Consider the following 57,671-nt stretch of genomic DNA (forward strand, 5'->3'; position numbering starts at 1 on the left):
ACGCCGAGTGGCTGGACCGCTTCGACGTCACCGGGGGCCCGCTGACCCGCTTCACCGTCTACCGGCTGGGCGCCGACCGGCACCGCGTCGTGTGGACCACCCACCACATCCTGGTGGACGGCTGGTCGCTGTCGGCCGTCCTCGCCGAGGAGCTCGTCACCCTGTGGGGCAACGGGGCCGACCTCGGCGCCCTGCGCCCGGTGGCACCCGGCCGCGCCTACCTGGAGTGGTCCGCCGCCCAGGACAAGCCGGCCGCCCGCGCGGCCTGGGCGCGGGAGCTCGACGGGATCGAGGAGGCCACCCGGCTCGGCCCCGCCGACCGGGCGCGGGTCTCCGCCCTGCCCGGGACGTACACCGCGGAACTGCCCGCCCGGCTCACCGCGGCCCTCACCCCGTGGGCCCACCGGCGCGGCCTGACCATGAACACCGTGGTCCAGGGCGCCTGGGCCGCCGTCCTGGGCAGCCTCACCGGCCGCTCCGACGTCACCTTCGGCGCGGTCGTCTCGGGACGGCCCGCGGACCTGCCCGGGGTCGAGCAGATGGTGGGCGCGTTCCTGCACACCCTGCCGGTCCGGGCCCGGCTCGACCCGGCCCTGCCCTTCGAGGAGATGCTGGCCGGGCTCCAGGACCGCCAGCTCGGCCTGGAGGAGCACCAGCACCTGGGCCTGGCCGAGGTGCAGCAGGGCGTCGGCATCGGCGAACTCTTCGACACCGTGGTCAGCTTCCACAACTACCCGGCGGGCGCGCTGGACGCCATCGGCTCCCACGTCCCCGGTCTGACGATGCGGGACTGGAAGGCCCGGGTCATCGCCGAGTACCCGCTCGCCGTGGGCGTGTTCCCCACCGCGGGACAGGGGCTGCGCGTGGAGGCCCAGTACCGGCCGGACGTCTTCGACGCCGCCCGCGCCGAGGTCTTCGTCGACCGGTTCGCCCGCGTCCTGGAACAGCTCGCCGACGCCCCGGACACCCCGCTGGGCCGGATCGACGCGCTCACCGACGGCGAGCGCGAACAGGTGCTCGGCACCTGGTCGGGCGCGGCCGCGGCCCGCCCGGCCGTCGCCACCCTCGCCACCACCTCGTTCGAGCGCTGGGCGGGGCTGTCGCCCGCCAAGCCGGCCGTCTCGCTCGGGGCCGAGGAGCTCGACTACGCCGCGCTCAACGACCGGGCCAACCGGCTGGCCCGGCTGCTGGCCGAGCGCGGCGCCGGTCCGGAGCAGCCCGTCGCGGTGATGCTGCCGCGCTCACCGGAGCTGGTCGTCGCCGCCCTCGCCGCCCTCAAGGCCGGCGCGGTGTTCCTGCCCGTGGACGCCGACTACCCGGCCGACCGCATCGGCTACATGCTGGAGGACGCCCGCCCGCCGGTCCTGCTGACCGACACCGCGACCCGCTCCCGCCCGGCCGGCCTGCCCGACCTGGCCGCCCTGGGGGTCACCCCGGTGCTGCTGGACACGGCCGAGACGGCCGCGCACCTCGCGGAGCTCGGCGGACACGACCTCACCGACGCCGACCGGGTGGCACCGCTGCACCCGGAGAACACGGCGTACATCATCTACACCTCGGGCTCCACCGGCCGCCCCAAGGGCGTCGCCGTGGCCCACACCGGACTGATGTCGATGGTCTCCAGCCTCTCCGACCGGTTCTGGCTCGACCACGACGTCCGGGTCCTGCAGTTCGCCTCGTTCAGCTTCGACGCCTCGGTCTTCGGCATCATGCTGGCCCTGCTCAACGGCGGAACCCTGGTCATCGCCGACGAGGAGGCCCGCACCCCGGGCCGGCCGCTCGTCGACCTGATCAACGAGGCCCGGATCAACCTGGTCGCGCTGCCGCCCGTCGTGGTCGGCGGCCTGCCCGCCGACGCCGTCCTCCCCGCAGACCTGCGGCTGGTGGTCACCGGAGAGGCGGTCCCGGCCGGGGTCGTCGAGCGCTGGGGCGGCTCGGTCCGGCTGTTCAACGGCTACGGGCCCACCGAGGCCGTCGTGGGCTGCACCGTCGCCGGCCCGCTGGCCCCCCGGGCCGGCCGGCCGCCGATCGGGCGGCCCACCAACGCCCACCGGGTCTACGTGCTCGACCGCGAACTGCGGCCCGTCGCCCCCGGTGTCACCGGCGAGCTGTACGTCGCGGGCGGACTGGCCCGCGGCTACCTGGCGCGGCCCGGACTGACCGCGTCCCGGTTCGTCGCCGACCCGCACGGCCCGGCCGGCACCCGCATGTACCGCACCGGCGACCTCGTGCGCTGGCTGCCCGGCGGCGACCTCGACTACCTCGACCGGGTCGACGACCAGGTGCAGCTGCGCGGCATCCGCATCGAACTCGGCGAGATCTCCGCCGCCCTGCTCGCCCGGCCCGGCGTCGAACAGGCCGTCGTGGTCATGCGCGAGGACGAGGCCGGCGAACGCCGCCTGGTCGCGTACGTGGTCGCCGCCGGGGCCGGCCCCGAGGACACCGCGCAGCTGCGCGAGGCGCTCGCCGCCGAACTCCCCGACTACATGGTCCCCTCGGCGGTGGTGGCCCTGGAGGAGCTGCCGCTCACCGCCCACGGCAAGCTGGACCGCGCGGCCCTGCCCGACCCGGACCTGGGCGCGGCCTCCCGCGGCCGGGCCCCCCGCACCCCCGTCGAGGGCGTCCTGTGCGGCCTGTTCGCGGACGTCCTCGGCCTGGAGCTGGTCTCCGTCGACGACGACTTCTTCGAGATCGGCGGCCACTCCCTGCTGGCGACCCGCCTGGTCAGCCGGGTCCGCTCCACCCTCGGCGTCGAACTCCCCATCCGCGCCCTGTTCGAGGCCCGGACCGTGGTGGCCCTCGCCGGACAGGTGGCCCGCGCCGCGCAGGCCCGGCCCGCACTGGGCCCGGCCGCCCCGGGCGGCGAGCGCCCGCTCTCCTTCAGCCAGCAGCGCCAGTGGTTCCTCAACCGGCGCCAGGGCCGGGCCGACGGCTCGTACAACAGCGCCATGGCCTTCCGGCTCACCGGGAAGCTCGACACGGACGCCCTGCGGGCGGCCCTGCTCGACCTCGCGGACCGGCACGAGGTGCTGCGGACCGTGATCCCCGAGCAGGACGGGGTGCCCGTGCCCCGCGTCCTGGACGCGGCGTCCGGCGCACCGGACCTCACGACCGTGTCCGTCTTCTCCGACCAGCTCGACACCGCGCTGGCCGCCGAGGCCGACCGCGGCTTCGACCTGACCGGGGAGACCCCGCTGCGGGTGCGGCTCTTCCCCACCGGCGGCGACGGCTTCGTCCTGCTGATCGTGCTGCACCACATCGCCTTCGACGGCTGGTCGATGGAGCCGCTGCTCGACGACCTCGCCACCGCCTACCGGGCCCGGACCGGCGGCCGGGCCCCGCAGTGGGAGCCGCTGCCGGTGCAGTACTCCGACTTCGCCGTCTGGCAGCGCGAGCTGCTCGGCGATCCGGCCGACGAGGACGGCCTGGGCGCGCGGCAGCTCGACTTCTGGCGCGACGCGCTGGCCGGCCTGCCGGAGGAACTGCCGCTGCCGACCGACTTCCCCCGCCCGCAGGGCGGCGGGAGCGCCGGTGACACGGTGATGTTCGACGTCGACCCGGAACTGCACGGGGCGCTCGCGGAGCTCGCCCGGGCCACCGGGACCACCGAGTTCATCGTCTACCAGGCGGCGCTCTCGGCCCTGCTGACCCGGTGGGGCGCCGGCACCGACATCCCGCTCGGGGTGTCCGTCGCCGGACGCACCGACGACGCGCTCGGCGGACTCGTCGGCATGTTCCTCAACACCCTGGTGCTGCGCGGCGACACCAGCGGCGACCCCACGTTCCGGGAGCTCCTGGAGCGGCTTCGGGAGACCGACCTGGCCGCCTACTCGCACCAGGACGTGCCCTTCGACCAGGTCGTGGACGCGATCAGGCCCGGCCGCGCGCTGGGCCGCCACCCGCTGTTCCAGGTCTCGCTCACCGTGCAGCACGACGGGGTGCGCGTCCCGGACCTGGTCGGACTGAGCGCCGAACCCGCGTACGTCGGCTCCGACCAGGCCAAGCTCGACCTGGTGCTGGAACTGTTCAACTGGCCGGGCCGGGACGGCATGCGCGGCCTGCTGACCTTCAGCACCGCCCTGTTCACCCGGGACACCGCCGAGCGGCTCGTCGAGCAGTTCGGGCAGGTGCTGCGCACCGCCGCCGCCGACCCCGGGGTGCGCGTCGGCGAGCTGGAGGCCGAACGCGCCCCCGTGCCCGCCGCGGCGGACGCGGCGGCGGCCACGGCGGCCACGGCCACCCTGACCGGGCTGGTCGCCGCGCGGATCGCGGACGCCCCGCGGGACACCGCGGTCGGCTCCGGCTCCCGGGCCCTGTCCTACGGGGCGCTGGACGAGCGCGCCGGGCACCTGGCGCACCACCTCGTACGGCGCGGGGCCGGCCCCGGCCGGGTCGTCGCCCTCGCGGTGCCGCGCGCCGCCGACCAGGCGGTCGCCGCGCTCGCGGTGCTGCGGACCGGCGCGGCGTACGTACCGGTCGGGGCCGAGGAGCCGAGCGACCGGGTCCGGGAGCTGGTGGAGGCGACCGCCGCGGTGGCCGTCCTCACCACCGAGGGCCTGGCCGGGAGGCTGCGCAGCAGTGGCGTACCGGTCCTGGTGCTGGACTCCGCCGAGTTCCTCGCGGCCCCCGGCGGCCCGGAGCCGGCGCCGCTGCCGGCCCCGGACCCGGACGGGCCCGCGTACCTGGTGCGCGGCGCGGACGGCGGTGCGCACCCGGCGCCCCCGGCCGTCCCCGTCCGCCACGCCGAAGCGGCCGCGCTGGCCGCCCGGCCGGGCGCCGGCCTGTGGGCGGCCCTGCTCTCGGGCGGCGGCGCGATCGCACCCGACCGGCCCGGCCGCGACTGGTCCGCGCCGGACCCGGCGGCCGGTACGGCCGGTACGGCCGGATCACCCGGCGCGGTGGCTCCGGGCGGGGACCCGGGCGACGACCCGGCCGTGGCGGGGCTGTTGCGGATCGTCCACGACGTGCTCGCCACCGACGCCGTCACCGCCGGGGAGAACTTCTTCGACGCGGGCATGGACAGCATGAAGTCGCTGCGGCTGGTCAGCCTGGCCCGCAAGGCGGGCCTGGGCCTGAGCATCGCGGACGTCTTCGTCCACCAGAGCGTGGCCGCCCTGGCCGCGAGCCTGCGCCCGGCGGACCCGGAGCCCGCCCCTCCCGCACCGGCCCCCGCGGCCGTCCCCGCGCCCGCGCCCGAGTCGATGCGCAGCAGCGCCCGGGGCATGGCCGAGGCCATCGCCGAGGCGGACGGGATCGGGCACGTCGAGCACTTCACCCCGATGCTGACCATCCAGCCCGACGGCGACCGCACCCCGCTGTTCTGCGTGCACAGCGGCGTCGGGCTGTCCCTCTCCTACCTGTCCCTGGTGCCCTACCTGCACCCCGACCAGCCCGTGTACGCCCTCCAGTCCCCCACCGTGGTGGACGGCGCCCCCCTTCCGGAGAGCATGGAGGAGAACGCGGCGGCATACGTCCGGCTGATCAAGGAGGTCCGGCCCGAAGGCCCGTACCACCTGCTGGGCTGGTCGTTCGGCGGGCTGCTCGCGTACGAGATGGCCGTCCGGCTGCGGGCGGCCGGCGACGAGGTCGGCGTGCTCACCGTGCTGGACTCCTTCCCCCGCACCGACGCGGCCGACGAGCGGGACGAACAGGTCCGGCTGGGCTGGCTGCTGGAGGGCATCGGCCACCACCCCGACGAGTTCGGCGGGCGCCGGCTCGTCCCGGACGACCTCTACGAGGCACTGCGCCGGGACGGCAGCCCGCTGGCCCGGCTGGGCCGCGAGCGGCTCGCCCGGGTGGTGGACCTGATGGGCCGCCACCAGATCCTCAACACCCGCTACGAGCCCGGGGAGTACGCGGGCACCGTCGACCTCTTCCTGGCCGAGCGCTCGCCCTGGGGCGAGGTGACCGACAAGGACGTCCTGTGGAAGGAGCTCATGACCGGCTCGGTACGCGTGCACCGCGTCGACTGCGCGCACGACGACATGCTGGACCCGGAGCCGCTGACCGTCATCGGCCCCGCCCTGCGCGACGCCCTCGACGCGTGGACGGCGGGTGACCGGTCATGACGACGACCCTCCCCCGCCCGGCCGCCGAACGGCCCCGGGCCGCCGGAACCGGGACGCCGCGGCTCGCGGCGGCCCGGCCGGCGGGCCCCCGCACCCTGCTCACCGAGACCGGCGCGATCGTCGGCCGGCGGCTGCGCCGGATGCGGCGGGCCCCGGGCCGCTCGATCGGCGTGGTCCTCAACCCGCTGCTGTCGCTGATCATGCTGGGCTACCTCTTCCGGGACGCCATCACGCTGCCCATGGGCGGCGACTACGTCGAGTACGTCTTCGCGGGCGGCGCGGTCCAGGTCGGCCTGGCCTGTGTCGGGCCGACCGCGGTCTCCCTCGCCCTGGACCTCCAGGGCGGCCTCGTGGACCGGTTCCGGTCGCTGCCCATCAGCCGGTCCGCGGTGCCGCTGGGCCACACGTTCGCCGACTGGCTGGTGGGCCTGGCCGGCCTGGCCGTGACCGCCCTGACCGGGCTGGCGCTCGGCTGGCGCCCGCACACCGGGTGGCTGTCCGTCGCGGCCGGCTTCGCACTGATCGCCGTGTTCATCTACGCGATGCTGTGGCTGGGCGTGCTGCTGGCACTGACCGTGCGCAGCGTGGAGACCATCAGCGTCGTGGCCCCGTTCATCGTGGTCGTCCTGCCCTTCCTGTCCAGCGCCTTCCTCTCCCCGCAGTCCATGCCGGCCGCGCTGCGGCCGCTCGCGGAGTGGAACCCGGTCACCGCCGTCATCGCGGCCTGCCGCGACCTGTGGGGCAACCCGGACACCGCCGCGACCGGCTTCGCCGGCGCCCACCCGCTGATCGTCGTGGCCGTGACCCTGACCGCCCTGTTCGCCGTCTGCACCACCGTCAGCCTGCGCCGATTCCGTACCGCGGGCTCGTGAACCCGCCGCCTGGAGGAATGAGCACCATGCCCGTGAGCACCCCGCCCGTACCGCACCCGGCCCAGGCCGCGCACCCGCCGGTCCCCGGCGCCGACGCCGCCCCCGCGGCCCCCCGCGTGCCCGACCTCGCCGCACTCGACCTCACCGACCCGCAGACCTTCCTGGACGTCGACCCGCACGCCATGTGGCGCCGGTTCCGCGACGAGAGCCCCGTGCACTGGCACCCGGCCGGGCCGCGCACGCCCGGTTTCTGGGTGGTCTCCCGGTACGCCGACGCCGTCGCCGTGTACCGGGACAACAAGCGGTTCACCTCCGAGAAGGGCAACGTCCTCGCCACCCTGCTCCAGGGCGAGGACTCCGCCTCCCGCAAGATGCTCGCCGTCACCGACGGCGTCCGGCACCGCGAGATCCGCAACGTGATGCTCAAGTCCTTCGCGCCGCGCGTGCTGGAGCCGGTCGTCGCCGGCGTCCACGCGCACACCCGCGCCCTCCTCGGCCGGGCCCTGGCGGCCGGCCGGCTGGACTTCGTCTCGGACGTCGTGGACCACATCCCGATCCAGACCATGGGCGACCTGCTCGACATCCCGCACGCGGACCGCCCGCGGCTGGTGGAGTGGAACACGCGGACCCTGGCGCGGCACGGCTCCGGCGACGACGAGTTCGAGTCCCTCATGGCCCGCAACGAGATCATCATGTACATGGGGGAGCTGGCGGCCGAGCGGCGCCGCAATCCGGGCGACGACGTCCTCAGCACCCTGGCCGCCGCGACCGTCGACGGTGAGCCGCTCACCGAGGACGAGATCGTCCTCAACGCCTACAGCCTGATCCTCGGCGGCGACGAGTCCACCCGGACCTCCCTCATCGGCGGCCTGATCGCCCTCGCCGAGAACCCCGAGCAGTGGCGCCGGCTGAAGGCCGGGGAGGTGTCAGCGGACACGGCGACCGAGGAGATCCTGCGCTGGACCACCCCCGCCATGCACTTCGGGCGCCGCGCCCTGGTCGACGTACCGCTGGGCGACCGGGTCGTCCGGGCCGGCGACGTCGTGACCCTGTGGAACACCTCGGCCAACTTCGACGAGCGGGCCTTCGCCGACCCGGACCGCTTCGACGTCGGCCGCAGCCCCAACAAGCACGTGGTCTTCGGCCACGGGCCGCACTTCTGCCTCGGCGCCTTCCTCGGCCGGGTGCACGTCAAGGCCATGGTGGAGGCGCTGGGTTCGATGGTCGACGACATCACCCTGCTGGGGCCGCCGCAGCGCCTCTACTCCAACTTCGTCCGCGCGTACAGCGCCCTGCCCGTCGCCCTCACCGCGCGGACGGCGCCGGACCACGACACCCCGACCCGCACCGGCAAGGAGAACCACTGACATGCGCCACGAGACACGCACGGCCGGCGGCACCACCCTCGCCGTCCTGTACGCCGACACCCCGTCCGCCGACGTCCGCCGGCGGGCCGAGGAACTGCTCGGCGAGCACGGCGCGGTCCTCGTCCGGGGCCTCGGGCTCACCGACGCGGACGCCTTCCACGGCGCGGTGACCCTCTTCGGCGACTCGCTCATCGACAGCTACCGCGGCGGGAACACCCCCCGGGCGGCCGTCTCCGACGGCGTGTTCACCTCGACCGAGTACCCGGCCCGCTTCGACATCTCCCTCCACAACGAGATGTCGTACGCGCGGTCCTGGCCCAGCCGGCTGTTCTTCGGCTGCCTGACCGCCCCCGAGACCGGCGGCGCCACCCCGGTCTGCGACGGCGGGGCGCTGCTCGCCGCGCTGCCGCCCGAGGTGCGCGAGCGGTTCGCCTCGGGCGTGGTCTACCGGCAGCACCTGCACGGCGGGTTCGGGCTCGGCAAGTCCTGGCAGGCGACCTTCGAGACCGAGGACAGGGCGGTCGTCGAACGGTTCCTGGAGGACTCGGGCGCGCGGTACGCCTGGACCTCCGACGGCGGCCTGCGCGTCAGCCAGCACCGTCCCGGCGTCCGGCACAACCCGCGCACGGGCGCCGACACCTGGTTCAACCAGGCCGACCAGTGGCACCCCTCCAACCTGCCGGACGACGAGGCGGAGACCCTGCTGTCGCTCATCGACGACGTGGACGAGCTGCCGCACTGGGTCACGTACGGCGACGGCACCCCGCTGTCGGACGACGACCTGGCCCACGTGCGCAAGGCCCAGCGCGAGAACCGGCTGGCGGAGCCCTGGCAGGTCGGCGACATCATGATCGTGGACAACATGTCGGTGCTGCACGGCCGCGAGGCGTACACCGGGGACCGGAAGATCGTCGTCTCCATGACCTGACCGGCCCCGGCCGGGACACGGCGGAAGGGGCCCGGCACGCGAGAGCGCCGGGCCCCTTCCCGTCCCCGGCACCGGCCGGTTTCACCGCACCCTTAAGGACGTGGCCGCCCGGCGCCCGCGCCCCTAGGGTCTGAGCCGATGGCGCCCGTGGTGCCCCGTGGAGCCCGGCGGTGTCCGGGCGAGGAATGGACGGAAAGCATGAACGCGCTCGACGGGATCATCGAAGGCGTACGCGCCGGCCTGGCGCGGCGGCGGAGCCGCGTTCCGGAGTGCGAGCTGCGCGACCTCGCCTCGGGGGTCCGGCCGGTCCCCGACTGCGCCGAACTGCTGCGCGGCACGGACGGACTGAAGGTGATCGCGGAGGTCAAGCGGGCCAGCCCGGCGCGCGGCCGGCTGGCGGCGATCGAGGACCCGGCCGAGCTGGCGGCCGCCTACGAGGCGGGCGGCGCGGCGGCGGTCAGCGTGCTGACGGAGGAGCTGCACTTCGCCGGTTCGCTGGCGGACCTGGACGCCGTACGGGCCCGGGTGGGGGTGCCGCTGCTGCGCAAGGACTTCGTCGTCGACCCGTACCAGGTGTGGGAGGCGCGGGTGCACGGCGCCAGCCTGGTGCTGCTGATCGTCGCGGCGCTCGAACAGCCGCTGCTGGTGGACCTGGTGGCGCAGGCGGCGGAGATCGGACTGACCCCGCTGGTGGAGGTGCACGACCAGGCCGAGGCCCGCCGGGCGCTCGACGCCGGGGCCTGGGTGATCGGGGTCAACGCGCGCGACCTGAAGACCCTGGAGATGAACAAGGGTGCCTTCGCCGCCATCGCGCCGGACATCCCGGAGAACGTCGTGCGGATCGCCGCGTCCGGGGTGCGCGGCCCGCGCTGCGCCGTCGAGTACGCGGAGCTCGGCGCGGACGCGATCCTGGTGGGGGAGGCCCTGGTGACCAGCGGCCACCACCGGGAGGCGGTGGCCGCCCTGGTGGCGGCGGGCCGCAGCATCAACGGAGGCCGGCCGGACGGCCCGAGGTTCCCGCGGCTGCCCGGTTCTCCCGGTCCCGCTTTTCCGTGACGGCCGCCCAGCGCTCCAGCACGGCCGCCGCCGCGCCCGAGTCCACGGCCCCGGCCGCCCGCGCCACCCCGTCGGCCAGCCGGGCGGCGACCGGCCGCCCGTCGGGGGACAGCGCCGCCAGTCCGGCCGCCGCCGACAGCAGGACCGCGTCCCGGACCGGTCCGCGGGCCCCGGCGAGCACCTCGCGGGCGACCCGCGCGTTGTGGACCCGGTCACCGCCCCGCAGTGCGCCGGCCGGCGCGCGGGGGATGCCGATGTCCCGCGGGTCGAAGGTCTCCGCACGCACCCCGGAGTCCGTGACCGACCACACGGTGGAGGTGGTGGTGACCGTCAGCTCGTCCATCCCGTCGTCGCCCCGGAAGACCAGCGCGGACACGCCGCGCCGCCACAGCACCTCGGCGATCAGCGGAGCCAGCCGGGCGTCGGCGACCCCGACCGCCTGCGCCCGCGGATCGGCCGGATTGGTCAGCGGGCCCAGGGCGTTGAAGACCGTGCGCACGCCCAGCTCGCGGCGGGGGCCCGCGGCGAACCGCATGGCCGGGTGGAACAGCTGCGCGAAGCAGAAGGTGATGCCGGTCTCCTCCGCGACCTCCGCGACGTCGGCGGCGGCCAGGTCGAGGCGGACGCCCAGCTCCTCCAGCACGTCGGCCGAACCGCAGGCCGACGACGCGGAGCGGTTGCCGTGCTTGACCACCAGGGCGCCGGCGCCGGCGGCCACCACCGCCGACATGGTGGAGACGTTCACGCTGTGCGAGCCGTCGCCGCCGGTGCCGACGATGTCGAGCGCGGGACCGGGCACCGACAGGGGCACCGCGTGCCGGCGCATCCCGGACACCAGCCCCTCCACCTCCTCGGCGGTCTCCCCCTTGGCCCGCAGGGCCGTCAGCAGCCCGGCGAGGCGGACGGGGCCGGCCTCGCCGGACATCACCCGGTCCATCGCCCATTCGGTTTCCCGCGCGGACAGGTCCCGGCGGTCCAGCAAGGCGTTCAGCAATTCCGGCCAACCAGTCACGAATATCTCCCAAAGGGGCTCGAAAAGCAGCGGGAAAAAGTCACCCGCCCAGTGTGGGAAATAGCGACCCCGCTTTCCAGACCACTATCCCGGGCCGCAGCCGGTCCAATTCGGAAAGAACCGAAGGAGAAAGCCGGTGGCCCTGCACGCCGCTGTCACGCTCGTCAGGGAATCCGAAATTCCGCTGACGGCCCAGATCCAGCGCTTCCTCAAGAAGGAGGTGACCGAGGGAACCCTGCACCCCGGCACGCGCCTGCCCTCCAGCCGCCGCCTCGCCGACGACCTCGGCGTCTCCCGCAGCGTCGTCGTGGAGGCGTACGGACAGCTCGTCGCGGAGGGCTACCTGGAAGCCGTACAGGGCGCCGGCACCCGGGTCGTGCGCCACCTCGACCGCGCCGTGCCCGGACCGCCCGTGCCCTCGCTGCTCGACGACGGCCACGCCGGCCGCCGGGACCCGGCCGTCCGCTGGGACCTGCGCCCGGGGGGCGGCAACGTACCCGACTTCCCCCGCCGCGAATGGCTCGCCGCCTACCAGCGGGCCCTGCACGCCGCCGACCCGGCCGCCCTCGACTACCCGCCGCTCGCCGGAGACCCGCGGCTGCGCGTCGAACTCGCCCGCTACCTGGGCCGGATGTGCGGGGTGCGCAGCACGCCCGCCCAGGTCATGGTGACCGCCGGCTTCGCCCAGGCGCTGGGCCTGCTGGCCGCCGTGCTCCCGGGGCTGGGCACCACCGCGCTCGGCATCGAGAACCCCGGCCATCCCGGCCAGCGCCGCTTCGTCCACGAGAGCGGCCTGCGGTCCCTGCCGCTGCCGGTGGACGGCGAGGGCCTCGACGTCGCCGCGCTCGCCGCCTCCGGCGCGCGGGCCGTCCTGGTCACCCCGGCGCACCAGTTCCCCACGGGCGCTCCCCTGTCCGCGCGCCGCCGCGAGGCGCTGGTGCGGTGGGCCCGGGACGTGGACGGGCTGATCATCGAGGACGACTACGACCGCGGCCTGTGGTACGAGCGGGGCGCGAGCCGGCCGCTGGCCCTCCAGCGGCTCGCCCCCGACCACGTCGTCTACGCGGGCACCGTCAGCAAGACCCTCGCCCCGGGCCTGCGCCTGGGCTGGCTCGCCGCCCCCGCCCCGCTCCTGGAACGGCTCCGCCGCGCCCGCGCCCGCCAGGACCTGGGCACCGACGTGCTGACCCAGCTGGCGTTCGCCGAGTTCCTGCGCGGCGGCGCGTACGACCGGCACCTGCGGAGGCTGAACGCGCTGTGCCGGACCCGCCACGACGCCCTGCGCGAGGCCGTGCGCCGGCACCTGCCCGGAGCGGCCGTGGCCGGCCCGGCCGCCGGACTGCACGCGTACGTGACGCTGCCCCGGCACACCGACGAGGCGGCGCTGGTGGCCGGGGCGCTGCGCCGCTCGGTGCTGCTCTGCGGCGCCGCCTCCCACCACGCCCGCCCCGGCGAGGGGGCGCCGGCCCTGGTGGTGGGGCACGCGCACCTGCCGAGGTCGGGCGCGGAGCAGGCGGTCCGGGAGCTGGCGGCCGTGCTCAGCGGGCGGTGAGCGCGCCGGCCCGCATCGCCAGGAAGTTCTCCATCATGGCCAGCCCTCCGGTGGTCATGACGGACTCCGGGTGGAACTGCACCCCCTCCACCGGCAGCGTGCGGTGCCGCAGCCCCATCACGTAGCCGTGGTCGGCGGCCACCGCGGTGGTCACCAGCGGCTCCGGCAGCGGGTCGGCGACCAGCAGCGAGTGGTAGCGGGTGGCCTCCAGACCGTGGCCCAGCCCCCGGAACAGGCCCTCGCCGTCGTGCCGGACGGTGCTGGTCCGCCCGTGCATCACCTGACCGGCCACCTCGATCCGGCCGCCGTACGCCAGCCCGATCGCCTGGTGCCCGAGGCACACCCCCAGCAGCGGGACCCGGCCCGCGAACGCGTGCACCAGCTCCACGTGCCCGGACTCGGCGGGATGCCCGGGGCCCGGACCGAGCACCACCGCGTCCGGCTCCAGCCCGGCCAGCTGCTCCGGCGTCCGGGTCCGCGAGCGGACCACCTCGGTGTCCGCGCCCAGGACCCGCAGGTACTGGTCGATGATGTGGACGAAGCTGTCGTACGCGTCGATCAGCAGCACCTTCACGGCAGCAGCTCCTCACCGGTGAGCGCCCAGTAGGCGGCCCCCATCTTCGCCAGCGTCTCCTGCCACTCCGACTCCGGCTCGGACTGGGCCACCATGCCCGCCGAGCTCTGCGTGGAGTACGTGCGGCCGTCGTGCTCGATCGTGCGGATGCACAGCGCGAGTTCGCTCCACCCGCGTACGTCGACCAGCCCGACCGCGCCCGCGTAGGCACCGCGCCGCTCCCGCTCCAGACCGTGGATGATCTCCATGGCGCGCACCTTGGGCGCGCCCGACATCGTCCCGGCCGGGAAGGTGGCCCGGACCGCGTCCCAGACGCCGACCTCCGGGGCCAGCCGGCCCGAGACGGTCGAGACCAGGTGGAACACGTGGGAGTAGGCCTCGACCTCCATCAGCCGGTCCACCGGCTGGGTGCTGGGCAGGGCGACCCGTCCGATGTCGTTGCGGCACAGGTCGACGAGCATGATGTGCTCGGCCCGCTCCTTGACGCTCTCCCGCATCTCCTTCACCCGCTGCCGGTTCACCCCCTCGTCGGGTCCCCGGCGGGCCGTGCCGGCGATCGGGCGCATCACGATCCCGCCGTCCTCGATCCGGAAGAACAGCTCCGGGCTGGCCCCGATCAGGGTCCGCCCGGCCTGCGCCGCCAGGTACATGTACGGGGAGGGGTTGCGGCCGCGCAGCCGCCGGTAGACCTCCAGCGGCGTCAGGTCGCTCTCCACGTCGATGCGGTGGCCGATCTGGATCTGGTAGACGTCGCCGACGCCGATGTGCTCCAGGCAGCGCGCGGCCCACCCCAGGAAGGTCTCCCGGTCGACGCTGTCGCGCACCGAGCGCGGCCGGGGCGCCGGCGGCAGCGCCCCGGCCGCCCCGGATCCCCCTCCGGTCGCGGGCGGTTCGGGCAGGTCCGGCAGCGCGGGCGGTTCCGCGAGGCCGGCGAAGGCCGGGCTGTCGGCCCGCAGCAGGCGCACCCGACCGTCGGCCACGCCGTACCAGACGGTGTCCCGGAACAGGGTGAGCACGATGTCCGGGCGCCCGCCGCCGGCGTCACCGCGCTCCGGCAGCTCCTCCATGTGCCAGGCCGACTCGTACGCCAGCGTGGTCAGGAACCCGAAGGCGTATCCGGTGTCGGGCAGTGCGGTGGTCACCGAGAAGAGGCCCTGCACCCGGGCGAGCGCCTCCCAGACCCGGGCCGGCCCGCCGGACCGGAAGACGTACGGGCCGTCCGGGAGCGGGTGGTGGGCCACCGGGCAGCCCGCGGCGGGCCCGTCCGTGACCAGCCCCGCGGCCTCCACCGCGCCGGCCAGCGCCCGCTTGAGCTCCGGTGTGGCACCCTCGACCTCGACCCGGTCCGCGTGGACCCGGACCTCGGCGAGCCGCCCGAACCCCACGACCGCCGACCGGCGGTCCGCGGGCGCCCCCTCCAGGCTCTCGAAGAGGAACACCTCCTCGGCCGGGAGCACCGCGCGCAGCGCCGCGTACAGGTCCAGCGGAGCGTGCCGCGCCAGCTCCCGGGCGACGACCCGCACCTCCACCCGGTCGCCGCCCGGACCTCCCGGACCGTTCCGTCCGCTCGAACCGCTCGCATCCCACACAGCGAACTCCCCCTCGATCTGATGTCCGTCGAATTGAGTGAACCAATGAGCCGCGAACCATCGCCAGACCAATTCCGGAGTTCCGATGCGGTCCATTCAAAAAATGCTTGACCATTCCGCCGCGACAATGGGTCACTGAGGCCATGAGACAAACGGAGAACATTTCCTCCTGGCGCAATTTCCCGGCCGCCCAGCAACCCGACTGGCCCGACCCCGCCGCCCTGCGCGCCGTCACCGGCCGGCTGGCCGAGGCGCCCCCGCTCGTCTTCGGCGCCGAATGCGACCAGCTGCGCCTGCGGATGGCCGCGGTCGCCCGCGGCGAGGCCATCCTGCTCCAGGGCGGCGACTGCGCCGAGACGTTCGACCGGGTCACCACCGACTCCATCCGCGGCAAGCTGAAGACCCTGCTCCAGATGGCCGTCGTGCTCTCCCACGCCACCGCGCTGCCCGTGGTCAAGGTGGGCCGGATGGCGGGCCAGTACGCCAAGCCCCGCTCCGGCGCGCACGAGGAGCGCGCCGGCGTGACCCTGCCCTCCTACCGCGGCGACGCCGTCAACGGCCTGGAGTTCACCGCCGCCTCCCGCACCCCCGACCCGCGCCGCCTGCGCGACGCGTACGAGGCCTCCGCCCGCACCCTGAACCTGATCCGCGCCCTGACCACCGGCGGCTTCGCCGACCTCCACCAGGTCCACGCCTGGAACCGGGGCTTCGTCGCCGGCTCCGGCACCGGCGAGCGCTACGAGGCCCTCGCCGACGAGATCGACCGCACCCTCGCCTTCATGCGGGCCTGCGGGGTGGACACCCGCGAACTGGGCACCGCCGAGTTCTTCGTCGGCCACGAGGGACTGCTGCTCGACTACGAGGCCGCCCTCACCCGCACCGAACCGGAGACCGGCCGCACCTACGCCGCCAGCGGCCACCTGCTGTGGATCGGCGAGCGGACCCGCGACCCGGACGGCGCCCACGTGGAGTTCTTCTCACGGATCGACAACCCGATCGCGGTGAAGCTCGGCCCCACCACCACCGCCGACAGCGTCCTCACCCTCCTCGACCGGCTCGACCCGGACCGCGCGCCCGGCCGGCTGACCTTCGTCGTCCGGGCCGGCGCCGAGCGGATCCGCGACGTGCTGCCCACCCTGGTCGAGAAGGTCGCCGCCGAGGGCGCCCTGCCGTGCTGGGTCAGCGACCCGATGCACGGCAACACCGTGACCGCGCCCAGCGGCCACAAGACCCGCTCCTTCGACACCGTCCTCGACGAGGTGCGGGGATTCGTCGAGGTCCACCGGTCGCTGGGCACCCACCCCGGCGGCATCCACATCGAGCTGACCGGCGACGACGTGACCGAATGCACGGGAGGCGGCAACACTGTCCGGCCCGAGGACCTGCCGCACCGCTACGAGACGGCCTGCGACCCCCGCCTCAACCACACCCAGTCCCTCGACCTGGCCTTCCGGCTCGCCGAGATGTACCGCGGACGCGGGCCGCTCACCCCTGCCGCGCACGCAGCGACTCCGCGATGATCCCGAACGGCGGCCGCCCGGCGAGGTAGAAGTGCTCGCCGGGCACGGTCAGCGCCCGGTACGGCCCCCGGGTCGACTCCCGCCAGGCGGCGCTCTGCGCGGCGGTCACCCGGGGGTCCGACTCCCCGACGATCGCGGTCACCGGGCAGACCAGCGGCGGCCGGGACCGCCCCTCGTACGCGGCGAGCATCCGGAAGTCCGCCCCGATGTACGGCATCACCAGCTCCACGAAGCCCCGGTTCTCCAGCAGCTCCGGGTCCGTGCCGCCCAGTTCGACCAGGGTCCGGCCGATCGACTCCGCGTCCCACGCCGCCGCGGCCACCGGGTCCCCCGCCATCAGCTGCGGCGCCCGGGACCCCGAGGCGAAGAGGTGCTCCACCCCCGAACCGGCCTCCTCCAGCGCCCGGACCACCTCGTACGCGACGATCGCGCCCATGCTGTGCCCGAAGAACGCCGTCGGCCGGCCGTCCCCGGACGCCAGCAGCTCGGCGGCGATCTCCCGCGCCATCGGCACCAGTTGCTCCGCGCAGTCCTCGGAGAACCGCTCCGCACGCCCCGGATAGCAGACCGCCTGGACCTCGTACGCGGCCATCCCCCTGCCCCAGGACCGGAAGAAATAGGGGGAGCCGCCCGCGTGCGGGAAGCACACCACCCGCTGCGCCGCGAACGGCCGCGCCCCGACCACCTGTGTCCACACCATCGCCGCCACCCCTGCCCACCCGCCGCACCCGGCGTCCGTACGTCTCCGACGGCGCGATGGTCCTGCCCGGCGCTGACGCCGCGCTGACATCGCGGGGACGGCGCTGTCAGTGGCCCGTCAGAGTCCTTCAGCACAGTGGCAGGCGTCCGCCACGCCGACCTCTGCCCCGGGAGATTCCATGACGGCGACCTCCGCCTTCCCCTCGATAGCCGAAGCGACGATGATGCCGCGCGTCATCCGGCTCGGCCCGAATCTCTACGGCGCGGCCTTCACCCTGATGAAACTGCTCCCGGCCCACCACATCCTCCGCGAGGCCGAACAGCGGGGCGAGCTGGGCCCCGACACCGTCATCGTCGAAACCACCTCGGGCACCTTCGGCCTCGCCCTGGCCATGCAGGCCGCGCTGATGCGCCGCAAGCTGATCCTGGTCAGCGACCCCGCGATCGACGCCCACCTCTACCGGCGGCTCACCGACCTCGGGGCCCGCGTCGAGATCTGCCACGAACCGGCCGAGGTCGGCGGCTTCCAGGAGGCCCGGCTGCGCCGCCTCGCCGAGATCCGCGCCGGCCTCCCGGACTCCTTCTGCCCCGAGCAGTACGGCAACCCGGGCAACCCCGGCGCGTACCGGCTCGTCGCGGAGCAGCTCGCGCAGACCCTCGGCACGGTGGACGCGCTGATCGGCCCGGTCGGCTCCGGCGGCTCCATGTGCGGCACCGTACGGGCGCTGCGCGAGCGCACCCCGCACACCGAGGCCATCGGCGTGGACAGCCACCACAGCGTGCTCTTCGGCCAGCCCGACGGGCCCCGCGAGCTGCGCGGACTCGGCAACAGCCTGTGGCCCGCCAACCTCGACCACCGGGTCTTCGACGAGGTGCACTGGCTCACGGCCGGCGAGGCCTTCGCCTCCACCCGCGCCCTGCACGCCCGCCACGCCCTCTTCCAGGGGCCGACCAGCGGCGCCGCCTACCTCGTCGCCCGCTGGTGGGCCGAGCGCAACCCCGACCGCACCGGCGTCGTGATGCTCCCCGACGAGGGCTACCGCTACCAGGCCACCGTCTACGACGACAGCTGGCTCGACGCCCAGGGCCACCCGCTGCACGAGCGGCCGGGCGCCCCCGCCGCCGCCACCGGCCCCGACGCCGCGACGGCCGACCGCTGGACCCGGTTCGCCTGGGACCGCCGGGCCTACGAGCAGGTCCCCGGCGCCGTTTCCCGGCACACCGCCGCCGCGCGGCCGGCGGAGGTCGGCGCGTGAGCGGGTCCGCGGCCACCGGCACCGGCCGGCTCGAACAGGGCCTGGGCGCACGCACCCGCCGCGTCGTCTACGGCGAGCCCGGACCCGCGGCCGTACGCGGCGAGCTGGAGGCCACCAGCACCGTGGACCTCGCCCACGTGGTCATGCTCCGCGAGAACGGGCTGCTCCCCGGCCCCGCGGCGGCCGCCCTCCTCGACCGCATCCGGCGGCTGCGCGCCGACGGCTTCGCCGAACTGACCGGCCGCCAGGCCCCGCGCGGCCTGTACCTCATGTACGAGGGCCACCTCGTGGAGGAGCTCGGCCCGGACGTCGGCGGCAAGGTCCACACCGCCCGCTCCCGCAACGACATCAAGGCCACCGTCACCGCGATGCGGCTGCGCGCCGAACTCACCGACCTGCTGGGCGAGCTGCTGCGGCTACAGGCCGCACTGCTCTCCCGGGCCCGCCGGCACGACGACGCCGTGATGCCCGTCTACACCCACTTCCAGCCCGCGATGCCGATCGGCTACGGCTACTACCTGGCCGGGATCGCCACCGCCCTGGACCGCGACCTCGACGCGCTGCGCCACACCCTCGGCGCGCTCGACCGCTGCCCGCTGGGCGCCGGAGCCGTCGCCGGCACGGACCTGCCGATCGACCCCGCCCGCACGGCCGGCCTGCTGGGCTTCGGCGGCCCCACCCTGCACGCCACCGACGCGGTGGCGGCCCGCGACACCCTGCTGCGCGCCCTGGGCACCGTGGCGTCGGCGGCGGTCACGCTGAGCCGGCTGGCCACCGACCTCCAGCTGTGGAGCACCCAGGAGTTCGGCTTCGTGGAGTTCCCCGAGCGGCTGGTCGGCGGCAGCTCCGCGATGCCCCAGAAGCGCAACGCGTTCCTGCTGGAACACGTCAAGGCCAAGGCCGCCTGGGCGATGGGTGCCTGGACCGCCTCGGCCGCCGCCGCCAAGTCCACGCCGTTCACCAACTCCATCGAGGTCGGCACCGAGGCCGTCGCCGTGGCCTGGCCCGCGCTGGCCGCCGTGCGGGACTCCGTCCTGCTCTGCCAGGTCCTGGTCTCCGGGGCCCGCCCGGTCCCCGCCCGGATGGAACAGCGGGCCCGGGAGGGCTTCACCACCGCCACCACGATCGCCAACCGGCTGGTCGGCGCGGGCGTGCCCTTCCGGACCGCGCACCACGTGGTGGGCCGCGCCGTGCGGGACGCCCTCGCCGCCGGCGAGCGCGAACTCACCAAGATCGAGACCCCCGAGGGGGTGACCGACCTCGACGGCGGCCTGCCCTCGCCCGCCGAGGCCGCCGCCGCCCTGAACCGGGGCGGCGGCCCCGGCGAGACCGCCGCCGTCGTCACCGCGCTGAGGGACCGGCTCGCCGGGCACGGAGACTGGATCACGGCCCACCGGGAGGGGCTGCGCGAGGCCGCGCGACGCCTGGACGCCGCGGTGGAAGCCGTTGTCGCACGCTACGGAACGGGAGACGCACGATGAACGGGGACGGCGCCGCCTTCGCATTCCTGGAGAGCAACACCACCGGCACCGGGCGGGAGTTCTGCGCCGCCGCCCGGGCCCGGGGGATGCGGCCCGTCCTGCTGAGCCGGGATCCCGGCCGGTACCCGTACGCCGCGGCGGACGGCGTGGACACGGTCGTGCTGGACACCGCCGACCCGCAGGCCGTCCTGGAGGCCTGCACCCGGCTCGCACCGGCCGCCATCGCCTCCAGCTCCGAGTACTTCGTCGACCTGGCGGCCCGCCTGGCGGCCAAGCTGGGGCTGCCGGGCCCGGACGGCGACGCCGTCGCCCGCTGCCGCTCCAAGGACACCCAGCGCGCCGTGCACGCGGCCGCCGGGGTACCCGTCCCGGCCTTCGCGGCGGTCACCGGGGCCGCGGAGGCCGCACGGGCCGCCACCCGGATCGGCTTCCCGGTGGTCCTCAAGCCGGTCAGCGGCTCCGGCTCGGCCGGCGTACGGCTCTGCGCGGACCCGGAGGAGACCCGCGCGTGGGCGCGGCGGCTGCTGGCCGACGGCTCGGCCACCGTGCTCGTGGAGGAGGCCGTGCGCGGGCCCGAGTTCTCCGTGGAGACCTTCGACGGCACGGTGGTGGCGGTGGTGGCCAAGCACGTGGGCCCCGAGCCGTACTTCGTGGAGACCGGGCACGACGTGCCCGCCCCCGTCCCGCCCGCCACCGCCGAGGCGCTCGGCTCCACCGCCGTGCAGGCGGTCGCCGCCCTGGGCCTCGGCTACGGGGCGGCCCACACCGAGCTGCGGCTCGGCCCCGCCGGGCCGGTGGTCATCGAGGTCAACCCGCGCCTGGCGGGCGGCATGATCCCGGTCGCCGTCCGGGCCGCGACCGGCGTCGACCTGGTCGACGCCGTCATCGCCCGGGCCGCCGGACAGCCCGCGGCCCCGCCCGGCCCGGCCGCCGGCCACGCCGCCGTCCGCTTCGTCCGGGTGGCCGCGGAGGGCCGGGTCACGGCCGTCGACGGCCTGGCCGACGCCGCCGCCGCCCCGGGGGTGGCCGCCGCGGCCGCCACCACCGCGGTCGGCCGCGAGGTGCGGGTGACGCACTCCTTCCAGGACCGCCTGGCCTGCGTGGTGGCCGCCGGCCCCGACCCCGCGACCGCGGCCCGCCGCGCCTCGGCGGCCGCCGCCCTGATCGACATCACCGTGGAGGACACCCCCCGATGAAAGGCGCCCCGCCCCCGACGAACCCCACCGCCCCGCACCCCCCGCCCCCGGCACCCCCTTCACCCCCACGACCGCCCGACCCGCACCCACCCCGGCAGCCCCCGCACCGACCCCCACCCGCAGCACCCGCCCACTGCCCGGCACCGGCACGCACGAGCCCGCCCTCGACACCCCCTTCACGCCCACAACGGCCCCGGCCGCACCCACCCCGGCAGCCCCGGCGCCGAAGCCCGGCGCGCGGGGAGGCCCGGCCACGGTGCCGGCCGCCCCGCCGGGTCCCGCGGGCCCGGCCACCGGTCCGGCGGCGGCCTCCGCCCCCGGCGCGTGCGCCGCCCGAGGAGCGACCGGCCCGCGGACGGCGGCCGTGACCCGCGCCGCCCCGGCCGCCCCCGACGCCCCGGCGGCGCCACCCGGCACCGGCGCCGCCCCGGAGGCCGCGGCCGCGAGCCCCCGGTTCACCCGGGTGCCCCGCTGGGTCGCGGCGGACGCCCCGGACGAGGACGACGCGGCGGGTACCGGCGCCGCCCGCCACGTGGTGCCCGTACCGGACGGGCTGGCGGCGGCGCTCGCCCGGACGGCCGCCGCCCTCGGCGCCCGCCCGGAGGCGCTGCTCGCGGCCGCCCACGCGCGGGTGCTCGCCACCGTGGCCGCCGAGCGCTCGCTGCGCACCGGCCTCGCCGACGGCCCCCGCCTGCGCGAGCTGCGCCTCACCGTCGCCCCGTCGAGCTGGGCCGAGCTCACCGCGGCGGCCGCGGCCGCCCTCGGCCGGGCCGAGCCGCTCGACGGGCCCCTCGACGGACCGGGCCCCGAGGCCGTCCTCGACCTGGCCGGGGACACCCGGTCCCCGCTCGGCCCCGGCGAGAAGCTCCGCGTCCGCTGGAGCACGGCCGGGACCCGCCCGCGGCTGGAGCTGCGCCACGACCCCCGCGCCCTCGACGCCGCGTACGCGGAGCGCCTCGCCGGCTACCACCTCACCGCCCTGCGCCTGCTCACCGACGACCCCGCCGCCCGCCACGACCGGCAGAGCCTCCTCTCCCCCCGGGAGACCGAGACCCAGCTCCACGGCCTGGCCGGCCCCCGCACCGAGCTGCCCGACGCCGTCCTCACCGACCTCTTCGACGCACGGGTCCGCCGCCACCCCGACGCCGTCGCCGCCCGGCACGGCGCCCGCGCCTGGACCTACCGCGAGCTCGGCGCCCGCGCCGACCGCGTCGCGCGGGCGCTGCTCGCCGCCGGCTCCGGGGCCCAGGACGTCGCCGCCGTCGTCATGGACCGCTCGCTCGAATGGATCGCCACCGCCCTCGGCGTCCTCAAGGCCGGTGCCGTCTACCTCCCGATGGGCCCGGACCTGCCCGTGGACCGGATCGCCGCCCAGTTGTCGGCCGCCGGCGCCTCCTTCGTCCTCGCCGACCCCGCCACCCGGGCCCTCGCCGAGCGCGCCGCCGCCGCCGTCCCGGCCCCCCCGGCCGTGCTGTGCGCCCGGGAGGCCCTCGCGCCGCTCCCGCCCGGCGACCCCGCGGACCTCCGCGCCCCCGCCCGCGTACGCCCCGACGACGCCGCGTACGTGTACTTCACCTCCGGCTCCACCGGCGAGCCCAAGGGCGCCGTCTGCGAGCACGCGGGCCTCCTCAACCACCTCCTCGCCAAGGCCGCGGACATGGGGCTGACGGCCGACGGCGCCACGGACGGCACGGACGGCGCGGGCCCCACCTCCGAGGTCGTCGCGCAGACGGCCCCGCAGGGCTTCGACATCTCCCTCTGGCAGTTCGCCGCCCCCCTGCTGACCGGCGGCGCCACCCGCATCGTGTCCACCGACGTCCTCCTCGACGTGGACGGCTTCCTCGACGAACTCGCCGAAGGCCGCGTCACCGTCGCCCAGACCGTGCCCGCCTACCTGGAGGTGCTCGTCCGGCACCTGGAGCGCCACCCCCGGGACCTGGGCGCCCTGCGCACCGTGTCGGTGACCGGCGAGGTCCTCGCCCCCGACCTGGTCCGCCGCTGGTTCGCGCTCTGCCCCGACATCACCCTGGTCAACGCCTACGGCGCCACGGAAGTCTGCGACGACACCCTGCACGAGGTCCTCGACCGCGCCCCCGCACCCGGCCGCCCGGTCCCCCTCGGCCGGCCCCTGCCCAACGTCCGCGCCTACGTCCTGGACGAGCACCTCGCCCTGGTCCCGCTCGGCTCCGCGGGCGAGATCGCCTTCTCCGGCGTGTGCGTCGGCCGCGGCTACGCCCACGACGAGGACCGCACCCGGCAGGTCTTCGTACCCGACCCGTTCCGAGCCGGCACCCGCATGTACCGGACCGGCGACTTCGGCCGCTGGCTGCCCGACGGCCGCATGGAGTTCCTCGGCCGCCACGACGAACAGGTCAAGATCCGCGGCTTCCGCATCGAACTCGGCGAGATCGAGCACCGGCTCCTCGCCGTGCCCGGCGTCCGCGAGGCGGCCGTCGCCGTCGTCGGCGACGCCGGCGTCCACCGGCACCTCGTGGCCTTCTTCACCACCGACGACGACGCCACCGGCCCCCCGGTCGGGCACGCCCGGGACCGGCTGGCCGCCGAACTGCCCGACTACATGGTGCCCAGCTACCTGCACCCGCTGCGCCGGCTGCCGCGCACCGCCAACGGCAAGGCCGACAAGAAGGCCCTCGCCGAGCTGGCGAGCACCCTCGGCCACGGCGGCGACGGCCACACCGGACCGGCCACCGCCACCGAACGCCGGCTCGCCATGCTCTGGGCGGAGGTCCTCGGCGTCCCGCTGGAGCGCATCGGCCGCCACGACAACTTCTTCTCGCTGGGCGCCAGTTCCCTCGCCACGGTCCGCGTGTCCGTACGGCTCGACCGGGCCCTGTCCCTGACGGAACTCGTCGCCCACCCGGTCCTGGCCGACCTGGCGGCCCTCCTCGACGGACGCGACCGCGGCGAACCCCGCGAGCCGGCGCCGCCGCTGCTGCACCCGCTGCTCGCGGTCCGCAAACCGCGCCACACCCTCGTGTGCCTGCCGTACGCGGGCGGCAGCGCGCTCAACTTCCGCGCCCTGGCGACCGAGTTGGAGCACGACGGCATCGCGGTCCTGGGCGCGGAGCTGCCCGGACACGACTTCGCGGCCGAGGACGAGCCGCTGGAGGAGCTGACGGCCCTCGCCGCACGGGCCCGCGACGAGATCCTCGCGCGGGTCACCACGCCCGTACTGCTCTGGGGCCACTCCTCCGGCGCGGCCACCGCCCTGGAGACCGCCCGGCTGCTCCAGGAGGCCGGCCGGCCCGCCGCCCGCGTCTTCCTCGGCGGCCGGCTGCTGCCCGGCGCGGACGCGCTGCGGGCCGAGCTGGCCGAGGTGGCCGGGGCGGACCGGGACGAACTGCTCGGCCGGCTGCGCGCCGACAACGCGTACGTGGAGCTCGACGCCTACAGCCCCGAGCGGGCGGCGGCCGTGGACCGGGCCTACCGGCACGACACGGCCACCGCCAACCGGCACCTGCTGCGCGTCCTGGACGCCCCCGCGGCGCACCGGATCGAGGCCCCCGTCGAGGTGGTGCTGGCCCGTGACGACGCGTGGACGGCCGGCGACCCGGACGCGTACCGGGCGTGGCGGGCGGTCGGCGACCGCGTCACCCTGCACGAACTGGAAGAGGGCGGACACTACTTCACCGGCACCCGGCCCGCGGAGACCGCCGACGTGGTGAGGAGGACCACCGGATGAGCACGACCCAGACGGCAGCGCCGGTCAGCCCGGCGCCCGTACCCGCCACCGGCTACCGGAAGGTGGCCGCGACCGGCGTCAGCACGGCCTTCGGCACCTTCGGCGAACTGCTCCAGGGCGTCCTGCCCGAGGAGGACGGCAACTTCCTGGTGACGCTGCCGGTGGCCCGCTGGTCCATGGCCCGGTTCGAGATCCGGCCGGACGGGCCGGGGCTGGAGGTGTGGCCGCCGCACAAGAAGAAGGCGCTGCGGCTCACCGGCATGATCCTGGAGGACGAGGGGCTGGCCCCCGTCGGCCTGCTGCGGATCGACAGCACCCTGCCCGAGGGCAAGGGACTGGCCAGCTCCTCGGCCGACCTGGTGGCCACCGCCCGCGCCGTGGCCAACGCGCTCGGCATCCCGATGCCGCCGCGCCGGATCGAGCGCTACCTGGCCCGGATCGAACCCACCGACGGGGTCCTCTACCCGTCCGTGGTCGCCTTCCACCACCGCAGCGTCCGGCTGCGCGCCCGGCTGGGCTCCCTGCCGTCGATGGCGGTGGTCGGCGCGGACGAGGGCGGCGCGGTGGACACCGTCGCCTTCAACGCCATCCCCAAGCCGTTCACGGACGCCGACCGGCGCGAGTACGCCCGGCTCCTGGACCGGATCACCGGCGCGGTCGCCGCCCGCGACCTGGCCGAGGTGGGCCGGGTCGCCACCGCCAGCGCCCGGATGAACCAGGTGCTGCGCCACAAGTGGTCCCTGGAGCCGATGACCGCCATCTGCGAGGAGGTCGGCGGCCTGGGCGTGGTCGTCGGCCACAGCGGCACCACGCTGGGCATCCTGATGGACACCGACGCCCCCGACTGCCCCGCCCGGCTCGCCGTGGCGGCCCAGCTGTGCCGGGAACTCGTCGGCAACGTGACGGTCTACCGCACCCTCAGCTTCGACTGATCCGCCCACCGGGAGCACGGCCCCCGGGACGAGCGACTACGCTCGTCCCGGGGGCCGTTGCGCGTGCGGCGAGGACATCGCCCCCGCTCCGCTTCGGGCCATCCCCGTTGTCCACCAGTCGGTGGACCCAAGGTTCAACCGGTCGAGCCTGTCGCTGTCATACCTGCTCCGACCAGCATGTATCCCATGACGAACCCCACTGTACGCATGGCCCGATGGAGTGCCCGCAACCCCTGGCGGGCCATCACCGGCTGGCTCCTCTTCGTCGTCCTCTGCCTGGGGGCCGGGATCGCGATCGGGTCCAACCCCGCGGCCAGCGAGGACTTCCGGATCGGCGAGGCCGGCCGCGCCGAGGCCATCGCGGCCGAGGGCGGCCTCCAGCTGAAGCCCACCGAACGGGTGCTGATCCACGCGAAGCCCGGTGGCGGCGCCTTCGACCGCCCGTCGGCCGAGGCCGCCGCCCGCGACGTCGCCGCCCGGATGTCCGCGCTCCCCGAGGTCTCCGCGGTGGGGGAGCCGGTGCCCGCCTCGGACGGCTCCGCGCTCCGCGTGGACGTCACCATGAAGGGCGCCGAGTTCGACGCCAAGAAGCACGTGGACGCCCTCCTCGCGCAGACCGCCGCCGTCCAGGAGGCCTACCCCGGCCTGTGGGTGGAGGAGGTCGGCTCCCCCTCCATCAGCAAGGGCGTCGACGGGCTCCGCGGCGACGACCTGGCCCGCACCGAGGTCATCGCCCTCCCCGTCACGCTGATCACCCTGCTGATCGTCTTCAGCTCCATCGCCATGGCCCTGGTCCCGCTGCTGCTGGCCCTCTCCTCGATCATCGCCGCGGTCGGCCTGTCCATGCTCGCCTCGCACGTCTTCCCGGACGCCGGCGTCGGCACCAACGTGATCCTGCTGATCGGCCTGGCCGTGGGCGTGGACTACACGCTCTTCTACCTCAAGCGGGAACGCGAGGAGCGGGCCCGGGCCGGCGGCCGGCTCAGCCCGCAGGCCGTCGTCGAACTGGCCGCCGCCACCTCCGGCCGCGCGGTCGTCGTCTCCGGCCTGGCCGTCGCCGTCTCCAGCGCCACCCTGTTCCTCGCCGACGACGTGATCTTCTCGTCCATCGCCACCGGCGCCATCGTCGTCACCCTGGTCGCCGTCCTCAGCTCGCTCACCGTGCTCCCCGCCCTGCTCGCCAAGCTCGGCGAGCGCGCCGACCGCCGCCGGGTCCGCAAGGAGGCCCGCGCCGCCGCCCGGGGCCGCACCCCGGACGTCAAGCAGCCGAAGACCGGCACCGGCCGCATCACCGCCGCCGTACTGCGACCCACCACCAGGCACCCCGTCGCCACCCTGACCGTCGCCACCCTCGCGATGGTCGCCCTCGCCCTGCCCGTGCTGAACCTGAACCTCACCGAGATGGGCCGCGACACCCACTCGCGCTCCATCCCCGCCATGCAGACCTACGACCGCGCCATGGCCGCGTACCCCGAGCTCAACTCCACCCACCAGGTCCTCGTCAAGGCCGACGCCGACCGCCGCGACGAAGTGGCCGCGGCCCTCACCGCCCTCGCCGACCGCGCCGCCGCCGATGACCCCGCCATCAGCGGCCGGCCGGTCCTGCGCACCTCCCCCGACGGCCGGATCAGCATGCTGGAGATGGCGGTCCGCCACCCCGTCGGCAGCGTCGAGGCCCACACCTCCCTGAAGAAGCTGCGCACCGAGCTCATCCCCGCCACCGCCGGCGCGCTCACCGGCGTCGAGACCGCCGTCACCGGCGACGTCGCCCGCAACGCCGACTACCCCGCGCACCAGAAGCAGAAGCTGCCGCTGATCATCGGCGCGCTGCTGCTGGTCACCTTCGCGATGACCGTCTACGCCTTCCGCTCCCTCGTCCTGGGCCTGATCGGCATCGTCCTCAACCTGCTCTCCGCCTTCGCCTCGCTCGGCCTGCTGGTGCTCGTCTTCCAGAACGAATGGGCCGAGGGCGTCCTCGACTTCGACTCCACCGGCTCCATCGGCGCCCGGGTCCCGCTCTTCCTCTTCGTGATCCTCTTCGGGCTCTCGATGGACTACCAGGTCTTCGTGATCAGCCGCATCCGCGAGGCCGCCATGAACGGCACCCCGACCCGCCAGGCCGTCCTGGACGGCATCGGCAGCTCCGCCGGCGTCGTCACCAGTGCCGCCGTCGTCATGGTCACCGTCTTCGCCAGCTTCGCCGCACTGCACCTGATCGAGATGAAGCAGATCGGCTTCAGCCTCGCGGCGGCCGTCCTGCTGGACGCCTTCGTCATCCGCATCCTGATCCTCCCCTCGCTGATGCTGCTCCTCGGCGAGTGGAACTGGTGGCCGTCGCGCGGCATGCGCCGGGCGGGCGTCCGCGCTTCAACGGAACGTCAGCCGGCGAACGTAGGCTGACCGCATGAGCGAACGGCCGCACCCCACCGACCGGTTGACCGTCCAGAAGTTCCACAGCTGGTACACCGCGGCCTGGGTGCTCCTCGGCCTGATCCCCTCGGTCATCGGGGTGGAGAACGACTCGGGAGCACCCAAGTGGGGGGCCCTGGCCCTGCTGGCGGTCCTCGCCTCCTGTTACACGGCCGTCCGCCGGTTCCCGGACAACCCCGTCCTGCGGCCCCAGGCGTACCTGGCCCTGCTGGCCCTCGGCCTGGGGGCCATGGGCGGGCTCCCGGGCGGCGGGGCGGCCCTGTTCATCGTCTCCCTCCCGCAGTTCTGGCTCTTCGCCACCGCCGCCCGCTCGGCGATCGTCCTCAGCGGCGCGGCCGCCGCGGCCACCGTCGTCGGCAGCACCCTGCGCAGCGGCGAATCCCTGACCGGCAACGTGGTCTTCGTCTTCATCGGGTACGCCGCCTCGGTCCTGACCGGTCTGCTGATCCACCGCCTCGTGGCCGACGGGGACGCCCGCGCCGGACTGCTGGGCGCCGAACTGGAGAGCGCGCAGGCCCGGCTGGCCGAGGCGCACCGGCAGCAGGGCGCGGCCGACGAGCGGGAGCGCATCGCCCGGGAGATCCACGACACCCTCGCCCAGGGCTTCGCCTCCATCATCGTGCTGGCGGAAGCGGCCCGCTCCACCGTCACCTCGGACCCGGAGCGCACCGCCCAGCAACTGGTCTCCATCGAGCAGACCGCCCGGGAGAACTTCGCCGAGGCCCGCGTGCTCGTCGGCTCCGCACCGGAGAGCGGACTGGCCCCCGGCTCGGTGGCGGTCACCCTGCGCCGGACCCTGGACCGGTTCACCCAGGACACCGGCCTGACCGTCGAGGCGGAACTGCCGCCGGACGTGGCGTGCGACCAGCAGACCCGCATCGCCCTGCTGCGCTGCACCCAGGAGTCGCTGGCCAACGTCCGCAAGCACGCCCGCGCCACCACGGTCGGGGTCGTCCTCACCCAGTACCCGCACGCCATCGAGCTGGAGATCACCGACGACGGAAACGGCTTCGTCGTCGAGGACTCCCGCGGCTTCGGCCTCGACGGCATGCGCAAGCGCCTCGCCGAACTGGACGGCGACCTCACCGTGACCAGCTCGCTCGGGGACGGCACCCGCATCCTCGCCACGATCCACACGAACGGACAGCCCTGAGATGAAGACGACGCCCGACACCGACCCGGCCGCCGGGAACGGCGAACGCATCCGGGTCATCGTGGTGGACGACCACACGGTCATGCGGGCCGGGGTCGTCGCCCTCCTCGCCCCCGAGCCCACCCTCACCATCGTGGGCGAGGCCGACAACGGCCGGGAGGCCGTCGCCCTCGTCGAGGCCCTGCGGCCCGACGTGGCCCTGATCGACCTGCGGATGCCCGTGATGGACGGGGTCGCGGCCACCGCCGCCGTCGTGGCCGGACCGGCCGCGACCCGCGTGCTCATCCTCACCACCTACGACACGGACGTGGAGATCGAGCGGGCCGTCGAAGCCGGTGCGATCGGCTACCTGCTGAAGGACACCACCCGCGAACAGCTCGTGAGCGCCATCCACTCGGCGGCCCGCGGCGAGACCGTCCTGGCCCCGCGGGTGGCCGAGCGGCTGGTGGCCCGGATGCGGCAGCCGGCCCCGGTGGCCCTGACCGCCCGCGAACTGGACGTCCTGAGCGCGGTGGCGGACGGCCTGTCCAACTCCGACATCGGCCGGCGCCTGGTCATCGCCGAGGCCACGGTCAAGACCCACCTGCTGCGGGTCTTCGCCAAGCTGGACGTCAGCGACCGCACCCACGCCGTCGTCACCGCCATGGAACGGGGCCTCCTGGTCCGCCGCGAACGCGACTGACGCGGCAGCCGGCCACCCGCCCCGGCCCGGCCGCACCCGCCCGGGCCGGAGGGACACGCGTCACACCGGAGCACGGCATCCGACGAGACACAGCCCACACCGGGACGCCGCACGCACCGGGACAACACGAAACGGCCGCCACCGCTTTCGCGATGACGACCGTTTCGTCGATGTGGGCGAGGGGGGATTTGAACCCCCACGTCCCGAAGGACACTGGCACCTGAAGCCAGCGCGTCTGCCGTTCCGCCACTCGCCCGAGCGGCTACCAGTGGATCTTCCCTTTCGGGCCGTTCCCCTGGCGACGTCGAAAGATTAGCACGTGGACCGGGGTGGATTCACATCGCTTTCCCGGCGCCCCCGCACGCCGCCGGAGACCGCCCCTCCCGCACTCCGCTCCCGGTGCGGGACACTGTGCGTGGAGCGCCCCTACGATCGCTTGTGAGGACCAACACTCCTCCACACAGGACCGATGGGGAACCAGCCGAATCCGCCGCGCGTGGATACGATCAGTAAGCAGTACAGGGCGACAACGACGGAGGAGGTGCCCCATGGGAGTTCTGAAGCGGTTCGAGCAGCGACTCGAAGGTCTGGTGAACGGCACCTTCGCCAAAGTCTTCAAGTCCGAGGTCCAGCCGGTCGAGATCGCCGGCGCCCTCCAGCGCGAGTGCGACAACAACGCCACCATCTGGAACCGCGAGCGGACCGTCGTCCCGAACGACTTCATCGTGGAGCTCAGCGCCGGCGACTACGACCGCCTGAGCCCCTACTCCGGGCAGCTCGGCGACGAGCTCGCGGGCCTCGTCCGCGACTACGCCAAGCAGCAGCGCTACAGCTTCATGGGCCCGATCAAGGTCCACCTGGAGAAGGCCGACGACCTGGACACCGGTCTCTACCGGGTCCGCAGCCGTACGCTCGCCTCCAGCACCTCGCAGGCCCCCCAGGCCGGCGGCCAGCCGGACCGGGAGCAGGCGCAGGGCGGATACGGGTACCCCCCGGCCGCCGCCCCGCCCATGCCCGCCGGGCCGCCCCCCGGCGGCGCCGGACGACGGCCCGCTCCCGGCGGACCGGCACCCGCGGCCTCCGCGGGCGGCTCCCGGCGCCACTGGATCGAGATCAACGGCACCCGCCACCAGATCTCGCACGCCACGCTCGTACTCGGCCGAAGCACGGAAGCCGACGTGCGGATCGACGACCCCGGCGTCTCGCGCCGGCACTGTGAGATCCGGACCGGAACGCCCTCGACGATCCAGGATCTAGGGTCCACCAACGGCATCGTGGTGGACGGGCAGCACACCACCCGCGCTACGCTCCGCGACGGCTCGCGGATCGTCGTGGGCAGCACCACCATCATTTACCGGCAAGCCGAAGGGTGAAGCGGGGGCAATGTCAGAGCTGACCCTGACGGTCATGCGGTTGGGTTTCCTAGCCGTTCTGTGGCTGTTCGTCATCGTGGCCGTCCAGGTCATCCGCAGCGATCTCTTCGGTACGAGGGTGACCCAGCGCGGCTCGCGCCGCGGCGGTGCCACCGGCGCCCCGCAGCAGCAGGCCGGCCGCCAGGCCGCCCCGCCGCAGCAGCGCCAGCGCCGTGGTGCGCCGACCAAGCTCGTCGTCTCCGAGGGCACCCTCACGGGCACCACGGTGGCCCTCGCGGGCCAGACGATCACGCTGGGCCGCGCCCACGACTCCACGATCGTGCTGGACGACGACTACGCGTCCAGCCGCCATGCCAGGATCTACCCCGACCGTGACGGCCAGTGGATCGTCGAGGATCTCGGGTCCACCAACGGCACGTATCTCGACCGGACCCGGCTGACCACCCCGACGCCCATTCCGCCGGGCGCCCCGATCCGCATCGGCAAGACCGTCATCGAGCTGCGGAAGTAGTACGAGAATGAGCGAGCGGAGCGAGCGAGCGGCGGCGATCCGTCCCACTGGGGACACGGACCCGAGCGCGCTCCCGACCGGAGGGTGGGCAGTGTGGCTCGAGACCGGTTGCACCCGGAGGCAGCGTCGACAGGGCAGGTGCGCATGAGTCTGTCCCTGCGGTTCGCCGCCGGATCGCACAAGGGCATGATCCGGGAGGGGAACGAGGACTCCGGCTACGCCGGACCGCGCCTGCTCGCGATCGCCGACGGCATGGGAGGCCAGGCCGCGGGCGAGGTCGCCAGTTCCGAGGTGATCTCCACCCTCGTCCAGCTCGACGACGACGTCCCGGGCTCCGACATCATCACCTCCCTGGCCGGCGCCGTGCAGCGGGCCAACGACCAGCTGCGCGCCATGGTCGAGGAGGACCCGCAGCTGGAGGGCATGGGCACCACCCTGACCGCCCTGCTGTGGACCGGGCAGCGGCTCGGGCTCGTGCACGTCGGCGACTCGCGCGCCTACCTGCTCCGCGACGGCGTCCTCACGCAGATCACCCAGGACCACACCTGGGTGCAGCGCCTCGTCGACGAGGGGCGCATCACCGAAGAGGAAGCCACCACCCACCCGCAGCGCTCCCTGCTGATGCGGGCGCTCGGCAGCGGCGACATCGTCGAACCCGACCTCTCCATCCGCGAGGTCCGGGCCGGCGACCGCTACCTGATCTGTTCCGACGGCCTCTCCGGCGTGGTCTCCCACCAGACCCTGGAAGAGACCCTCGCCGACTACCACGGCCCCCGCGAGACCGTGCAGTCCCTGATCCAGCTGGCGCTGCGCGGCGGCGGACCGGACAACATCACCTGCATCGTCGCGGACGTCCTCGACACCGACAGCGGCGACACCCTCGCCGCCCAGGTCAGCAACACCCCCGTCGTCGTCGGCGCGGTCGCCGAGAACCAGCACCAGCTCTTCGACGGCGGCAACGCCATGCAGACCCCCGCCGGCCGCGCCTCCGGCCTCGGCCGCCAGACCCCGCCCCCCGGCGCCTTCGGGCCCCCCGGCAGCGGCGAGGCCCCCGGCTACGCGGAACACGGCCAGGGCGGCGGCTACGGCAGCTTCGGCGACGCCGACGGCTACGACTCCGAGTACGAGGACACCTACGACCACCCGCGCAGGCGCCGCGGCAAAGGGCGCAAGTGGGCCACCCGTACCCTGACCCTGCTCATCGTGGCGGGCGTCATCGGCGGCGGTCTGTACGCCGGCTGGCGCTGGACCCAGACCCAGTACTACATCGGGGTCAAGGGCGAGCACGTCGCGCTGTTCAAGGGCATCAGCCAGAAGCTGGGCCCGGTCGGGCTCTCCCAGGTGGAGACCGACCGCCCCGACATCGAACTGAAGTACCTCCCGCCCTTCAAACTGAAGCAGGTCCAGGCCACCATCAGCGAGAGCGGTCTGGACGGCGCGCGCGAGAAGATCGACGATCTCGGTCTCCAGGCGTCCGCCTGCAAGAAGGACGAAGAGCGCCGCAACGCCGAGGCGCAGAACAACCAGACACCCGGCCCCACCCTGACTCCCGCGGAGCAGGCGCTGGTCGGCCTGTGCGGAAAGCAGTAGACACACGCGGGCACAGGGGGCCCGCCACACCATGAGCGTTGTCACCAACACGACCACCATCGGCGCCATCGAGCTGCCGAGCCGGCGGAACACCGAGCTCCTGCTGCTCGCCTTCGCCGTGGTCATCCCGATCTTCGCCTACGCCAACGTGGGCCTCGCGATCGACGGCAAGCTGCCGCCCGGCATGTTCGTCTACGGGCTGGGCTACGCCGCGCTCGCCGGCGTCGCGCACCTCGTCGTGCGCCGGTACGCGAAGTACGCGGACCCCCTGCTGCTCCCGTTGGCCACCCTCCTCAACGGGCTGGGCGTCGTCCTCATCTGGCGGCTCGACCAGTCGGAGCGGCTGCAGAACCTCGCGAAGCGCTCGTACGGCAGCTTCTCCCCCTCCGCGCCGAACCAGATGATCTACACGGCGCTCGCCATCGCCCTGTTCGCCGGCGTCCTGCTGCTGCTCAAGGACCACCGCGTCCTGCAGCGCTTCACGTACATCTCGATGGCCGGCTCGCTGGTGCTGCTGATCCTGCCCGTCATCCCGGGGCTGGGCGCCGACGTCTTCGGCGCCAAGATCTGGATCAGCGTCGGCGGGTTCTCCATCCAGCCCGGCGAGTTCGCGAAGATCGTCATCGCCGTCTTCTTCGCCGGCTACCTCATGGTCAAGCGCGACGCCCTGGCCCTGGCCAGCCGCCGCTTCATGGGCCTCTACCTGCCGCGCGGCCGCGACCTCGGCCCGATCCTGATGATCTGGGCGATGAGCCTGCTCGTCCTCATCTTCGAGAACGACCTCGGCACCTCGCTGCTCTTCTTCGGCATGTTCGTGATCATGCTGTACGTCGCCACCGAGCGGACCAGCTGGATCGTCATCGGCCTGCTCATGAGCATCGGCGGCGCCGTCGTCGTCGGCGCCACCGCCAGCCACGTCAAGGCCCGCGTCAACGCGTGGCTCGACCCCTTCGGCTGCTACAGCACCTCCGGCGCCTGCGAGCAGGTCGGACAGTCGATCATGAGCTTCGGGTCCGGCGGGGTCCTCGGCGCCGGCTGGGGCCAGGGCAACTCCGACCTCATCGGCTTCGCCGCCAACTCCGACTTCATCTTCTCCACCGTCGGCGAAGAGCTCGGGCTCACCGGCGTGATGGCCTTCCTGCTGCTCTACGGACTCATCATCGAGCGCGGCGTGCGCACCGCGCTCGCCGCCCGCGACCCCTTCGGCAAGCTCTTCGCCGTCGGCCTCTCCGGCGCCTTCGCCATCCAGATCTTCGTCGTCGCCGGCGGCGTGATGGGCCTCATCCCGCTCACCGGCATGACCATGCCCTTCCTCGCCTCCGGCGGCTCCTCCGTCCTCGCGAACTGGGCCCTCATCGGCATCCTCATCCGGATCAGCGACACCGCACGCCGACCTGCCCCGGCCCCCGCACCGTCCCCCGACTCCGAGATGACCCAGGTGGTCCGCCCGTCATGAACAAGCCCCTGCGCCGCATCTCGCTGTTCTGCGGGCTGCTCGTCCTCGCGCTGCTGATCCGGACCAACTGGCTGCAGTACGTCCAGGCCGAGGAACTCAGCACGCGCAAGGAGAACCGCCGGGTCCAGATCGCCCAGTACGCCACCGAGCGCGGCAACATCATCGTCAAGGGCAACCCGATCACGGGCTCCGCGGTGACCAACGGCAGCGACTACAAGTTCAAGCGGACCTACACCGAGGGCCAGCTCTGGGCCCCGGTCACCGGCTACGCCTCGCAGGCCTTCGGCTCCACCCAGCTGGAGTCGCTGGAGGACGGCATCCTCACCGGCAACGACGACCGGCTCTTCTTCGACCGCACCATCGGGATGTTCACCGGGGAGAAGAAGCAGGGCGGCAACGTCATCACCACCCTGAACCCGGACGCCCAGCGGGCCGCCTTCGAGAAGCTCGGCAACCGCAAGGGCGCGGTCGCCGCGATCGACCCGCGCACCGGCGCCATCCTGGCCCTGGTCTCCACCCCGTCGTACGACCCCTCCCGCTTCGCCGGCAACTCCAAGGACGACGAGAAGGCCTGGGTCGAGCTGAAGGACAGCGAGGACAAGAACCTCGTCAACCGCGCCCTGCGCGAGACCTACCCGCCGGGCTCCACCTTCAAGGTCGTGACGGCCGCCGCCGCCCTGGAGCACAAGGTCGTCGACGACATCAACGCCCCGACGGACACCCCCGAGCCGTACATCCTGCCGGGCACCAAGACGCCGATGGTCAACCACGCGACCGGCTGCGAGAAGGCCAGCCTGAACAAGGCCCTCGAAGTGTCGTGCAACTCCGTCTTCGCGAACATGGGCGACAAGGTCACCCGCGACAAGATGGTCGAGACCGCCGAGAAGTTCGGCTTCAACAACGACAAGATCGACGTCCCGGTCCGCGCCTTCGCCAGCGTCTACGACAAGAAGATGAGCCGCGACGGCAACGCCCAGAGCTCCATCGGGCAGTTCAACACCGCCGCCACCCCGCTCCAGATGGCCATGGTCACCGCCGCCATCGCCAACGACGGCAAGCTGATGAAGCCGTACATGGTGGACCAGCTGACGGCGCCCAACCTCGACCTCGTCGAGAAGCACGAGCCGCAGGAGATGAGCCGGCCGCTCAGCGCCGCCAACGCGCAGAAGGTCCAGCAGATGATGGTCAACGTCGTCGAGACCGGCACCGGCGGCAACGCCAAGATCAAGAACACGGTGGTCGGCGGCAAGACCGGCACCGCCCAGCACGGCGAGGGCAACAAGAAGCGCCCGTACGCCTGGTTCATCTCCTACGCCGAGCTGCCCGACGGCAGCTCGCCCGTGGCCGTGGCCGTCGTCATCGAGGACAGCGAGGCGAGCCGCGAGGACATCAGCGGCGGCGGCCTGGCCGCGCCGGTGGCCAAGGCCGTGATGCAGGCGGTCCTGGGCGGCAAGGGGTGACGGGCCGCCCGGGGGAGTGACCCGTGTCACCGTCCCGGGCCCCCGGGGCAGCGCACGGTACCGGTCCGGTATCAGCCTGTGGCCACGAGCCGATCACGGACGCTCGGCCGGTAGCCTTTGCGCGAACAGCACACCGCCGGACCACACACAGGTGCGGTCGGGACTGACGGAGAGGGCTGGAACGTTATGGAAGAGCCGCGGCGCCTCGGCGGCCGGTACGAGCTGAGCCACGTGCTCGGCCGTGGTGGCATGGCCGAGGTCTACCTCGCCCACGACACCCGGCTCGGCCGTACCGTCGCCGTCAAGACCCTGCGTGCCGATCTCGCGCGCGATCCGTCGTTCCAGGCCCGGTTCCGGCGCGAGGCCCAGTCGGCCGCGTCGCTGAACCACCCGGCGATCGTCGCCGTCTACGACACCGGCGAAGACTACGTCGACAACATCTCCATCCCGTACATCGTGATGGAGTACGTCGACGGCTCCACGCTGCGCGAGCTCCTGCACTCCGGCCGCAAGCTGCTGCCCGAGCGCACGCTGGAGATGTGCATCGGCATCCTCCAGGCCCTGGAGTACTCCCACCGGGCCGGGATCGTCCACCGCGACATCAAGCCCGCCAACGTCATGCTGACCCGCACCGGCCAGGTCAAGGTCATGGACTTCGGCATCGCCCGCGCCATGGGCGACTCCGGCATGACCATGACGCAGACCGCGGCGGTCATCGGCACCGCCCAGTACCTCTCGCCGGAGCAGGCCAAGGGCGAGCAGGTCGACGCGCGCTCCGACCTCTACTCCGCCGGCTGCCTGCTCTACGAGCTGCTCTGCGTCCGGCCCCCGTTCGTCGGCGACTCCCCCGTGGCCGTCGCCTACCAGCACGTACGGGAAGAGCCCCAGCCGCCGTCCAACTTCGACCCCGAGATCACGCCCGAGATGGACGCGATCGTGTTGAAGGCGCTGGTCAAGGACCCCGACTACCGCTACCAGTCCGCCGACGAGATGCGCGCGGACATCGAGGCCTGCCTCGACGGCCAGCCCGTCGCCGCCACCGCCTCCATGGGCGCGGCCGGCTACGGCTACCCCGACCAGGGCCACGGCTACGGCCACCAGGGCGGCTACGACCAGCCCACCACCGCGCTGCGCACCGCCGAGGGCGGCCAGACGGCCATGATGGCGCCCATGCCTCCGGGCGGGGGCGACGGCGGGTACGGGTACGCAGACCAGGGCCACGGCTACGACCAGGGCCCGCACCGGCGCCAGAAGAAGAGCAAGGCGTCCACGATCCTGCTCGTGGCGGCCGGCGTCCTCGTCCTGGTCGGCGCGATCCTCATCGGCCGCTCCCTCTTCAGCGGCGGCGCCGACAACCGGCCCTCCGTGCCCAAGCTCGTGGGCCAGACCCTCGAACAGGCGCAGAAGAGCGGCGACAACGCGGGTGTCAAGGTCGTGCAGGACGGCGAGACGGAGTGCGAGGCGCAGCCCAAGGGCGCCGTCTGCTCTCAGGTGCCGGCGGCCGACACCAAGGTCGACCAGGACTCCACGGTCAAGGTGAAGATCTCCTCGGGCGCGCCCGCGGTGCCGGTGCCGGACGTGCTGCGGGTGCAGTTCGACGACGCGGAGAAGACGCTCAAGGCCAAGGGGTTCCAGGTGGAGCGCAAGCTCCAGGAGTCCGAGAGCACCGCAGGCATCGTCCTCGACCAGAACCCCAAGGCCGGCAGCCAGGCCAAGAAGAACGACGTCATCACGCTGACCGTCGCCAAGGAACTCTCCAAGGCCGAGGTGCCGGACCTGCTGGGCAAGACCCGGGAGCAGGCGGTCAAGGCGCTGCAGGACGCCAAGCTGAAGCTGGGCAGCGTGACGGAGACGGAGTCGCCGGCGGCTCCGCCGAAGACGGTCATCCAGCAGCAGTACCCGGCCGGTGAGCAGATCGAGGTCAACAAGACGGTCAACATCACCATCGCCAAGGCCGCCCAGCAGACCCAGGTCCCGAACCTGGCGCAGAAGACGGTGGCCCAGGCCAAGGACGAACTGGCCTCCAAGGGGCTGAAGTTCGGCCGGGTGATCTCCGGACCGTCGGACGACGACTCGATGGTGGTCTTCTCCGACCCGGGCGCCGGCACCCCGGTCAACACCGGTACCGAGGTCAACGTGATGACGGTCCGCGGCCAGGGCGGGAACAACAACGGCGGCGGCAACGGCAACAACGACGGCTTCATCGGCGGCCTCGGCGGCCGCTAGGCGGGCCGGGACCCAGGCCCCGCCCGCGGACGAAAGGCCCGGCCCCCCTCCCCGGGGGCCGGGCCTTCGCGTTGCAGCCCGCACAGCCCCGCCCAGGGGCCTTGTCGGGGCTCTGGACCGCGGCCGCGGCGAGTGTCGCGGCCCCGAGTTCCGGTCCGGGCCCGACCCGGGCCGTCAGCGCAGTTCGGCGGGGGGCGTGCGCTGCGCGTCCACCTTCTCCGTCCGCACCAGCTCGCCCCACACGATGTAGCGGTACTTCGAGGTGTAGACGGGCGTGCAGGTGGTCAGCGTGATGAAGCGGCCCGGAGCGGTCCGGCCCGATTCCCTGGGGACCGGGTTGATCACGTCCACGTTGTACTTCGAGGTCTGGCTCAGCTCCGCGAAGGCCTTGTAGACGTACCAGGTGTCGCGCGTCTCGAAGACGATCGCGTCGCCGGTGCGCACCTTGTCGATGTTGTGGAACTTCGCCCCGTGCCCGTCCCGGTGCGCGGCGAGCGCGAAGTTCCCGGTGGCGTCCCACGGCAGCGCCGACTTGACCGGCTCGGTGTAGTAGCCGGCGACCCCGTCGTCGAGGACGTCGGGCGCGGTGCCCGCCTTGACGAGCACCTCGCCGTTCTTCATCGCCGGCACGTGCAGGAAGCCGACGCCGTCCCCGGTGTCCAGCGCCCCCGGCTCCGCGGGCCTGTCCGGGGCGGGCGCCTGCCACTGCCGGCGGATCTCGTCGCCGCGGGTGGCGGCCTGGCGGTCCGCGAGCACGTTCGTCCACCACAGGGAGTACGCGACGAACAGGCCCAGCACCAGGCCCACGGTGATCAGGACCTCGCCCAAGAGGCTCAGGAACCCGGCGAGCACGCTGCGGCGCGGCGCCCGCACCTCGCCGGTGTCGGCCGCCGCAGGGGCGGGGCCGTTGCGGCGGTGGCTGGAAGGAGACACTGCGGTTTCGTCCTTAGGGCGGCTACGGGCTGGTCAGCGCGGGGGGCGGCCCCTCGCTGCGGGGGCGTTCCCCGGTCATCCTGCCCCATACGATCATCCGGTAGGTGCTGGTGAACTCCGGGGTGCAGGTGGTCAGCGTGAGGTACCGGCCCGGGGCGGTGAACCCCGAGCCCTCGGGGACCGGCTTGATGACCGACACGTTGGTCGGCGGGGTCTGCGCCAGCGACGAGGTCATCTCGTACGTGTAGTAGGCGTCCCGGGTCTCGACCACCACCTGGTCGCCGGGGACCAGCCGGTTGATGTAGCGGAACGGCTCGCCGTGCGTGTTCCGGTGCCCCGCCACCGCGAAGTTGCCCTGGGGGTCCGCCGGCATCGCCGTCTTCAGCGCGCCCTCGGAGTAGTGCCCGACCATGCCCCGGTCCAGCACCTTGGCCTTGCTGATGCCCTCCGCGACCGGCACCTTCACGTCCAGCTTGGGGATGTGGAGGATGGCGAAGCCCTGCCCGGGCTCGAACGCCGTCACCGGCGGGGCGGCGGAGCCGTCGGCGGGGGCGTGCTCCCAGGTCTGCCGGAGCGAGCCGGCGGCCCCGCTGGCCGTCCGCTCGGCCAGCAGGTTGGTGTACCAGAGCTGGTAGGCGACGAACATCAGCATCACCAGGCCGAGGGTGATGAACAGCTCGCCCGCCAGCCGGCTGGCGACGACCAGCGGGCCGCCCGACGCCGGCCGCCCGCGCCGCCGCCCGCCGCGCCGCCGCCCGCCGCGCCGCCGCGTCTGCCGGGCGGCCCGTTTCGCGGCCTCCTGGGCGGCCCTGCGTCGCGCGGCCCGGCCCCCGGTGGGTGCGGGCGGCGCGAGCGCGGTCACGCGAGGGCCTTGCCCACCACCGGGGCCAGCCCCACCGAACGTTCCACGGCGCCCGCGTCCCCGCAGCGGACCAGCCAGTTCGCGAGCATCAGGTGCCCCCACTCGGTCAGCACCGACTCGGGGTGGAACTGCACGCCCTCGACGTCGGCCTCCCGGTGGCGCAGGCCCATGATGATCCCGTCCTCGGTCCGCGCCGTGACCTCCAGCACGTCCGGGAGGGCCAGCGGCTCGGCGGCCAGCGAGTGGTAGCGCGTCGCGGTGAACGGCGAGGGCAGTCCCTCGAACACGCCCAGGCCCGCGTGCACCACGGGGGAGGTCTTGCCGTGCAGCAGCTCGGGGGCCCGGTCCACGACCCCGCCGTACGCCACGGCCATCGACTGCATGCCCAGGCAGACGCCGAACACCGGGACGCCGGTCGCGGCGCAGTGCCGGACCATGTCGATGCAGACGCCCGCCTCTTCCGGCGTGCCCGGCCCCGGGGAGAGCAGTACGCCGTCGAAGCCGTCCTGCGCGTGCGAGAGCTCCACCTCGTCGTTGCGCAGCACCTCGCATTCGGCGCCGAGCTGGTAGAGGTACTGGACCAGGTTGAAGACAAAGCTGTCGTAGTTGTCGACAACCAGAATGCGCGCGCTCACGGAGTGGCTCCCGATCCCTCGTCCACCGTCACGTCGTTGAACGGCAGCAGCGGCTCGGCCCACGGGAAGACGTACTGGAACAGTACGAACACCACCGCGAGGACCAGTACGAGTGAGATCAGCGCGCGCACCCACGCGTTGCCCGGCAGATGCCGCCAGATCCAGCCGTACATGGCGCCTGTCGCCCTTTCGTCCACGATCGTCCCACGCACCGCGGGGGCGGTGTGCGACCAGACTAAAGGCAGCGGCCCGGCGGGGTGGGCGCCCTCGGCAATCCCCTCGGACCGGACGGGCCGGCCGGCCGCGCACCGGCCGGTTCCGGCCGTCAGCCGCGGCGCGTGCCGGTCAGTTCCGCCCACACGACGAGCCGGTGGCTGTGGCCCCACTCGGGGTCGCAGGTGGTCAGGGTCAGGTAGCGGCCGGGGGCGGTGAAGGGCGACTTCGGGGGCACCGGGTCGACCACGGCCACGTCGGTGGGCAGGGTGCGCAGCGGGCCGCCGCGGATCGTGTAGGTGTACGTGGTGGTCGCGTCCTTGAGGATCACCTCGTCGCCGGGGCGCAGGTCGGGAAAGTCCTTGAAGGGGTCGCCGTAGGTGCGGCGGTGGCCCGCGACCGCGAAGTTGCCGAGCCCGCCGAGGGGGGCGGTGCCCGCGTAGTGGCCGAGGCCCTTCTTGAGGAGCTCGGTGCCGGTGCCCTCCAGGACCGGCTTCCTCCAGTCGGGGCCGAACCGGGGCACGTACATCTCGGCGAAGGCCCGGCCGGCGGGGTGGCCGGCCTGCGGAGCGGCCTGCGGAGCGGCCGTCGCGGACGGGGCGGACGGGGCGGACGGGCCGGGCGGGGGCGCGGGGGCCGAGGGGGCGGGGGAGGCGGCGGCCGCGGCCCAGCCGTCGCGCAGCCGGGCCATCTCGCCGTCCATGGCCCGGTCGGCCTTGACCCCGGTCCAGAAGAGGACGTAGACCGTGAAGAGCACGATCAGCGTGCCGGCCGTCAGGCACAGCTCGCTGAACGTCCGGACCAGCAGCCGCAGCAGGCCGCCGGGGCGGGGCCCGTCAGGAGGTCGGTTCCACCGGCTTCGCATAGTGGAGGTCCACTGTGCCGGAGTAGCCGGGCAGTGTCAGGGCCTTGTGCTCGTCGACTTTCCAGCCGAGCCCGTAGGCGGTCACGTACAGCTGGTAGTTCTGCAGCGCGGGGGAGGCCCCCAGGGCCTTGCGGAGCGCGCCGGGGTCGCCGACCGCGGAGACCTTGTACGGGGGCGAGTAGACGCGGCCCTGGAGGATCAGGGTGTTGCCCACGCAGCGGACGGCGCTGGTGGCGATGAGCCGCTGGTCCATGACCTGGACGCCCTGGGCCCCGCCCTGCCAGAGGGCGTTCACCACGGCCTGGAGGTCCTGCTGGTGGATGACCAGGTCGTTGGGCTGCGGCTCGGGCACGTTGGGGATGCGGGCGGTGGCGTTCGGCGGGGCGTCGTCGAGGGTGACGGTCAGGCCCCTGCCGGACAGCTCCTCGGTGCCGGAGGCCTTGCGCAGGGCGGCCAGCTTGGCGTCCTCGGCCCGGGTGCTGCCGTCGTCGCGCTCGGCGAGGGCGTCCACCCGGGTGCGCACCGGTCCGAGGCTGTCCTCCAGCTCCGCGTTGTTCTGGCTGCGCTCGCGGATGAGGTCGGACAGCTTGAGCAGGGAGGCGTCGGTCCGGATGTTCGTACCCTTGGACGTGTTGAAGCTGGTGACGAAGATGAGGCCGGCCAGGGCGAACACGGCGGCGGTCAGCAGCCGGACCGGTCTGGCCCGGCGACGGGGACCCGCGGAGGAGTCGTCGGAATTGCGCAACGTACCCTTCTCCTTCAACGCCACAGGTCCACTACGCTAACGGACGCCCGGGGCAGGCAAGGTCCCCAGCCCATCGACAGGAGAGCCCCTCGTGCCGAAGTCTCGTATCCGCAAGAAGGACGACTACACGCCGCCGCCGGCGCGCCAGCCGCAGGCCATCAGGCTGACGAACCGCAGCTGGGTCGCCCCGGTCATGCTGGCACTTTTCCTGATCGGGCTCGCCTGGATCGTGGTCTTCTACGTGACCGAGACCCAGATGCCGATCGAGTCGCTGGGCAATTGGAACATCGTGGTCGGTTTCGGATTCATCGCGGCGGGATTCGGCGTTTCCACGCAGTGGAAGTAGCACCTTCCGGTCCCCGAGGGAAGCTCTCCCCAAGAGTTATCCACAGCGTCATCCACACCTGAGGAAAAGACAGAAGATCTGTGGATAACTCTGTGGAGAGTTGACGCCGGTGTGATCAGGTGAGTTCGGCCGTACGGACCAGCACCACGGCCGCCACCAGCAGGAACACCACCGCGCAGGTCCCCCACTGGATCAGCGCGCGGGTCCTGCCCGTGGCGGGCCGGAGCATCCCCACCCCCACCAGCGCGCCGGTGACCAGGCCGCCCACGTGCGCCTGCCAGGACACGGTGAGGCTGCCGCCGAGGGGCACGAAGGTCAGCACCAGCATCAGCCCGACCATGACCAGCACCGGCCGCATCTCGTACCGCAGCCGGCGCGCGAGCACCACGGTGGCTCCGAGCAGGCCGAAGACGGCGCCGGAGGCACCGAGCGTCGGGGTGTTCGGCGCGGTCAGCAGATAGACGAGGGCGCTGCCGCCCAGCCCCGACAGCAGGTAGACGGCGAGGTAGCGGGCCCGGCCCAGCGCCGCTTCCAGCGGCCCGCCGATCACCCACAGGCCGATCATGTTGCCGATGATGTGCCACCACTCGACGTGCAGGAACACCGAGCTCAGCAGCCGGTAGTACTCGCCGGTGGACACGCCCTCGACCGGGGCCCCGAAGTAGGTGACGTACCGGCCGAGCAACTCCAGGTGCACCACGGCCGTCGGCACCGCGAGACCGAACAGGAACACGGCCGCGTTCAGGCCGATCAGGACCTTGGTGACCAGGTGCGGATCGGCGGCCACCACCCCGCCGGCGAGGGTGCGCGGCGCGTGGGCCGCGGGCCCGCGCCCGGTGCCGGAGCCGGAGCCGTCCCGCACGCAGGTCGGGCACTGGAAGCCGACCGAGGCACTGATCATGCACTCGGGGCAGATGGGACGGGAGCAACGGGTGCAGCTGATCCCGGTGGCGCGGTCCGGGTGGCGGTAGCAGCCCGGCAGACGGTCGGTGTCCATCGGTCCCCTCGGTCGGCGGCGGGACAGGCGCGCCCCGCCGGTCCGGTATGTGTATCCAGGACGGACGGGCGGGGCGGAAAGGTTCCCGGCGGGCGCCCGGGGCGGGTGCGCCGGGCGGTGCGGGTACGCCGGGCGGGCGCGGCGGGGCAGCTGCGGTCAGCGCTTCTCGACGACGACCGACTGGATCACGACGTCGTCCACGGGGCGCTCGGTGCGCGGATTGGTGGGCAGGGCCGCGATGGCGTCCACGACGCTCCGGGAGCCCTTGTCGGTGACCTCGCCGAAGATGGTGTGCTTGCGGGTCAGCCAGGCGGTGGGGGCGACGGTGACGAAGAACTGCGAGCCGTTGGTGCCCGGCCCGGCGTTGGCCATGGCCAGCAGGTACGGCTTGGTGAAGGCGAGGTCGGGGTGGAACTCGTCGGCGAACTGGTAGCCGGGGCCGCCGGTGCCGTTGCCCAGCGGGTCGCCGCCCTGGATCATGAACCCGCTGATGACGCGGTGGAAGACGGTGCCGTCGTAGAGCGGGTCCGTGGTCTTCTGGCCGTCGGTCGGCCGGGTCCACTCACGGCCCCCCGTGGCCAGCTCGACGAAGTTCCGCACGGTCTTCGGAGCGAAGTTCTCCAGCAGCTCGATCTCGATGTCGCCGTGGGTGGTCTTCAGGGTGGCGTAGAGCTTCTCGGCCACGGATTCTGCCTTCCATAGTCATCACTGTCGGTCCCCGATACTCCCACGGAGCGCAGCGGAGCACAGAAATCCTCCACTCGGATGCCCTGTCGCGCATGCCCGTCGGCCGCGCGGCAGGCATGATCCGACAAAGGGTGGAAAGGTGAACCGTGTCCGCCACCGAGGAGGAGGAACCCCGTGACCCGCAAGGACAGCGTGCGCCTGGCCGCCGAAAGCGCCAGGGAGACTGTGCGGCACGCGTCGGAAGTGGTGGCGCCGTACGCAGAAACCGCCAAGGATGCCGCGGTGCACTACGCGCATGAGGCGAACGAGCGACTGGCGCCCAAGGTCTCGTACGCGGCCAACGAGGCCGCGCGACAGGCCCGTACGACCTACGACTCCCATGTGCACCCCCGGCTCCGTCAGGCGCGCACCCACGTACCGACGAACGTGGACCGGGCGGCGACCCGGGCCGTGAAGCAGACGCGCAGGGCGGCGCGGCAGGCGGCCGACTACACCCAGCCCCGGTTCGAGAGCGCGCTCGCCGCGGCCACCCCGGTCGCCGAGGAGGCCGCTTCGCGGTCGACGGCGGCCTTCGCGGCGCTGCGCGGCCAGGTGTCGGCCAAGGAGGTGCAGCGGCTGGTGCGGCGCCACGAACGGCGGGCCCGCGCGGGTCGGCTGTTCAAGGGCGTCGCGATCGCCGGCGTGCTGGCCGGCGGCGCCTACCTGGCCTGGAAGTGGTGGGACCAGCAGTCCAACCCGGACTGGCTCGTCGAGCCGCCCGCCGCCACCGAGCTCTCGTCGCGGGACTCCGCGGCGGCCAGCTTCGACGACGAGCTGGCGGAGAAGGAGCGCGAGGCCGGGCCGGGGTCGGCCCCCGAGGACAAGCGGCTCTGACGCCGCGCGCACATGACGCGGGCCCCGCGACCGGAAGACCGGTCGCGGGGCCCGCGTCATGTGCGGGGTGCGGGGCGGCTCAGTGCGGGAGGGTGAGCAGCATGCCCGGGCGGACCAGGTCCGGGTGGGCGCCGATGACGCCCCGGTTCATCGCGTACAGCTCGCGCCAGCGGGCCTCGTTGCCGAGCTCGCGGCGGGCGATCAGGGCGAGCGTGTCCCCGGCCCGGACGGCGTACGTGCGCCGCGCGGCCGCCGGCCCCGGCGCCGTGGGGGCAGCGGGTACGGCCTTGTGCGCGGCCGAGGCGGGCGAGGGGGTGTGGGGGGCGCCGGAGCCCCGGGGCGGCGCGGCCGGACGCGGCGGCGCGGTGGGCGGCCTGGGGGCGACCGGAACGGCCTTGTGCGCGGCGGACGTCGGGGACGGGGCCGCGGGCGCGGGCTTGGGCGGCGCGGCCGCCGCCATGCGGTCGGCGGCGGCCCGGGTCGCCGAGGCCGCGTCGGCGGCGGAGCTCGGGGGACGCTGCGCGGACCCCTCGTCCCGCTGCTGCCTGTCGGGCTTCAGGAAGTCGAAGATTCCCATGTCTGTACGCCTCCGGCGGGCTGGGTCCCCCTGGGCGGAGGGCCTCCTCCCACTGTCCGCCACGGGGCGCCGGGCGGCCCGGCGACGGGCCCGTCCGGGGGACGGCGCCCGGCCGTCACCGACGGGCGCGGCGGCCGGGACCGGGGCTCTGCGACGGGCCGCCCACCGCCCGCACGGAGCCCGCGCTCCCGCCGGACCGCCCGCGCCGCCACGCCGCTGCGACGGGACGTTTCACGTGGAACACCGCGGGGCCGCCGAGCCCCGGCCGCCGTACGCTTCGGCCGCCGGCGCACGCACCGCACGGAACGAGCCGACCGGGCCGGGAGCTGTCTGTAGCGTGGCACCGCAACGGTTCATCGGCCCGGGGGGCGCCGACAGCGTTCTGTGCGCCCCTGTCGGAACAGACAGATCGGGAGTGCTGCGTGCTCACCACCATGATCACTGGCGGGACCGGCTTCGTCGGCAGCCACGTCGTCCAACAGGCCCGGCTCCGGGGCGCGGCCCTGACCCTGATGTCCCACCGCCGGCCCGTCCCCCCGGCCGCCGCACCCGAAGCCCGGGTGGTCCGGGCCGACCTCGCGGACCCCGGCTCCCTGGGCGGGGCCTGCGAGGGGGTCGACGTCCTCGTGCACTGCGCCTCGCAGATCGGCGGCACCCCCGAGGACAACGAGAACGTCAACGCCCGCGGCACCGAGGCCCTGGTCGCGGAGGCCCGCCGGGCGGGCGTCTCCCGCATCGTCTACCTCAGCACCGCCTCCGTGTACGGACGCGGCAGCTTCCGGGGCGCCCTCCCCGAGCAGCTGGCCCCCGCCCCGGAGTCACCGACCTCCCGCAGCCGACTGGCCGCCGAGGACGCGGTCCTGGCCGCGGGCGGCATCGTCCTGCGCCCCCACCTGGTGTACGGGCGGGGCGACGCCTGGGTGGTACCGGGCCTGGTGCGCTTCCTGCGGGCGCTGCGCGGCGCGGCCGCCGGGTGGAACACCCGGATCTCGGCGATCTCCGCTCCCGAACTGGCCACGCTGCTGGTGGGGTTGGCGCTGATACCGCCCGGCCGGCTGACCGCGTCCGTCTACCACGCCGCACACCCCCGGCCGGTCACCGCGGCCACCCTGCTGGACACCGTGGCCGACTGCGCCCAGCTCCCGCGCGCGGCGGGCCGGCTGACCCTGGCCGAGGCGCGCGAGCGCCTGGCCCGCGACGCGTGGGCCGCGCACCGGCTGGACATGCTGGCCACCGACCACTGGTTCGAGAGCGCCCCGGTCTGGGCCGACCTCGGCCAGCGGCCCGGCCCGGGCTTCGAGGAGGAGTTCGCCAAGATCCGCACCTGGTACCGGGACAGCATCCTCGCCCCCTGACCCCCCGCCCCCGGCACGCGAAAAACCCCTCCGCCCTGCGTTCGTGCAGGTCGGAGGGGTTTCCTCGCGTGGAGCCTAGGAGATTCGAACTCCTGACATCTGCCTTGCAAAGGCAGCGCTCTACCAACTGAGCTAAGGCCCCGGGACAGGGCACGGCCGTACCCCGTACGAGGTGAGGTCGTTCCGCGGAACAGAGTACCGGGTGTACCCCCTCATCTCGCAAAATGATAGGGACTCCCGCCCCACGACCACGCTCCGTAAGATGCTCGCGAGGTTCGCACCAGCGAAGGGGAGTAGTAAGAGTGGACGCTGTACAACAAGAGGCCACGGCGAGAGCCAGAGAGCTTCAGCGCAGTTGGTACGGGGAGCCGCTCGGAGCGCTCTTCCGCCGGCTCATAGATGACCTCGGCTTGAACCAGGCCCGCCTCGCCGCCGTCCTCGGACTGTCGGCGCCCATGCTCTCCCAGCTGATGAGCGGCCAGCGCGCCAAGATCGGCAACCCCGCCGTGGTCCAGCGGGTCCAGGCCCTCCAGGACCTCGCCGGCCAGGTGGCCGACGGAAGCGTCAGCGCCGCGGAGGCCACCGACCGGATGGACGAGATCAAGAAGACCCAGGGCGGCTCCGTCCTCAGCAACAGCGGTCAGACCACGGCCGGTTCCGGCGCCCCGACCGTCAAGCGGGTGGTCCGCGAGATCCAGTCGCTGCTGCGCTCGGTCTCCGCGGCCGGCGACATCATCGACGCGGCCGACTCCCTCGCCCCGAGCCATCCCGAACTGGCAGAGTTCCTCCGGGTCTACGGCGCGGGCCGCACCGCCGACGCCGTGGCCCACTACGAGGCCCACCAGAACTGACGCGCACGCGCACGGGCACGACGGGGGACGACGGGTGACGGGGGACGGGCGCAGCGATGGGTGAGGTCTTCGCCGGTCGGTACGAGCTGGCCGATCCGATCGGACGCGGCGGCGCGGGCGCCGTGTGGCGCGCCTGGGACCACCGGCGGCGCCGGTACGTCGCCGCGAAGGTGCTGCTCCAGAGCGACGCCCACACGCTCCTGCGCTTCGTGCGGGAGCAGGCGCTGCGCATCGACCACCCGCACGTCCTGGCCCCGGCCAGCTGGGCGGCCGACGACGACAAGGTCCTGTTCACCATGGCCCTGGTCGGCGGCGGCTCCCTGGGCCACGTGATCGGGGACTACGGCCCGCTCCCGCCCCGGTACGTCTGCACCCTGCTCGACCAGCTCCTGTCGGGACTGGCCGCGGTGCACGCGGAAGGCGTCGTGCACCGCGACATCAAACCGGCCAACATCCTGCTGGAGGCCACCGGAACCGGGCGGCCGCACCTGCGGCTGTCCGACTTCGGCATCTCGATGCGCAAGGGCGAGCCGCGGCTGACCGGGACCGACCTCGTGGTCGGGACGCCCGGCTACTTCGCCCCGGAACAACTGCTCGGCGCCGAGCCCGACTTCCCCGCCGACCTCTTCGCGACGGGACTGGTCGCCCTCTACCTCCTCCAGGGCCGCAGGCCCGACTCCCGGCGCCTCGTCGAGCACTTCCTCGCCCACGGCGCCCCCGGCGCCCCCGAGGGCGTGTCCGCGCCGCTCTGGGACGTCCTGGCGGCCCTCCTCCACCCGGACCCCCGGCACCGGTTCCAGACGGCCACGGGAGCGCGCAAGGCCCTCGCCGAGGCCGTCGAGCTGCTGCCCGCCGATCCGGACGGGGACCCGGTCGAGGTGTTCGACCAACTCGGCCCGCTCCCGGCCGGATTCGGCCCCGGAGGCCCGCTGGGCACCTCCGCCGTGACCCCCGGTGCGCGCACGCTCGCCACCGTGCCCGCCCCGCCCGCGCCGGCGGCCGCTCCCGCCCCGGACCGCGCGGCGGCGCGGCCCGACCCGCGCGCCACACCCCCGGACCGGGCCGCTCCGGCGCCCCCGTCCGCCCGAGGGGCGACCCCGGCGCCGCCCGCCGGGGCGACGGCCCCGCCGCCGACCGCCCCGCCCCCACCGGGCGCGTACGGCCCCTCGGAGACGGGCAGCTTCCACCTCCCGCCCCCGGCCGTGCCGGCTCCGGCCCCGCCCGCGCCCCGGAGCCGCGGCGTCGCCCCGCCCCCGGCCGGGGTGCAGGCGGCCCTGCTGCTCACGGCGCTGCTCTGCTACGCGGTGGGGGTCTGGGCCCTCATCCGGCTGCCGTAGCGGCCCGCCCGCGCCGGGCGAGCAGCAGCCAGCCGCCCAGCACCAGCAGCAGCAGGGTCCCCACGCCGAACCCGGCCCCCGCCACCACCCGCAGCACGGACCGGTCCGCGGCCGCCCGGGCCTCCTCGGGCGCGGTCAGCCCGCCCTCGGCGGCCGCCCGGTCACCGGCGCCGACCCCGAACCCGCCGGCGGCGGGGTCCTCCCGGTAGGCGGGCGCCTTCGCCGGGGTGCCGATGACGTCGGTCCGCAGGGTCAGCGGCACGGGCCGGGCGTCCTCGGTGAACTCGGCCACCTTCCCGCCCAGGGTGACGGCGAGGTAGTACCAGCCGGCGACCGACGCGTCCCGGACCGCCCGGTCCGAGGAGAAGCGGTTCTCGTAGGCGACGGGCGGGGTCTTGCCCAGGGTGGCCGCCGCCTGCTTGCCGTCGTACGGAGTGTCCTCGGACGCGACCAGGCTCCGGTACGGGCTGTAGAGCCTGACGGTCAGCCCGTCCGACGCGGAGCCGTACGGCTTGGTGAGCGCGGCCGCGGCCAGCTCCGCACCCGCGCCCAACTGCTGGCCCCAGTCCACCGGCACCCGGTAGTAGCGGGTCTGGCCCGGCCTCAGCTCGTCCCGCCACACCCCCGCGCCCAGCGCCCGCGCGTCGTTGAAGCCGGTGCCGCCCGAGCGGGGCACCGCGTCGGCTCCGGGCAGGACGGGAGCGCCCGAGGGCCAGGCGCTCGGCGCGGCCGTGGGACCGGCCGCGCCGCGACCGGGCTCGCGCTGCACCCGCAGCTCGACCGGCCACGCGCTCCGGTCGGAGCCCTTGGCCGCGGTCCGGGTCACCTTCGCGTAGTACGTCCCGGCCGTCGCGCAGTCGGCGTCCTCGCCGCCCCGGCGGACGCCCGCCGCGGCGAGCGGCACCGGGTCGCGGCCGAAGGAGGCGCGGCCGGCACTGCCCGGGCAGGTCCGCCCGGCGGTGGTCATGACCTCCACCTCGACGCCGTCGCCGTAGCCGACCACGGCGCCCGGCCCGGGCCGCACCACCGCGGAGACGTACACGTCGGACCGGTCCTGCTCCAGGACGAGCCGGTAGACGCGCTCACCGGGGCCGAGTTCGTCCGCGTAGACGCTCCCGGCCTCCAGGCGCGGGGCGTCCGCCGTGGAGGGCGTGCCCGTCACCCGGCGGGCCCCGTCGGCGGTCCGGTACGGGGGCAGCGGCTGCGGAGCCGCCCCCTGCGCGCACGCCGCGCCCGGCAGGACACCGGCCACGAGCCCCAGGGCCCCCGCCCCCACCAGCGCCGTTCTCCGCATCCGAGCCATCGCGTCCACCCCGAATTTGCCAGCGCAAGCAAAATCTTTGCGTACCAGAACTTTTCGTCACAGAGCAGCACGAAGCCCCGGCGGCAGCGGCAGCCGGGGCTTCGTGGGGATCAACCGTGGGTCTCACACACCGGAACCAGAGGGCACGGAGTCAGTTGCCTCCGTCCACAGGTCCTGCTCGGCGCGGTCCGCCTGGATCTGGCGGTACACGAGGAGCCCGCCGATGGCGGCCAGTGCGACCAGGAGCAGCTTCTTCACCGCGCGACCTCGTCTTTCGTTGACGTAGGGGACTTCTGGCGCCCAACAATACACACCGACCGATACCGATCGGTGACCTGGCAACCCGCCAACCGGCCCTACGCAGAAGACCCCCGGGCCTGGGGCCCGGGGGTCTTCGACACTGTGGGGCTAACAGGATTTGAACCTGTGGCCTCATCCTTATCAGGGATGCGCTCTAACCAACTGAGCTATAGCCCCATCCGCGCTGCGCGCTGACTCCTGAAGGTTAGCGCACAGACCCGGGAGGTCCAAAATCGGTTAACCGCGGGCGTAGCCGCAGGTCACTCGTCCTCGGCGAGCGTCAGCTCGACACCGCCGACGAAGCCCGCCGACAGGTTGTAGATGAACGAGCCGAGCGTGGCGAGCGCGGTCGCCAGCACCACGTTGATGGTGGCGATCACCGAGGAGAAGACCAGCACGCGCGGCAGCGACAGGAACGACTGGAGGTCGAACCCGTTGCTCTCGTTCGAGCCGGTCGCCTCGCTGATCGTGCCGCCGACGGTCGAGAAGACGCCCATGGCGTCCATCACCATCCACAGCACCACCGCGGCGACGATCGTGCAGATGCCCAGCGCGATCGACAGCAGGAAGCTGACCTTCATCACCGACCACGGGTCGGCCTTGGCCACCCGCAGCCGCGCCTTGCGCGTCCTGGGCGTCGTACGCGCCCCCGTGCGCGGGGCGCGCTGTGCGGCCGGCCCGCCGCCGCCCCGCGGCGCCCCCGGGCCCGGGGGCGCCGCGTAGGCCTGCGGCGGCTGGTACGGCTGTGCGACCCGTTCCTGGCCGGTGGCGGCTCCGCCGCCCGGCTGCGGTCCTCGGGTGTCCGTCACGGTTCCCCCCTGGGAGTCCGCGGCAGGGCCACGGGCACCGTTCGCTCCAGTCTTGGCCGGTCCGGCGCCCGTGGCTCCACTCACGACTTACTCCTCGTGCTCCCCGGCCGAGGGCTGCGTGCCCTCGGCGGCCTCGGCGGCCTGTCCGTCGGCCGCCTCGGTCCCGATCTCTGTCTCGATCTCGTCGACCTCGTCAGCTTCCTGACCGGCCTCGGCGTTCCGAGCGATGCCCACCACGGCATCGCGCTTGCCCAGGTTGATCAGCTGGACGCCCATGGTGTCACGGCCGGTCTCCCTGACTTCGTTGACGCGCGTACGAATCACACCACCGCCGAGCGTGATGGCAAGGATTTCGTCCGTTTCGTCCACAACGAGCGCTCCCACGAGCGACCCGCGGTCCTCCACGATCTTCGCGGCCTTGATGCCCAGACCGCCACGCCCCTGCACGCGGTACTCGTCGACCGGCGTCCGCTTGGCGTAGCCGCCGTCGGTCGCGGTGAAGACGAACGTACCGGGCCGGACCACGCTCATCGAGAGCAGCTCGTCGCCCTCGCGGAAGCTCATGCCCTTCACGCCCGAGGTCGCGCGGCCCATCGGGCGCAGTGCGTCGTCGGTCGCCGTGAAGCGGATCGACTGCGCCTTCTTGCTGATCAGCAGCAGGTCGTCCTCGGCGGACACCAGCTCGGCGCCGATCAGCTCGTCGTCGCCGCCGGCCTCCGTCTCGCGGAGGTTGATGGCGATGACACCACCCGAACGGGGCGAGTCGTAGTCCTTCAGCGCCGTCTTCTTCACCAGGCCGCCCTTGGTGGCCAGGATCAGGTACGGCGCCGCCTCGTAGTCGCGGATCGCGAGGATCTGGGCGATCTTCTCGTCCGGCTGGAAGGCCAGCAGGTTCGCCACGTGCTGGCCGCGGGCGTCGCGGCCGGCGTCCGGCAGCTCGTACGCCTTCGAACGGTAGACCCGGCCCTTGTTCGTGAAGAACAGCAGCCAGTGGTGCGTGGTGGAGACGAAGAAGTGGTCGACCAGGTCGTCCTGCTTCAGCTTCGTGCCCCGCACGCCCTTGCCGCCGCGCTTCTGCGACCGGTAGTCCTCGGTCTTGGTGCGCTTGACGTAACCGCCGTGGGTGATCGTGACGACGATGTCCTCTTCGGCGATCAGGTCCTCCATGGACATGTCGCCGTCGAAGGGCACCAGCTTGGAACGCCGGTCGTCGCCGAACTTCTCGACGATCGCGGCCAGTTCGTCGCTGACGATGGTGCGCTGGCGCTCTTCCGAGGCCAGGATCGCGTTGTACTCGTTGATCTTGGCCTGGAGCTCGTCGTGCTCGGCGACGATCTTCTGCCGCTCCAGGGCCGCCAGGCGGCGCAGCTGCATCTCCAGGATCGCGTTCGCCTGGATCTCGTCGATCGACAGCAGGCCCATCAGGCCCTCGCGGGCGATCTCGACCGTGTTGCTGCGCCGGATCAGCGCGATGACCTCGTCGATCGCGTCCAGCGCCTTGAGCAGGCCGCGCAGGATGTGCGCGCGCTCCTCCGCCTTGCGCAGGCGGAACTTGGTGCGCCGGACGATGACCTCGATCTGGTGCTGCACCCAGTGCCGGATGAACGCGTCGATCGACAGCGTGCGCGGCACGCCGTCCACCAGCGCCAGCATGTTCGCGCCGAAGTTCGTCTGGAGGTCCGTGTGCTTGTACAGGTTGTTCAGCACGACCTTGGCGACGGCGTCGCGCTTGAGCACGATCACCAGGCGCTGGCCGGTCCGCGAGGAGGTCTCGTCGCGGACGTCGGCGATCCCGCCGACCCTGCCGTCCTTCACCAGGTCGGCGATCTTCTGCGCCAGGTTGTCGGGGTTGGTCTGGTACGGCAGCTCCGTGACCACCAGGCACTGGCGGTTCTGGATCTCCTCGACCTCGACCACCGCGCGCATCGTGATGGAGCCGCGCCCGGTCCGGTACGCCTCCTCGATGCCCTTGCGTCCCACGACCAGGGCGCCCGAGGGGAAGTCCGGGCCCTTGATCCGCTCGATCAGGGCGTCCTGGAGCTCCTCGTGCGAGGCCTCCGGGTGCTCCAGCGCCCACTGGGCGCCGGACGCGACCTCGCGCAGGTTGTGCGGCGGGATGTTGGTGGCCATGCCGACCGCGATGCCGGCGCTGCCGTTGACCAGCAGGTTCGGGAAGCGCGCCGGCAGGACCGTGGGCTCCTGGTTGCGGCCGTCGTAGTTGTCCGTGAAGTCGACGGTCTCCTCGTCGATGTCCCGGAGCATCTCCATGGCCAGCGGCATCAGCTTGCACTCGGTGTAGCGCATCGCGGCGGCCGGGTCGTTGCCCGGGGAGCCGAAGTTGCCGTTGCTGTCCACCAGCGGCATGCGCAGCGACCACGGCTGGGCCAGGCGGACCAGGGCGTCGTAGATCGAGGAGTCGCCGTGCGGGTGGTAGGTGCCCATGACGTCGCCGACGACGCGGGCGCACTTGTAGAAGCCCTTCTCGGGCCGGTAGCCGCCGTCGTACATCGCGTACAGCACGCGGCGGTGGACCGGCTTGAGGCCGTCCCGCACGTCGGGCAGGGCGCGGGAGACGATGACGGACATCGCGTAGTCGAGGTAGGAGCGCTGCATCTCCGTCTCAAGCCCGACGGGCTCGATCCGCAGCACGGGCTGCTCCTCCGCGGGATTCTCGGCGGTGGGGGTGGTTTCGTCGGCCATTGCTGGTCAGAGGTCCTTTCAGGCGGTCAGCTGAGCCGACTCAGATGTCGAGGAAGCGAACGTCCTTGGCGTTGCGCTGGATGAAGGAGCGCCGGGCTTCGACGTCCTCGCCCATGAGCACCGAGAACAGGTCGTCGGCCTGCGCCGCGTCGTCCAGGGTGACCTGGCCGAGCACGCGGTGGTCCACGTCCATGGTGGTGATGCGCAGTTCCTCGGCGTTCATCTCGCCCAGACCCTTGAAGCGCTGGATCGAGTCTTCCCTGATCCGCTTGCCGTTCTGCTTGCCGAGCTCCACCAGGGCGTCGCGCTCGCGGTCGGAGTACGCGTACTCGAAGTCGTCCCGGCCCCACTTGATCTTGTAGAGCGGCGGACGGGAGAGGTACACGTGCCCGGCCTCGACCAGCGGCCGCATGAAGCGGAAGAGGAAGGTCAGCAGCAGGGTGTTGATGTGCTGGCCGTCGACGTCGGCGTCCGCCATCAGGATGATCTTGTGATAGCGGAGCTTCTCGATGTCGAAGTCCTCGTGCACGCCCGTGCCGAAGGCGCTGATCAGCGCCTGGACCTCGGTGTTCTGCAGGATCTTGTCGATCCGGGCCTTCTCGACGTTCAGGATCTTGCCGCGGATGGGCAGGATGGCCTGGTACATCGGGTTGCGGCCGGACTTGGCCGAGCCGCCGGCCGAGTCGCCCTCGACGATGAAGATCTCGCACTTGGTCGGGTCGTTCGACTGGCAGTCGGACAGCTTGCCCGGCAGCGAGGCGCTCTCCAGCAGGCCCTTGCGGCGGGTCAGGTCGCGGGCCTTGCGGGCGGCGACGCGCGCGGTGGCCGCCTGGATCGACTTGCGGATGATGTCCGCGGCCTCGACCGGGTTGCGGTCGAACCAGTCGTTCAGGTGCTCGTGCACGACCTTCTGCACGAAGGTCTTGGCCTCCGTGTTGCCCAGCTTGGTCTTGGTCTGGCCCTCGAACTGGGGCTCGCCCAGCTTGACCGAGATGATCGCCGTCAGACCCTCGCGGATGTCCTCGCCGGCGAGGTTGTCGTCCTTCTCGCGCAGCAGCTTCTTGTCGCGCGCGTAGCGGTTCACCAGACCGGTCAGCGCCGCACGGAAGCCCTCCTCGTGCGTACCGCCCTCGTGCGTGTGGATCGTGTTCGCGAAGGAGTAGACCCCCTCCGTGTACTGCGAGTTCCACTGCATCGCGATCTCGACCGAGAGCATGCGCTCCTTGTCCTCGGCCTCGACGTCGATGACGGTCGGGTGGATCATCTCGCCCTTGCGCGAGTTCAGGTACTTCACGAAGTCGACGATGCCGCCCTCGTAGTAGTACGTGACCGTGCGCGCCTTGTCGTCGTCGGCCTCTTCGGCCGAGTCCGCGCCCACCGTGGCCTTCGCCGACTCGCGCTCGTCCGTCAGCGAGAGCGTCAGGCCCTTGTTGAGGAAGGCCATCTCCTGGAAACGGCGCGAAAGGGTCTCGAACGAGTACTCGGTCGTCTCGAAGATGTCCGGGTCGGCCCAGAACGTGACCGAGGTGCCGGTCGCGGCCGTCTCCTCGTTCTGCTGGAGGGCAGCCGTCGGCGCACCGAGCTTGTAGTCCTGGGTCCAGCGGTAGCCGTCGCGCCGGACCTCGACCGCGACCTTGGTCGACAGGGCGTTCACGACGGAGACGCCGACGCCGTGCAGACCGCCGGAGACGGCGTAGCCGCCCCCGCCGAACTTGCCGCCCGCGTGGAGGACCGTCAGCACGACCTCCACGGCCGGCTTGCCCTCGGACGGCACGATGTCGACCGGGATGCCGCGGCCGTTGTCGACGACCTTGACCCCGCCGTCGGCGAGGATCGTCACGTCGATGGTGTCCGCGTGCCCGGCCAGCGCCTCGTCGACCGAGTTGTCGACGACCTCGTACACGAGGTGGTGCAGACCGCGCTCACCGGTGGAGCCGATGTACATGCCGGGCCGCTTGCGGACCGCGTCCAGGCCCTCGAGGACCTGGATCTGATTGCCGGTGTACTCGACGGGGTCACCGTTGTCGCCGGCTGTGGACTGGTTGTCGTTGGGGTTGCCGGAATCGGCCACGAAGCGCCCTTTCTGGCACAGCACAGGCCGTACTCCGGGCCAGCAGGCATGCGAGCGGGAGCGGCTGCGTCGATCTGCGTTTGTCAGCGATCCCGCAAGCGGGCGGGATTGGCTCCAGTCTACCGGTACCACGGACATGAATGGGGGTTTGCCGGTACCTGAGTACGCATGTGCCGCCCTGAACCCCTTCTGTCCGACTCCCCATATACGGGAAGGGGCTCAAAGAGGCTCACACGGGCACCCAGAGCTTCGACCTGTCAACCTCCGACTACCGTGAGGGACACCACCCGACACCACCCGACCGACCCCCACCGACGCCCGGCCGACGGCCCCGCCACGCCAGCCCCGCCGGCGTTCGAAGCCCGGTCCACTCCAGCCCCGCCGGAGCTTGAAGCCCGGTCCGCTCCAGCCCCGCCGGAGCTTGAAGCCCGGTCCGCTCCAGCCCCGCCGGCGTGTGAGCCCCGGGTCCCGGCGGAGCCGGGCTCACCCCACCGCACCCGCACCGGGATCCCGGCCGCGGCGACCA

The 57,671-nt window shown here is 73.5% G+C and carries 43 protein-coding genes, 3 tRNA genes and 1 pseudogene (1 of these 47 cut by a window edge); 26 read left to right on the top strand and 21 right to left on the bottom strand.

Annotation, left to right across the window (positions count from 1 at the left end; genetic code table 11):
* From CP968_RS16645 to trpC, 5 genes are all read left to right on the top strand, one after another.
* Positions 1-6,068, top strand: partial view of a non-ribosomal peptide synthetase gene (locus CP968_RS16645; RefSeq protein ID WP_150518772.1) — the 3' portion only. 4,993 nt of this gene lie to the left of the window's left edge; 6,068 of the gene's 11,061 nt are visible here — the last part of the coding sequence; its start codon lies off the left edge, out of view; it ends in the stop codon at positions 6,066-6,068.
* Complete coding sequence (locus CP968_RS16650; protein WP_150518773.1) at positions 6,065-6,940, top strand: ABC transporter permease; 876 nt, start codon at positions 6,065-6,067, stop codon at positions 6,938-6,940. The genes CP968_RS16645 and CP968_RS16650 overlap by 4 nt, the downstream gene beginning before the upstream one ends.
* A gap of 26 nt (positions 6,941-6,966) precedes the next feature.
* Positions 6,967-8,307, top strand: a complete 1,341-nt coding sequence (locus tag CP968_RS16655) for a cytochrome P450 (protein WP_150518774.1) — start codon at positions 6,967-6,969, stop codon at positions 8,305-8,307.
* Between the two features lies 1 nt (position 8,308).
* Positions 8,309-9,235 (top strand): TauD/TfdA family dioxygenase, encoded by a 927-nt coding sequence (locus tag CP968_RS16660; protein WP_150518775.1) that lies wholly within the window; start codon positions 8,309-8,311, stop codon positions 9,233-9,235.
* Positions 9,236-9,433: 198 nt separating this feature from the next.
* Positions 9,434-10,291 carry an indole-3-glycerol phosphate synthase TrpC gene (trpC, locus tag CP968_RS16665; protein ID WP_150518776.1) on the top strand — a complete coding sequence of 286 codons (858 nt, stop codon included), beginning with the start codon at positions 9,434-9,436 and terminating at the stop codon, positions 10,289-10,291.
* Here trpC and trpD read toward each other — a convergent pair.
* A complete protein-coding gene (gene trpD, locus CP968_RS16670; protein WP_229886390.1) occupies positions 10,221-11,303 on the bottom strand; it encodes an anthranilate phosphoribosyltransferase in 1,083 nt (360 codons plus the stop codon). The genes trpC and trpD overlap by 71 nt on opposite strands.
* A 136-nt stretch (positions 11,304-11,439) precedes the next feature.
* Between trpD and pdxR the strand changes: the two genes are divergently transcribed.
* Positions 11,440-12,855, top strand: a complete 1,416-nt coding sequence (gene pdxR / locus CP968_RS16675; protein ID WP_150518778.1) for a MocR-like pyridoxine biosynthesis transcription factor PdxR — start codon at positions 11,440-11,442, stop codon at positions 12,853-12,855.
* Here pdxR and CP968_RS16680 read toward each other — a convergent pair.
* Both CP968_RS16680 and CP968_RS16685 read right to left on the bottom strand, forming a co-directional pair.
* Positions 12,842-13,429, bottom strand: coding sequence for an anthranilate synthase component II (locus tag CP968_RS16680; protein WP_150518779.1), 588 nt, complete (start codon positions 13,427-13,429; stop codon positions 12,842-12,844). The two genes, pdxR and CP968_RS16680, sit on opposite strands and share 14 nt — an antisense overlap.
* A complete protein-coding gene (locus tag CP968_RS16685; RefSeq protein WP_244330573.1) occupies positions 13,426-15,018 on the bottom strand; it encodes an anthranilate synthase component I family protein in 1,593 nt (530 codons plus the stop codon). The genes CP968_RS16680 and CP968_RS16685 overlap by 4 nt, the downstream gene beginning before the upstream one ends.
* Before the next feature lie 143 nt (positions 15,019-15,161).
* Between CP968_RS16685 and CP968_RS16690 the strand changes: the two genes are divergently transcribed.
* On the top strand, positions 15,162-16,538 hold the full coding sequence (locus CP968_RS16690; RefSeq protein WP_150518781.1) for a class II 3-deoxy-7-phosphoheptulonate synthase: 1,377 nt from the start codon (positions 15,162-15,164) through the stop codon (positions 16,536-16,538).
* On the opposite strand, the gene CP968_RS16695 is transcribed toward CP968_RS16690, so the two are convergent.
* Positions 16,504-17,238, bottom strand: a complete 735-nt coding sequence (locus tag CP968_RS16695; protein WP_150518782.1) for a thioesterase II family protein — start codon at positions 17,236-17,238, stop codon at positions 16,504-16,506. The two genes, CP968_RS16690 and CP968_RS16695, sit on opposite strands and share 35 nt — an antisense overlap.
* A gap of 178 nt (positions 17,239-17,416) precedes the next feature.
* Between CP968_RS16695 and CP968_RS16700 the strand changes: the two genes are divergently transcribed.
* The 8 genes from CP968_RS16700 to CP968_RS16735 all read left to right on the top strand — a co-directional run bounded on the left by CP968_RS16700 (position 17,417) and on the right by CP968_RS16735 (position 30,070).
* Complete coding sequence (locus CP968_RS16700) at positions 17,417-18,493, top strand: cysteine synthase family protein (RefSeq protein WP_150518783.1); 1,077 nt, start codon at positions 17,417-17,419, stop codon at positions 18,491-18,493.
* Positions 18,490-19,974, top strand: coding sequence for an argininosuccinate lyase (gene argH, locus CP968_RS16705; protein WP_150518784.1), 1,485 nt, complete (start codon positions 18,490-18,492; stop codon positions 19,972-19,974). The genes CP968_RS16700 and argH overlap by 4 nt, the downstream gene beginning before the upstream one ends.
* Positions 19,971-21,170 carry an ATP-grasp domain-containing protein gene (locus CP968_RS16710; RefSeq protein ID WP_150518785.1) on the top strand — a complete coding sequence of 400 codons (1,200 nt, stop codon included), beginning with the start codon at positions 19,971-19,973 and terminating at the stop codon, positions 21,168-21,170. Before argH ends, CP968_RS16710 begins: the two co-directional genes overlap by 4 nt.
* 364 nt (positions 21,171-21,534) lie before the next feature.
* Positions 21,535-24,873, top strand: coding sequence for a non-ribosomal peptide synthetase family protein (locus CP968_RS16715; protein ID WP_150518786.1), 3,339 nt, complete (start codon positions 21,535-21,537; stop codon positions 24,871-24,873).
* On the top strand, positions 24,870-25,805 hold the full coding sequence (locus CP968_RS16720; protein WP_150518787.1) for a GHMP family kinase ATP-binding protein: 936 nt from the start codon (positions 24,870-24,872) through the stop codon (positions 25,803-25,805). The genes CP968_RS16715 and CP968_RS16720 overlap by 4 nt, the downstream gene beginning before the upstream one ends.
* Positions 25,806-25,991: 186 nt before the next feature.
* Positions 25,992-28,205, top strand: a complete 2,214-nt coding sequence (locus CP968_RS16725; RefSeq protein ID WP_150518788.1) for an MMPL family transporter — start codon at positions 25,992-25,994, stop codon at positions 28,203-28,205.
* A gap of 4 nt (positions 28,206-28,209) precedes the next feature.
* Complete coding sequence (locus CP968_RS16730; RefSeq protein WP_150518789.1) at positions 28,210-29,388, top strand: sensor histidine kinase; 1,179 nt, start codon at positions 28,210-28,212, stop codon at positions 29,386-29,388.
* A gap of 1 nt (position 29,389) precedes the next feature.
* Complete coding sequence (locus CP968_RS16735) at positions 29,390-30,070, top strand: response regulator (protein ID WP_150518790.1); 681 nt, start codon at positions 29,390-29,392, stop codon at positions 30,068-30,070.
* A gap of 173 nt (positions 30,071-30,243) precedes the next feature.
* On the opposite strand, the gene CP968_RS16740 is transcribed toward CP968_RS16735, so the two are convergent.
* A tRNA-Leu gene (locus tag CP968_RS16740) sits at positions 30,244-30,326 on the bottom strand.
* Between the two features lie 292 nt (positions 30,327-30,618).
* On the opposite strand from CP968_RS16740, the gene CP968_RS16745 reads away from it, so the two are divergent.
* The 6 genes from CP968_RS16745 (at position 30,619) to pknB (ending at position 38,686) form a co-directional block, all read left to right on the top strand.
* Positions 30,619-31,443: an FhaA domain-containing protein gene (locus tag CP968_RS16745; protein WP_150518791.1), complete on the top strand. Its 825-nt coding sequence runs from the start codon at positions 30,619-30,621 to the stop codon at positions 31,441-31,443.
* A gap of 10 nt (positions 31,444-31,453) precedes the next feature.
* Positions 31,454-31,954, top strand: coding sequence for an FHA domain-containing protein FhaB/FipA (locus CP968_RS16750; RefSeq protein WP_150518792.1), 501 nt, complete (start codon positions 31,454-31,456; stop codon positions 31,952-31,954).
* Positions 31,955-32,098: 144 nt separating this feature from the next.
* On the top strand, positions 32,099-33,544 hold the full coding sequence (locus CP968_RS16755) for a PP2C family protein-serine/threonine phosphatase (protein ID WP_229886392.1): 1,446 nt from the start codon (positions 32,099-32,101) through the stop codon (positions 33,542-33,544).
* A 31-nt stretch (positions 33,545-33,575) separates the two neighbouring features.
* The gene (locus tag CP968_RS16760; protein ID WP_150518794.1) at positions 33,576-35,000 is read left to right on the top strand and encodes an FtsW/RodA/SpoVE family cell cycle protein; all 1,425 of its coding nucleotides are present in this window, start codon (positions 33,576-33,578) and stop codon (positions 34,998-35,000) included.
* Positions 34,997-36,460 (top strand): peptidoglycan D,D-transpeptidase FtsI family protein, encoded by a 1,464-nt coding sequence (locus CP968_RS16765; protein WP_150518795.1) that lies wholly within the window; start codon positions 34,997-34,999, stop codon positions 36,458-36,460. Before CP968_RS16760 ends, CP968_RS16765 begins: the two co-directional genes overlap by 4 nt.
* A 186-nt stretch (positions 36,461-36,646) precedes the next feature.
* Complete coding sequence (pknB, locus tag CP968_RS16775; protein WP_150518797.1) at positions 36,647-38,686, top strand: Stk1 family PASTA domain-containing Ser/Thr kinase; 2,040 nt, start codon at positions 36,647-36,649, stop codon at positions 38,684-38,686.
* A 174-nt stretch (positions 38,687-38,860) separates the two neighbouring features.
* Here pknB and CP968_RS16780 read toward each other — a convergent pair whose 3' ends face one another.
* The 6 genes and pseudogenes from CP968_RS16780 to CP968_RS16800 form a co-directional block, all read right to left on the bottom strand.
* Positions 38,861-39,559: a class E sortase gene (locus tag CP968_RS16780; RefSeq protein WP_150521954.1), complete on the bottom strand. Its 699-nt coding sequence runs from the start codon at positions 39,557-39,559 to the stop codon at positions 38,861-38,863.
* An 82-nt stretch (positions 39,560-39,641) separates the two neighbouring features.
* Positions 39,642-40,322, bottom strand: a pseudogene (locus CP968_RS16785) (class E sortase); the annotation flags it as partial.
* Between the two features lie 155 nt (positions 40,323-40,477).
* Positions 40,478-41,116 carry an aminodeoxychorismate/anthranilate synthase component II gene (locus CP968_RS16790; protein WP_150518799.1) on the bottom strand — a complete coding sequence of 213 codons (639 nt, stop codon included), beginning with the start codon at positions 41,114-41,116 and terminating at the stop codon, positions 40,478-40,480.
* The gene (locus tag CP968_RS34110) at positions 41,113-41,289 is read right to left on the bottom strand and encodes a hypothetical protein (protein WP_030011120.1); all 177 of its coding nucleotides are present in this window, start codon (positions 41,287-41,289) and stop codon (positions 41,113-41,115) included. The genes CP968_RS16790 and CP968_RS34110 overlap by 4 nt, the downstream gene beginning before the upstream one ends.
* Before the next feature lie 152 nt (positions 41,290-41,441).
* Positions 41,442-42,194, bottom strand: a complete 753-nt coding sequence (locus CP968_RS16795; RefSeq protein ID WP_150518800.1) for a class E sortase — start codon at positions 42,192-42,194, stop codon at positions 41,442-41,444.
* Complete coding sequence (locus CP968_RS16800) at positions 42,166-42,939, bottom strand: DUF881 domain-containing protein (RefSeq protein ID WP_150518801.1); 774 nt, start codon at positions 42,937-42,939, stop codon at positions 42,166-42,168. Before CP968_RS16800 ends, CP968_RS16795 begins: the two co-directional genes overlap by 29 nt.
* A gap of 91 nt (positions 42,940-43,030) precedes the next feature.
* On the opposite strand from CP968_RS16800, the gene crgA reads away from it, so the two are divergent.
* On the top strand, positions 43,031-43,285 hold the full coding sequence (crgA, locus tag CP968_RS16805; RefSeq protein WP_150518802.1) for a cell division protein CrgA: 255 nt from the start codon (positions 43,031-43,033) through the stop codon (positions 43,283-43,285).
* 115 nt (positions 43,286-43,400) lie between these two features.
* Here the strand turns inward: crgA and CP968_RS16810 are convergent, their stop codons facing one another.
* Both CP968_RS16810 and CP968_RS16815 read right to left on the bottom strand, forming a co-directional pair.
* Positions 43,401-44,282: a rhomboid family intramembrane serine protease gene (locus tag CP968_RS16810; RefSeq protein ID WP_150518803.1), complete on the bottom strand. Its 882-nt coding sequence runs from the start codon at positions 44,280-44,282 to the stop codon at positions 43,401-43,403.
* 156 nt (positions 44,283-44,438) lie between these two features.
* Positions 44,439-44,966, bottom strand: a complete 528-nt coding sequence (locus CP968_RS16815; RefSeq protein ID WP_150518804.1) for a peptidylprolyl isomerase — start codon at positions 44,964-44,966, stop codon at positions 44,439-44,441.
* 177 nt (positions 44,967-45,143) lie between these two features.
* On the opposite strand from CP968_RS16815, the gene CP968_RS16820 reads away from it, so the two are divergent.
* Entirely contained in the window at positions 45,144-45,842 is a 699-nt protein-coding gene (locus CP968_RS16820) for a DUF5324 family protein (RefSeq protein WP_167536812.1), read from the top strand.
* Positions 45,843-45,921: 79 nt separating this feature from the next.
* Here CP968_RS16820 and CP968_RS16825 read toward each other — a convergent pair whose 3' ends face one another.
* Positions 45,922-46,419 (bottom strand): LysM peptidoglycan-binding domain-containing protein, encoded by a 498-nt coding sequence (locus CP968_RS16825; protein ID WP_150518805.1) that lies wholly within the window; start codon positions 46,417-46,419, stop codon positions 45,922-45,924.
* Between the two features lie 422 nt (positions 46,420-46,841).
* Between CP968_RS16825 and CP968_RS16830 the strand changes: the two genes are divergently transcribed.
* Positions 46,842-47,774: an NAD-dependent epimerase/dehydratase family protein gene (locus tag CP968_RS16830; RefSeq protein ID WP_229886394.1), complete on the top strand. Its 933-nt coding sequence runs from the start codon at positions 46,842-46,844 to the stop codon at positions 47,772-47,774.
* 69 nt (positions 47,775-47,843) lie between these two features.
* Here CP968_RS16830 and CP968_RS16835 read toward each other — a convergent pair.
* Positions 47,844-47,916, bottom strand: a tRNA-Ala gene (locus tag CP968_RS16835).
* Positions 47,917-48,076: 160 nt separating this feature from the next.
* On the opposite strand from CP968_RS16835, the gene CP968_RS16840 reads away from it, so the two are divergent.
* Both CP968_RS16840 and CP968_RS16845 read left to right on the top strand, forming a co-directional pair.
* On the top strand, positions 48,077-48,625 hold the full coding sequence (locus CP968_RS16840) for a helix-turn-helix domain-containing protein (RefSeq protein ID WP_150518806.1): 549 nt from the start codon (positions 48,077-48,079) through the stop codon (positions 48,623-48,625).
* A 56-nt stretch (positions 48,626-48,681) separates the two neighbouring features.
* Entirely contained in the window at positions 48,682-49,962 is a 1,281-nt protein-coding gene (locus CP968_RS16845; protein WP_150518807.1) for a serine/threonine-protein kinase, read from the top strand.
* On the opposite strand, the gene CP968_RS16850 is transcribed toward CP968_RS16845, so the two are convergent.
* From CP968_RS16850 to gyrB, 6 genes are all read right to left on the bottom strand, one after another.
* Positions 49,946-51,256, bottom strand: a complete 1,311-nt coding sequence (locus CP968_RS16850; protein ID WP_229886396.1) for a hypothetical protein — start codon at positions 51,254-51,256, stop codon at positions 49,946-49,948. The two genes, CP968_RS16845 and CP968_RS16850, sit on opposite strands and share 17 nt — an antisense overlap.
* A gap of 132 nt (positions 51,257-51,388) precedes the next feature.
* The gene (locus tag CP968_RS34410) at positions 51,389-51,523 is read right to left on the bottom strand and encodes a DLW-39 family protein (protein WP_208809277.1); all 135 of its coding nucleotides are present in this window, start codon (positions 51,521-51,523) and stop codon (positions 51,389-51,391) included.
* A 145-nt stretch (positions 51,524-51,668) separates the two neighbouring features.
* A tRNA-Ile gene (locus CP968_RS16860) sits at positions 51,669-51,742 on the bottom strand.
* Positions 51,743-51,825: 83 nt separating this feature from the next.
* A complete protein-coding gene (locus CP968_RS16865; RefSeq protein WP_189828905.1) occupies positions 51,826-52,374 on the bottom strand; it encodes a DUF3566 domain-containing protein in 549 nt (182 codons plus the stop codon).
* Between the two features lie 87 nt (positions 52,375-52,461).
* On the bottom strand, positions 52,462-55,074 hold the full coding sequence (gyrA, locus tag CP968_RS16870; protein ID WP_150518810.1) for a DNA gyrase subunit A: 2,613 nt from the start codon (positions 55,072-55,074) through the stop codon (positions 52,462-52,464).
* Between the two features lie 40 nt (positions 55,075-55,114).
* Complete coding sequence (gyrB, locus tag CP968_RS16875) at positions 55,115-57,169, bottom strand: DNA topoisomerase (ATP-hydrolyzing) subunit B (RefSeq protein ID WP_150518811.1); 2,055 nt, start codon at positions 57,167-57,169, stop codon at positions 55,115-55,117.
* Positions 57,170-57,671: the final 502 nt, after the last annotated feature.

This window comes from Streptomyces subrutilus, from assembly GCF_008704535.1.
Classification (GTDB): Bacteria; Actinomycetota; Actinomycetes; order Streptomycetales; family Streptomycetaceae; genus Streptomyces; species Streptomyces subrutilus.

Coding starts and splice junctions, on each gene's coding strand:
- CP968_RS16850 (WP_229886396.1), bottom strand. CDS start 51,256: ATGCGGAGAACGGCGCTGGTGGGGGCGGGGGCCCTGGGGCTCGTGGCC.
- CP968_RS16750 (WP_150518792.1), top strand. CDS start 31,454: ATGTCAGAGCTGACCCTGACGGTCATGCGGTTGGGTTTCCTAGCCGTT.
- CP968_RS16720 (WP_150518787.1), top strand. CDS start 24,870: ATGAGCACGACCCAGACGGCAGCGCCGGTCAGCCCGGCGCCCGTACCC.
- CP968_RS16825 (WP_150518805.1), bottom strand. CDS start 46,419: ATGGGAATCTTCGACTTCCTGAAGCCCGACAGGCAGCAGCGGGACGAG.
- trpC (WP_150518776.1), top strand. CDS start 9,434: ATGAACGCGCTCGACGGGATCATCGAAGGCGTACGCGCCGGCCTGGCG.
- CP968_RS16650 (WP_150518773.1), top strand. CDS start 6,065: ATGACGACGACCCTCCCCCGCCCGGCCGCCGAACGGCCCCGGGCCGCC.
- CP968_RS16690 (WP_150518781.1), top strand. CDS start 15,162: ATGAGACAAACGGAGAACATTTCCTCCTGGCGCAATTTCCCGGCCGCC.
- CP968_RS34110 (WP_030011120.1), bottom strand. CDS start 41,289: ATGTACGGCTGGATCTGGCGGCATCTGCCGGGCAACGCGTGGGTGCGC.
- CP968_RS16695 (WP_150518782.1), bottom strand. CDS start 17,238: ATGGTGTGGACACAGGTGGTCGGGGCGCGGCCGTTCGCGGCGCAGCGG.
- CP968_RS16755 (WP_229886392.1), top strand. CDS start 32,099: ATGAGTCTGTCCCTGCGGTTCGCCGCCGGATCGCACAAGGGCATGATC.
- CP968_RS16700 (WP_150518783.1), top strand. CDS start 17,417: ATGACGGCGACCTCCGCCTTCCCCTCGATAGCCGAAGCGACGATGATG.
- CP968_RS16735 (WP_150518790.1), top strand. CDS start 29,390: ATGAAGACGACGCCCGACACCGACCCGGCCGCCGGGAACGGCGAACGC.
- CP968_RS16710 (WP_150518785.1), top strand. CDS start 19,971: ATGAACGGGGACGGCGCCGCCTTCGCATTCCTGGAGAGCAACACCACC.
- CP968_RS16845 (WP_150518807.1), top strand. CDS start 48,682: ATGGGTGAGGTCTTCGCCGGTCGGTACGAGCTGGCCGATCCGATCGGA.
- CP968_RS16730 (WP_150518789.1), top strand. CDS start 28,210: ATGAGCGAACGGCCGCACCCCACCGACCGGTTGACCGTCCAGAAGTTC.
- CP968_RS16765 (WP_150518795.1), top strand. CDS start 34,997: ATGAACAAGCCCCTGCGCCGCATCTCGCTGTTCTGCGGGCTGCTCGTC.
- pknB (WP_150518797.1), top strand. CDS start 36,647: ATGGAAGAGCCGCGGCGCCTCGGCGGCCGGTACGAGCTGAGCCACGTG.
- gyrA (WP_150518810.1), bottom strand. CDS start 55,074: ATGGCCGACGAAACCACCCCCACCGCCGAGAATCCCGCGGAGGAGCAG.
- CP968_RS16660 (WP_150518775.1), top strand. CDS start 8,309: ATGCGCCACGAGACACGCACGGCCGGCGGCACCACCCTCGCCGTCCTG.
- CP968_RS16760 (WP_150518794.1), top strand. CDS start 33,576: ATGAGCGTTGTCACCAACACGACCACCATCGGCGCCATCGAGCTGCCG.
- CP968_RS16810 (WP_150518803.1), bottom strand. CDS start 44,282: ATGGACACCGACCGTCTGCCGGGCTGCTACCGCCACCCGGACCGCGCC.
- CP968_RS16745 (WP_150518791.1), top strand. CDS start 30,619: ATGGGAGTTCTGAAGCGGTTCGAGCAGCGACTCGAAGGTCTGGTGAAC.
- CP968_RS16725 (WP_150518788.1), top strand. CDS start 25,992: ATGACGAACCCCACTGTACGCATGGCCCGATGGAGTGCCCGCAACCCC.
- CP968_RS16655 (WP_150518774.1), top strand. CDS start 6,967: ATGCCCGTGAGCACCCCGCCCGTACCGCACCCGGCCCAGGCCGCGCAC.
- CP968_RS16795 (WP_150518800.1), bottom strand. CDS start 42,194: ATGCGAAGCCGGTGGAACCGACCTCCTGACGGGCCCCGCCCCGGCGGC.